Source organism: Nostoc sp., assembly GCF_036919675.1.
GTDB lineage: Bacteria > Cyanobacteriota > Cyanobacteriia > Cyanobacteriales > Nostocaceae > Nostoc.
Genome location: NZ_JBALCP010000134.1, coordinates 230,686 through 288,356 on the forward strand (window position 1 = coordinate 230,686; position 57,671 = coordinate 288,356).

A 57,671-nucleotide genomic window follows, 5' to 3' on the forward strand; every position below is an offset into this window, starting at 1 on the left:
CATAGGAGCAAAAAGATGTTATGTGTGGAAAGCTGCTAATTATTGCATTCGGCAATTTTTTATCTATGGTCATAGTGCCATCTTCCAATCAGATGGATAAGTTAATACAGCCAATTCAAGAGGACAAAAGTTTATCTGCCAAGGTTGCACAATAAATTTTGAGATTGTTGGATAAATCATGGAAGGGATACTTTGCGGCGCTGGCAGAATATAAGCATACAGAATTGAACTATGAAAGTCCGCTCTAGCTACTGGCAACTGTTGCCTTATCTGTGGCCCCAATGGCCGCTGTTAATTCGGGGATTGGCTTGTATCTTAGGATTTGTGTTGTTCACCCTAGCAATACCCTATTTAGCAGGTAAGGTCGCTTTTTTTCTTAGTCAGGGAAATGTTAACCAGATTGCCTACTGGCTCGGACTAGCCACTTTAGTATTTTTAGTTCGAGGGTTTTGTCAATACGGGCAGAATGTCTTTATGATCGCTGCTGCTCTGGAAATGGCTTTAAACTTGCGTAAGCGAGTTTACGCTCACCTGCACAAACTCGGATTGGATTATTTTGAAACCACACAGACGGGAGACCTCACTTATCGCCTAACTGAAGATATCGACCGGGTAGGCGAGATTATTGATAAGTTATCCCATCAGTTTCTTTCCAATCTGTTGCAGTTAATTGTGATTCCCATTTACATGCTCTACCTGAATTGGCCGCTCACGCTTGCAGGTTTGATTTTGGCTCCCCTCATGGCTTGGTTGATCGGAGAATTTGGTCAGCGATTACTCGTGCTATCTCGCCAGAGTCAAAATCAGGTTTCCAATTTGTCTGCGCTGCTAACTGAAGTATTTAGTGGGATTCGCGTTGTTCAGGCTTTTGCGGCCCAAGAGTATGAAGTGAAGCGATTCAATCAGGAAGCAGAACGCAATCGTCAGGCTCAGTATCGCACTCAACAACTTAAATCCATTCAGTTTCCTGTTGTCGGTTTTTTGGAAGCAGTTAGTATTATGCTGCTATTTTTATTGGGAGGATGGCAGATTTCTCAGAATCAGCTGACATCTCAAGGGTTTATCAGTTTCTTAGCTGCTGTGGCTTTACTGATTCAGCCAATCGACATGATGATTAGCAATTACAACGAGTACAAACAGACCGAAGCTTCCGTCGAACGCATCTTTGAACTGATGGCGAAGCAGCCTAGCCTCAGCGAAAAATCGAATGCTCTGGAAATGCCACGAGTTATTGGCAAGGTAGAGTATCGTCATGTCAATTTCGCCTACAATCCTGACGAGCCAGTGCTAAAGGATCTTTGTCTGCACGCTTCTCCTGGTGATGTCATGGCCTTGGTTGGTTCTTCAGGAGCAGGCAAATCGACGTTAATTAACCTTTTACTTCGCTTTTATGACCCTCAGGCGGGTCAAATTCTGATTGATAATATTGATATCCGTGACGTTACACTTACCAGCCTGCGCCATCAAATTGGGATTGTTCCCCAAGACATTACCCTTTTTTCGGGAACGATCGCCGAAAACATCGGTTACGGTCAGGAAAAATTAGATTTAGCAGCGATTCAGTCAGCAGCAAAGATTGCCAACGCTCATTCCTTTATCACCCAGTTTTCTCAGGGTTATCATACCTGGGTGGGCGAACGGGGAGTTAACCTATCAGGAGGACAACGCCAAAGATTAGCGATCGCCAGAGCGATCGCCAACGATCCGCGAATTCTCATCCTGGATGAGGCCACCTCTGCTCTGGATTCGGAATCAGAAGCACTAGTTCAAGAGGCGCTGGAGCGAGTCATGCAAAACCGTACCGTGTTTATTATTGCCCATCGCTTGAGTAGCGTTCGTCGGGCTGACTGCATTCTCGTAGTAGAACAAGGACAGGTGGTTGAAGCTGGTACCCACGCCTCCCTACTATCTCAGGAAGGACGGTATGCCCGTTTTTACGCCCAACAGTTCTACTCTACAGATGAATAGGGCATTGTCATGCTAAAAATTGGCTGACAATATTTCCTAAAGATTTAAACACATTCAAACCCCAAGGAGTTTTAAGAATCACTAGACATCTCCAGAAATTAGGTTTTTATCTAAACAGGATAAGGGTTTAAGATTCTTTTTCGGAGATGTCTACTAGCGCCAATGCAAACTCTAATCCCAAACCCCACGCCACTATTCGCCAACACACTGCACGACGATTAACAGAGAAGGCGTAGGATATACCGATAAAATTAAGATTTCCCAACGCAGAAATGACGCGTTCCATATTGACTCCCGGAAATGTATCACTAAGGCATTTAGTCATAAAGCATACATAAAAAAGTTTTTTAATTGCGAATTGCGAATTGTGAATTGGTATAAGCCCTTTGTCATCAGGTAGGCAAACTTCTGCCATAGTGGATTAGAGTTTTGGTGCTGTATTGGTAACTGGCGCTCGTGTCGCCCACCCCACAAGATTAGATAATTTATTTGTCGGAGTTCTGTAAAGAAGGATTTAGCGATCGCATATTCATATCTTGTTACAAAATTGTCTCCCTAAACCTTAAGCACATTTGTATTAATGGGAACAATCAATGTAAACAGGAAAAAATTAACCTTGTAGAGAAAACAGAACTATGGTGGCACTAATTGGTTATCAAATACATGAGCTAATTTATTCTGGCTCAAAAACCCTAGTCCATCGCGGCATTAGAGAATCAGACAAAATGCCAGTAGTGATTAAACTGTTGCGGCGTGAGTATCCTACATTTTATGAAATCGTGCGGTTCTGCAATCAGTACACCATTGCGAAAAACCTAGATATTGATGGAATTATCAAAACCTATAGCCTGGAGAACTATCAAAACAGCTATGCCTTAATCATGGAAGATTTTGGCGGCATTTCTCTCCAAGAAGAGATGGGGAAATGGGGCAGAGGGATGGGAGAAAATGCTGATGGGTTGCAAGCATTTTTTCACATTGCTTCGCAAATTGTCTCCATTCTTGATGGACTGTATCACAATCGAGTGATTCACAAAGACATCAAACCCGCCAATATTTTGATTAACCCCACTACAAAAGACATAAGACTGATCGATTTTAGTATCGCCTCCTTACTTTCCAGAGAAACGCAAACTCTGACTAATCCAAATATCCTAGAAGGGACGTTGGCATACCTTTCTCCTGAACAAACTGGACGAATGAACCGGGGAATTGACTACCGCAGCGACTTTTATTCCTTGGGTGTCACCTTTTTTGAACTCCTCACCGGCCAGTTACCTTTTAGCACAGATGAACCGATGGAGTTGGTGTATTGTCACTTGGCAAAGGTTCCCCCACAGGTGCATAGTCTGAATCCTCAGATTCCTCCAATTTTGTCTGAGATGATCAGTAAACTGATGGCGAAAAATGCCGAAGACCGCTATCAGAGTGCTTTGGCGTTGAAGCATGACTTAGAAATTTGCTGGCGTCAGTGGCGCGAAACTGGCAGTATTGATGTCTTTGAGTTAGGAGTGCGAGATATTTGCGATCGCTTCATCATCTCAGAAAAACTCTATGGTCGGCAAGCAGAAGTAGAAAGCTTACTCGCAGCATTTGACAGAGTAGCACAGGGAAACACTGAAATTATTTTGGTAGCAGGTTTATCTGGTATTGGTAAAACTGCCGTTGTTAATGAAGTCCATAAACCCATTGTCCGACAACGAGGTTATTTTATCAAAGGGAAATATGACCAATTCCAACGCAACATTCCCTTAAGAGCTTTTGTCCAAGCATTTCGAGATTTAATGGGGCAATTGCTGAGTGAAACGGATGCCCAATTTGAACAATGGAAAGCTAAAATTGTGACAGCTTTGGGTGAGAATGCTCAGGTAATTATCGAAGTTATTCCAGAACTAGAAAAAATTATTGGACAACAACCGCCAGTACCTGAACTTTCAGGAAGTGCTGGACAAAATCGGTTCAATTTACTGTTTCAGAAATTTATTCAAGTTTTCACAACCAAAGAACATCCATTAGTGATATTTTTGGATGATTTGCAATGGGCGGATTCAGCATCTTTGAAGTTGATGCAATTGCTGATGAGTGAAACAGGAATTCACTATATGTTAGTGATTGGTGCTTATCGGGATAATGAAGTCACTGCTGCCCATCCTTTGATGTTAAATTTGGTAGAGATTAGGAAAGCGCGGACTACTATTAACACGATTAGATTAGCTCCTTTGAGCCAACCAAGTTTAAATCAATTGGTGGCTGATACTTTCAGTTCTTCTCTAGAATTTGCCCAATTATTAACTCACATCATTTATCAGAAGAGTAAAGGCAATCATTTTTTTAGTACACAATTTCTGAAAGCTCTCCATGAAGATAATTTAATTTTTTTTAATGTTGAAGTAGGTTGCTGGCAATGTGATATTGCAGCAGTCAAAGCCTTAACTATTACTAATGATGTAGTTAAATTTATGGCATTACAGTTGCAGAAGCTGCCAGAAGCAACGCAGAATGTTTTGAAATTTGCAGCTTGTATTGGCAACCAATTTGATTTGGTAACTTTAGCAATTGTTTCTGAACAGTCAGAAATTGAAACCGCGTCGAATTTATGGAAAGCATTGCAAGAGGGATTCATCTTGCCTGAAAGTGAAATCTATAAGTTTTATATAGGACGAGAAACACAACAGCCAGAACAAGGTTCACAGATAGTTACATATAAATTTTTGCATGACCGTGTTCAACAAGCTGCATATTCTCTAATTCTTGAAGACCAAAAGCAAGCAACTCACTTGAAAATTGGGCAACTTCTGTTAAGTAAAACATCATTAGAAGTACTAGAAGAAAAAATCTTTGAGATTGTCAATAACCTCAACACTGGTATTTCTTTGATTATTCAACCTGATGCACGCCATCAATTAGCACAGTTGAACTTAGTAGCAGCCCAGAAAGCCAAGTCTGCAACGGCTTATGACGCGGAGATAGCTTATCTTCAGACTGGCATAACACTTTTATCCGCAGACGGTTGGCAACAAGCCTACGATCTCACCCTCAACCTATACACCTTAGCCACAGAAGCTGGTTTTCTGAGTGGACACTATGAACAAATGGAAATGTGGGCTAAGATCGTCTTGCAAAATGCTAGAACCTTTCTAGACCAGATTAAAATTTATGAAGTCCAGATTTTTGCTTGCATTGCCCAAAAAAATCTCTTAGGTGGTGTCCAGATTGGTGTGCAAGCGTTGAAATTATTGGGGGTATCTTTTCCAGAATCTCCCACAGAAACGGACACTCAGCAGGCACTTGTAGAAACAAAAGCTCTGCTTCCAGCAGCGGGAATTGGGTATTTAGTTAACTTGCCAAAGATGACCGATTTGAAAGCCCTAGCAATAATGCAAATTGCCTACGCTTTTGCACCAGCTGCTTACATCTCAGGTTCGTCATTATTTCTATTAAGTGCATTATCAGAAATTCGGATATCAATTCAATATGGTAATGCTTCCACATCAGCTACTGCTTATGCTCATTACGGCATTGTCCTTTGTGGTGTTGTTGATGATATCGAATCGGGCTATCAATTTGGCAAGTTGGCATTGCATTTAGCAGAACAACTTGGACACAAGGCACTACTTGCCAAAATCTTAGTGATTACAGGAGCTTTGATCTTTCCCTGGAAAGTTCATCCCAGGGAAACACTATCGTTATTAGAGTCTGGCTATGATTATGGTTTAGAATCTGGTGGTCTGGACGCTGCGGCACTTAATCACTACTACGATGCCCAGTCTTCTTACACTATCGGGCAAGAATTAAGTGAATTGGAACACAAAATTGCCATTTATAGTCAGCAGATCCGCCAAATCAAACAAGTAGGCTTTCTGACGTTGAATGAAGTATTACGCCAAGTGGTTTTGAACTGGATGGGACATTCTGCCGATCCTTGTTATTTAGTGGGTGACGCTGTGGATGAGAGCGAATTGCTGCCACAGTTCCAAGACAGTCATAATTTCATGGGCTTATTCAGCTTAAATTTGCACAAGCTGATTTTGAACTATGGATTTGGTAACTATGCCCAAGCGTTGGAATATGCCTATCTTACTGAAAATTATCTAGCAGGTGTGACGGCTCAATTAATTGTTCCACTTTTATATTTCTATGGTTCTCTAGTTAGACTTGCTATCTATCCCTTACTTCCAGAAACTAGCCAAACAGAATGTTTGGCAACGGTTAAACTGCATCAGGAAAAAATGAATCACTGGGCAGAGTATGCCCCGATGAACTTCCAGCATAAGGCTGACTTAGTAACTGCGGAATTTTATCGTGTGACTAATGAGCTTACCCTGGCAATGGAGTTGTACGATCGCGCTATTCATGGAGCCAAAAAAAACGAATATATCCAAGAAGAAGCTCTTGCTCACGAACTCGCTGCCAAATTTTATTTGACATGGGGTAAAGAGCAAATTGCCCAAACCTATTTGACAAATGCTTATTACTGCTATGTTCGTTGGGGCGCTAAAGCCAAAGTTTATGACTTAGAAAAACGTTATCCTCAATTACTCGCCCCGATTCTCCAATGGGAAAAAATTCGCTTCAATCCCACGGAAACAGCATCGACTTTCCATAATATGTCCATATCTACTTTTAGCCCTAGTACAACAATTTCATCAAGCGGTGCCAGCATTTCAGAAGCTTTAGATTTAGCAAGTGTTCTCAAAGCCTCTCAAGCACTATCTAGCGAAATTCATTTAGAGAAGTTGCTCTCTACATTAATGCAAGTGGTGATAGAGAATACCGGAGCGAAAAAATCTGCTCTAATTTTACTCAAGGATAATATTTGGGTAATCGAGGCGATGTCTACGACGGGCTACGCCTACGCAACATTCCAAAAAGTGCCAACTATTTTGCAATCTATTCCCATTGAGTTCAGCCAAGATATCCCCTTGATTCCAATTAACTATGTTAAACACACTTTAGAAACATTGGTAATCGATAATGCAACTGAAGATAATTCTTTAGCTTCTGACTCATACATTATCCGAGAACAACCCAAGAGTTTGCTGTGTGCCCCAATTCTCCATCAAGGAAAGTTAATCGGCATCCTTTACTTAGAAAATAATCTAATTGCCGGAGTATTTACACGCGATAGACTCCAAGTAATCAACCTATTGTGTTCCCAGGCGGCTATCTCCTTAGAAAATGCTTATCTCTATCAGCGATCGCAAGAAAATACCCAACAGTTAGAACACTCTCTTACAAATTTACAGCAGATGCAACTACAACTAGTGCAAAGTGAGAAAATGTCAGCATTGGGAAATTTAGTTGCAGGTGTAGCCCACGAAATTAATAACCCTGTAGGCTTCATTGCAGGTAATATCCAACCTGCTGTTAATTATATTGAAGATTTGTTTCGCCTGCTCGATCTCTATCAGCAAAAATTTCCGAATCCGGGTGGAGAAATTGAAAAAGAAATCGCAGTGATTGACTTAGAATATCTCCGAGAAGATTTGCCAAAACTGATTTCTTCGATGAAATTAGGTGTTGACCGCATTTGGAGTATTAGCAACAGTTTGCGAACCTTTTCGAGGGCAGATACAGAACACAAAGTTACTTTTAATATTCACGAAGGTATCGACAGCGCAATTTTGATTCTTAAGCATCGTTTAAAAGCATCAGAACTACATCCAGATATTCAAGTAGTGAAACAATACGGAGATATATCTTTAGTCAAATGTTTTCCTGGGCAACTCAATCAGGTATTTATGAATTTATTGGCAAATGCAATTGATGCTTTAGAAGAGTCTAATCTTGGACGTAATTTTCACGAGATTAATAATAAAATTGAGATTAAGACTTCTTTGAATCAAGATAAACATCATGTCTTAATTGACATTCAAGATAATGGTATGGGAATGTCTGATAAAGTAAAAGAAAAGATTTTTGACCATTTATTTACAACTAAATCTGTAGGTAAAGGTACAGGATTAGGATTAGCGATCGCACGTCAAATTATTGTAGAAAAACATGGCGGCACTCTAGAGGTTAATTCTGTAAAGGGAGAGGGTACAGAATTTGTGATTCAAATTCCGATTTAAAATTACTACAAAGTCTAAATAATGGTCAGACCAAAAGGAGGGAAGTACTACTGACTAGACATCTCCGGAAAAGATTTAGTTATCTTAAATTTACATACAGATATCATGTAAATTAAGCCTCTCCCCGAAGCGGAGAGAGGTTTGGAGAGGGGTCTTAATTGATTTTCGGAGATGTTTACTTCATAGCTGGTCGTAGTCCATTGCAGTGCCTTGCCCTCTGCAATTTCTTGTTTAGCTCGTTTGGCAGCAGCAATAAGTTTTGGTTTTACAACCCCATAACCGTGCGATAATGTGCTTCAATTTGCGCTACAGTTTGAGACTTGCGCTTCGTCTCCCATTGACTGCGGTTAAATAATTCTTGCCGCAAATCATCAACGTTAATAGTGGTAACTTTACCGTCGGCAACAATTTGCTTGCCATTCACCCAAGCACTATCAACAACATTACTAAGACGCCCTAAAACTAACAAACCAATGGGATCTGTACGGGGAAGTAATGATAAATTGGTGAGGTCATAAAGGACTAAATCTGCTTGTTTTCCCACAGTGAGAGAACCGAGTTTATCTGCAAGATTCAATTCTTTTGCGCCTCCCAAAGATGCCATTTCTACTGCATGTCGGGGCGTAATCCAGTGTTGATAATCTGAGTCTGTGACATTATGTAAGATAGAACCAATTTTGATTGCTTCAAGCAAATCTTGAGAGTCATTACTCGAAGCACCATCGCAACCAAAAGTTACATTTACTCCAGCTTGGCGATATTTTAAAATGGGGGCGATGCCACTGCCTAAACGCAGATTACTTAAGGGATTATGAACAACTGTAGATTGAGTTTCGGCCAAAATAGCAATATCAGCATCATTTAACCAGACGCAATGGGCAAGTGTTGTCCGATCGCTCAAATATCCGATTCTTTTCAAATGTTCCACAGCAGTACAACCGTACTTTTGTTGAGCGATTTTTTGCTGTGCCCTGGTTTCGAGTAAATGGGAGTGACGACAAAGATTATAGCGATCGCTTAACTCGATAGATCCCGCAAATAAAGCATCAGTACACAATTGTGTCCCTGTTGGTGCGACTAAAATATCTACACCCTCATCTGGGCGATGAAATTGTCTCACCGCCTCTTCAATGATTTCTAATGTTGCCACAGTTGAGCGAAAATAAGGTTCATGAGTTTTTGCTGATTCCCCGGATGGTATACCTGCGCTGAGGGATTCATCGTGAATTAAGGGGGCGATAAAAGCACGAATTCCAACTTCTCTGTAAGCACGAGTTGCAATGGCGATCGTTTCTAACTCAAGTCCGGGAATTAACACCAGATGATCTACCACACTTGTCCCGCCGGAAAGTAAGGTTTCCACCGCAGTACCTAAGGCGCTGAGATAAACTTGTTCGGGATCGAGGGGGGTAAAATCATACAGTTCTGCTAACCATAATTCTAAAGGGAAGACTGACATGATTCCTCGCTGCCACATCTCTGATGAGTGGGTGTGGGCGTTGAAAAAGCCAGGTAGCAGTAGCTTATTTTTGCCATCAATGGCAGTGCCGATTACTTGTAGATTCGGTGCGATCGCTGCGATTACACCATCTACAACCTGTACATCTACCGTTGCATAATCATCACGGACGGCAATCAATACATTCTGGATGCTGAAACTTACCATATTTAACCTTGATTAAGTAATTGTATTTTCAACTAAATTTCAAGTTACAAAATAGAAAATGGTGTTGGGTATTGCAATTTTATGAATTTGCCTTTTCGGACATTGGGAGTTGCGCCAAATGCGTGGACAGTGAATGATGCGATCGCAGATATCACTCGTCCTCAAAAGACCCCACAACCGGTTATTTTATCAACAGAAACTAAAACCCTGCATTTAGACTTGGCAAAAACTGCTATCCTCGTCATTGATATGCAAAACGACTTCTGTCACCCTGATGGTTGGTTAGCGCATATCGGCGTAGACGTAACTCCGGCGCGTCAGCCTATTGAACCTTTGAACAACTTACTTCCAGAACTGCGTGAGGCTGGTGTCCCAGTCATTTGGGTAAATTGGGGGAATCGTCCCGACTTGCTCAATATTAGTGCTAGTTCGCGCCACGTCTATAATCCCACAGGGGAGGGTGTGGGATTGGGCGATCCACTGCCAAGCAATGGTGCTAGAGTACTCATGGCAGGTAGTTGGGCAGCGGCAATAGTAGACGAACTAGAACAGATTCCGGAAGATATTCGTGTGGATAAATACCGCATGAGTGGCTTTTGGGATACGCCCTTAGATAGTATCTTGCGGAATCTGGGAAGGACAACACTATTTTTTGCTGGTGTTAATGCTGATCAATGTGTGCTAATGACCTTATGTGATGCCAACTTCTTAGGATATGACTGTGTGTTGGTTAAAGACTGTACCGCTACTACTTCTCCTGAATATTGTTGGCTGGCGACATTGTACAATGTCAAACAATGCTTCGGTTTTGTCACTGACTCGCAAGCAATTTTAACAGCGCTGTAAAAGAGTGAGGAGTAATTTGATTTGAGATTTGAGATTGATTACATGCATGAATGCTCTTTATTTGCTCAATAATTTGAGATTTTAGATTTGTTCTTGCGTTTAAATTCGCTTGATATCAAACTTTTTTAAATTTTGGATTTTAAATTATTTAATCCCAAAATCCAAAATTTAAAATCTAAAATCTAAAATCTAAAATTGGGTGATTTAGACATACAACTAACAACTCAATATTCAGGACTTGGATTTTAGGAATTTTCATACCCAACAATCACTTCCGAGGGGATAAATAAATGTACGCTACTCGTTGTGTAATTCCGGTTATTAAATCTCTCAAAGATTACCAAGTATATCGCATTAGTCCCGACGACTCTAATCGATTAGCAATTATCTTCGATTCGACGAATGCTAATACTTCCCTGACTTGCTGCATTGAAATTTTTGATGTTGGTGGACAAACACCGCCACATCGCCATCAGTGGGCGGTGGAAATGTTTTTCATTCTTAAAGGGGAAGCGATCGCCATGTGTGACGGCAAGACTACCACAATCAAAACTGGAGATAGTTTATTGATGCCTCCCACTGGGACTCATTTGATTAAAAATACTGGTTCTACTCGCTTGTACACGTTGACTGTTATGGTTCCCAATGAAAACTTTTCGGAATTGATTCGCAGTGGTATTCCGACGGAGTTAGATGAAGAAGATATGACAGTACTAGGGAGATTAGATGCTTTGATGCCCTGTTAAAATAATTCGGATTTCGTAAGTCATTACACCCCCAATACTGCTCGGTTAAGAAATTTATCTGTCGAGGCAAGCAGTTCTTGAATAGTTCTTAAGCAGGGGAGGAAAAAACGCTTATTTCTCCTATTGCCCGTTCCCATGTTCCACATGGGAATGCATCATGTGGGCTGCTGCCTCCATGTCTAATTGGAGGCAACAGCCCTTAATCAGCCATTCTCATGCTCTGCATGAGAACAAAAGAATATTACGAATTATTAATAATTTGTTTAACAACAGTAATAAAGCGTTCCATGTCAGCGGAGGTAATAGCTCCCATTGTCGAGACTCGGAAGATAGATTGGGCTAAATTTCCCTGTCCAGAATAAATTATATAGTCTTGTGCTTTCAGTTGGTCGTGAAATTTCTCATAGCTGAAACCGTCTGGCAAGTAGTAGGCATTCAAGACAACGGATGAACTGCCAAGAGGAAGTAGGGGTTTAATTCCGATTGAGGCTAACCCGTCTCTAACGAAGCTAGCAAGTTGGTTGTAATGGCTGTGTCTGGCACTCCAACCCCCTGCTTCTGCCATTTCTTGCAAAGCTTCTGTTAAAGCATAAAATGTCTGTACTGATTGTGTAAAAGGTGTGCCGCCTCGATCCTGCTGCTGGCAATAGGTTCCTAAATCTAAATATAAGGTGCGGGGGATTGTGGCTACTGACGGCAGTGCATCCCGTCGTAGGATGACAAAAGAGGTTCCAGGGACGCCATGCAGACATTTATTGGCTGTTGCAGCGCAAGCGGTAATTCCCCAATCTGCAAAATTCAGTTCCTCGCCACCAAAACTGCTGACACCATCCACTAGTAATTGAATCCGGCGTTCTTGACAAATTAGCGCAAGTTCCACCAACTTATTTAGGCGACCGGTAGTAGTTTCGTGATGGACGACAGCAAGATGGGTGATATCGGCGTTTTCATCTAAAAGTTTGACTAAACCGTTGATATCTATTTCGGCATCCCAAGCATGGGAAAGTGTTATGTAATCAATGCTGTGGATTTTGGCGATTTTGGATAGTCGTTCGCCATACACACCGTTTTCAATGACTAGTAATTTCCCATCATTGGGGACTAGACTGCTGATCATAGCTTCCATCGCTGCGGTACCAGAACCCGTGAGGAGAACTGCTGCCCAGCGATCGCTTTCAAGACCATAAACTTGAAGTAATTGTTCGCGGATTTTGCTTTGAAGTTGGGAAAATTCTACTTCACGATGACACAAATCGGGACGCAACAGGGCATTTCTGACGCGATCGCTCAAATTCACTGGGCCGGGATTTAATAAAATCATTACAAAGATACGCGATTAATCGCGTCTGTTAGGAGAGACGCGATTAATCGCGTCTGTACAATTAGAATTCTATTGCCAGTCGGAACCAATATGTTTCATAAAGCGTTGCAAAACTGCTTCTGGGGTGATATCGGGTCTGGGTAGCTTTTCTAAAGTTCCTGGACGGATTTTCAGATGCGCGAATTTCGGTCTAGTGTTGGCATCTGCGGTAAATAAGGCATCTAAAAGCGCGGGATCGTCTCCAGCTAATGTAACGCCGTAACCGCACGCTTCGGCAATTTTGGCAAAGGAGATACCCGCAGAGACGGTGGCTTGTGCGCCTGTGGAATCGTGGACTTCATTATCTAAGAGAATATGGATTAAATTAGCACCGCCATAAGTGCCGATGGTAGCAAAATTACTCATTCGCATTAGTGCTGCCCCATCGCCATCAATTACCACTACCTTCAGGTCTGGACGTGCTAAGGATAGTCCCAATCCCATTGAGGAAGCGCAGCCCATCGACCCGACCATATAAAGATGATTGGCGCTGTCTTTGCTGGCGAAGAGTTCCCGTCCCGTGTATCCGGTGGTGGCAATTACTACAGTCTTTTCTGCATCAATGAGTTCCACAATCCGAGCCAATGCTTCGCTGCGAGAAACGCGTTGTTCTTTGTGATCCCGAAAAAAGCTTTGCTGAATATCAGCGCTACTACTATTTTCTCGTTCGGGGATAGAAGAACGGGTGAGTGCATGGGGTGCAATCGCTCCTTTACGCATAATTAGAGCATAAGGACAGCGCTCTTGTCTCATGTAAACTGTGGCTCTTTGCAGAACGGGTTCTATTTCTGCTGCGTTTGTGGGAAAAAATTCCCAAGGTATAGTCATTGTTTGCAGCAATTTATCTGTGATTTGCCCCATTAATTGATGTTGCGGTTCATCTTGCAAGAGGCGATCGCCTCTTAAAGTACAAATCAGCAGCAGTGGTATCCGAAAGATATAAGTGAGCGAGGTTAGCGGGTTAACAGCATTTCCCAAACCAGAGTTTTGCATCATTACTACAGCTGGTTTTCCAGCAATTGCTGCTCCAGCTGCGATCGCTACAGCATCTCCCTCATTGGCTGCGGAGATATATCTAAGTTGAACGTCATTAATGACGTAGTTAATAAAAGGCGTGAGAAAAGAACAGGGTACGCCAGTGTACCACCCAAAGCCAAGATTACGCGCAGCTTCTACAAATTCCTCTGCCTGGATCATAATTAAAAATTTACAGCAATTTTCAGGTATTTAGACGATTGAGATCGGGAGTGAGGAGTCGTCTTGAAAAGAAGTCTCTGACTGGGAATGCCTAATGAGAAGCTTTGCCTCAAGATTTGCGGCAGAGCCGCAATGAAGGGTATTTCCAGCCAGAGGCTGGAAACGAGGTTTTAATGGGGTTTGGGCTTAAGTTGACACCAATGAGTAATTGTTTGCTACCAACATATTTGTATCATTAAAGTCAACCCGGAACTCCGACCTTTGAACTCGGAACTCCGACCTTTGAACTCAGAACTCCGACCTTTGAACTCGGAAGGTCGACCTCAGAACTCGGAAGGTCGACCTTTTAGCTCGGAACTCCGACCTTTTAGCTCGGAACTCCGACCTTTGAACTCGGAACTCCGACCTTTGAACTCAGAAGTTCGACCTTTGAACTCGGAAGGTCGACCTTTTAGCTCGGAACTCCGACCTCAGAACTCCAAACCTCAACTTCAGAACTCAAAACTTTAACCTCACAATACAAAGCGTCAAGCTTAGAACTCTTGTACAGACGCGATTAATCGCGTCTCTCTACTCCAAACGCGATTAATCGCGTCTCTCTACTCCAAACGCGATTAATCGCGTCTCCCCTATTGCTTTAATTGAAAGGCAAGGTCAAGATCATCTAAAGAATTAACATCCAACCAGTTACCGCGAATATAAAGCACCTTGATCGGTTTTCCTTGTTCGATTAAATAATTGCATAATTCTGGCAAACCCAAACTGTTGAATTCCGGTCGTTTTTGTAATTCATTGAGTGCTTCATTCAGCCACTCTCTACCTTGACTCCGCAGGCGCAGCATTCCAATCCAGCGGCCGCTATACTTTCCTAATTGCGTTTGTGTTGTTTTAGAAATGTCCAACAGGTTGACATCCTGTCCAAACAGAGAAAGATCGTCTGGAATTGAGCAATAGGCGTAGTCAGGTGAACCGCTAACAGACTTGCTGTTGGCCACAGAATCAACCACAGCCACAATTTCTCCGGGACATTCTAATAAATCCCGCAGGATGTAGCTTCTAAATAGTAAATCGCCGTAAAGCACCAGCATCTCTTCGCTGAAGTTGGTTTGAGCGCAGGCTAAGGATGCTAATTCTCCTGTAGTTTCATAATCTGGGTTGCGGATGACTTTAGTCCCCGGAACATCAATAGTTTCTGCTTTGTAACCCGCGACAACGGTAATATCATTGATGGCAAGTTTCTTAAATTTGTCCACCAACAACCTGAGTAGAGGTTTACCTCCAAGGGGTAACATCACTTTCGGTTTATCTTGCGTCAACGCTGCTAATTCTTGGCCTCTGCTAGCAGCCAGAACGATCGCTTGGGTATCGTGGCGTCCGTTGTTAAAGTAGCGTTTTTCAGCTTCTATGAGTTCATCCGCCCCCTGTAATCGGAAAATTTCTTTTACAGGCGCAATCTCATCTTCAATGTTGATTAAAGTTTCGCTGGCTTTCACTTCGCGGGTGATCGCTTGCATACTAGCAACAGCAGCTCGAATCAGATGATTTGCCCAGATGACCAAATTCACTTCAGCTTTGCGAAAAACATCGGTGGGAGTACTGTAATACTTAGTCGGTATAATAACTAACGGGGAACGACCCGCCCACTCTTTGGCAAAGGCTAGCACTTGATCAGGACGCGATGATTTACTGTGAATCAGGATAGCGTTGGCTCCGGCGGCGTGGTAAGCTTCAGCTCGGCGCATTGCCTCCGAAAGATCCCACCCGGCAATCAAAGCTTCGAGTCGGGCGACGATACAAAAATCTGGATCTGTCTGACTATCCTTACCTGCCTTAATTTTGCCGGAGAATTCATCAATATCAGCCAAAGCTTGGCGACTCCCATTGATGAAACTATTGGTTTTGGGAAAAAGCTTATCTTCAATACAGACTCCAGCAATACCTCGCTGTTCTAACTTCTTAACCAGGCGACGCATATTATTAAAGTTGCCATAACCAGTATCCCCGTCTAACAAAATGGGGATGCTGGTGACATCAGACATAAACTCCAGCATTTCCACAACTTGAGTCCAACTGGCTTCATTATTATCTCGAACGCCATATTGAGCCGAAAGGGCGAGTCCACTACCCCAAATTCCTTTAAATCCAGCCTCTTCCACAATGCGGGCGCTAATCCCATTGTGAGCTTCCATGATGAAGTCAAGTTGAGGCGATTCTAGTAAGGCCCGTAGTTGGGCACACTTATTTAATTTTGCAGCGGTATCAGTGGGTGCAAATATTTGATGCATCTATTCTGCTTTTTTCAACCTATATAATATAGCGGTTCTCAAGCGCATGGAATACAGACCTAACCCCCAGCCCCTTCCCTGCAAGGGAAGGGGAGTAAGACTTAAAGCCTCTCTCCTTTTAGGAGCTACGGTGTACACATAAGTCTGAAAATAGCTGAAGAAGACAGGTTTTACCCCACCCTAACCCTCCCCTTGTGAAGGGGAGGGAACCGGAAATCTCATTTCCCCCCTTTATAAGGGGGGATTAAGGGGGGTGATACGACTTGTTACACCGTAGCCTTTTAGGAGAGAGGAATGGAAGTGAGGTAAGACTGTAATGCATCCAAACGATAACCCCTGTAAATGAAGATATTTTCAGACATTTTCTACAACTTCTATCTGAGGTAAAATATCGTTTTGAGCACGTTGAATATCCTGGGGAAAATCGATTTCGAGCCAAGGTAAACCAGTGATGTCTTCGTAGCCAAATGTTTCGGGAGTTTCTAATAGTAGATCCCGAATGACTTCTTCATAAGGTTCATCATGTCGTCCGTCTGCAACATATTGTTCTGTGCAAGTAGCAATCTGGTGAGCAGCAGCACTTCCAAAACGAAAGAATCCTACTGACTCGCCTGCAAAATCATAAGCCAAACCAAGAGCTACTTGTTTGCGAAACTCCACTAGATAATTATCTCTGACGCAAAGCTTCACGGGTTCATCTCCCGGTTCAAAATCCCGATCCAGTAAAAAGCAGTTGGGGATATTTGTCTTTACCAGTCGTTCGATGATGCGGCGATCGTACAAAACATCTGCATCCATTAATAATATGTCATCGCCAGCGATTAAATGCTGACGTACAGTCCAAAGGCTGATCACACTACCTTTAGTGTAGTCAGGATTATAAACTGTACTGACCCAATTTTCGGCTCCTAATGCTTTGATTTCCTCCTGAATTCTTTGTGCTTGGTAACCCACAGCAATCACTACTTCGTCAATCTGGTAATGACGGAGATAGTTCAAATGGCGCTCTAATAGAGATTTACCGTTAAATTTCAGTAAGCATTTGGGTTGGATTTGCCCATCTTTACCTAAGCGTCGTCCAACGCCAGCAGCTAATATAATTGCCTTCATTGTCAAGTCACCAACAAAGCTATAACACCAGGAAATCTGGAAATTTTCCCGTATTTTATAATGACTGTTTTTTGCTCAAGACAATATTTGTTAATTAATTCTTAACATGAAAGAAAGATTAACTCTGTATCGCCTCAACTGCGAAACACCTGGCGAAAACCAAAATAGGCGATCGCATCTTTCATATTCGAGACAAAACGTTTTAGCATACCCATGTTGGTGTCGGTGACGTACTCCAAAGTCAAGACAATGCGCTGTTCATTTTCACCCAAAGGAGTAACTCTGTGGTAAAGTTTGTCACCATTGAATAAGACTATAGTACCAGGCGTTAAGGAGAGCGATCGCGTTTGAGTCTCCCGTTCAGGAATATCCTTGTAAAGTTGATATTCCAGCTTACTGGATGAATTATCAACTAAACCAAGCAACACTGTATAGCGTTTCCCGCGATAGTAAGAGGTATCGTAATGATACCGGATATGGTCTCCAGGCTCAGTGTAATAGTACAGCGCGTAAGTATGGGGATCAGCATTAGGACAGGGAAGGAGTTTTTCTGCTGTAATTTTGTTGAGGAACTCGAAAAAAGCACTAAGTTGATAAAACTCTCCAAAAATCGGAGCAAGGCTGTCTAAACTATAGCGGCTAATACTACCGCCCTTTTTATGATTGGGAATATAGTTGCGGTTTATAGCAGGTTGCAAAGATGGCAATAGCGCCAAAAACTTCTCAATCATGGTGTTAGGGAGAAAGTTCTCAACCACCAAAAATTCATTTTGAGCTTGAAACTCAGCTTGAAATTTATGGTAATCAACAGCTGCTATAGCTTTATCAATTTCAGTTTGAAGCTCCATTGATAATTTGATACTAATACAAGATTGCAAAAATCAACATACCATTCACTCAACAAATTGTCCCACAATACCCACAACCTTAACAGTTGCGTTTTTGCTTGATATTTGCTGTTCTAATACTTATATGCTCTGCTTATATATGAAAAAGCCGCGATTCTACGAGAGAATGCGGTTTTCAGGCTGCATGGATTTATTTTACTTATGTGAGGAGTCTAACTCTATCCCTTATTCTTCACGCTGATAATAATTTCACTCTCAACTTGGTAACATGTTTAATAAATGCGATCGCACTTTTACACTCAACATAATTTATTCTTTTTACAAAAACTTTTTTAGAGAACACCACAACTAGACATCATTATTATCCTGGGTTACTGACGTGTTAATAATCTTTATGTCAGGGGTAACATTAAAACCTTTTGGTTTTAATTGTTGAGATGATTTTTCAAATAACTGATTAATTCTATATTTAAGGTCTTTTTTTGAAAAGTTTATTATTACTTGAGTAACCGATTCAAGTAAGTCAGTCCATAAAGGATTATCAGAATATATTTTAAAAGTTTCAGTAACTACTTTTTCTTCTTTTATCGATGGTGCTATAACAATAAAAATATCATCCTCTTGTTTAATAGAGATATACATAGCAATTCCGGAAGGCGGTACTAAATTTTTATTAAAAAAGCTTTTACCACAACTACTAATATTAAAACCTATATTGGGTGCAGAAATCACTAATTTGAAACTAAAAAAACATTCATTATCTACAATAATAGCATCTTGAATAAAATTATAAGGAGCAATTTTAGAGCCTTTTTCATCAACAATATATATATCTTTTCCTGGACTACATTCAATATGTAAAGCGATTTTATCAATCAGTTCGCGGATAAAATCAAAATTTTTACCTACATATGCATAGGTATCCTCATAATCTTTGTTCACACTATCGACCAGATGTTGAAATATTGATTTTGGCATAATGATAAAACTTTTAATAAAATAATAGTATCATGTTTAAATGAAACAAGTAAGTACTGTTACCAAGTTTAGGAAGTGCGATCGCAAAATTTGATTATGCATTCAAGAAAGCTAAAAAGCCTGTTTTATTAGCTTTCTGTCCCATGCCCCGTTATACTAATTTGATTTAGGCTGCGGGAGTGCCCAAAATTGCCAAATTACCCATATAGCAAAGGTTGGTGCCCCAATTGTAGCTGCCATTAGTAACGGCTCTAGTCCATGCAGTAAGGTAACTATGGGAAACAAATACAGCACGTCTTCAATGTCAAACCCGGCGAAATTTGGTTGACGGCTAGCGTCTTTACCTAAACGCTGTTCCATTTGGTTTCGCAAATCAAAGATGCAAGCAACAGACATGCCAGATACTATCCCCATTAGCAACGCCCACCAACCAAATTTTCCCTCCCTAAGACCATATCCAATACACACAAACAAAAGAATGTGGATGATGGCGTCACTAGCGAGATCATACTGATGTCCCCATTTGCTGCTTTTCCCACTCAAACGAGCTAATTCACCGTCCGTGTGATCTAGAAAGTTGGATAAAGCAAATAGCACTGCGCCAATATTAGCCCAGATGGCATCGCCAACTGCAATCGCTACTGCAGCCGCCAACCCTGTCACAAGTCTCACTGTGGTGAGATGATTGGGGTTTACCCAACTATCTTTTAGAGGTTTAACTAGCCAGTAAGCAAGTTGAGCATCCCAAGGCTTGGTGATCATAGATGAACTTGAATTTGATATGGTCTTTGAATACATATAACATTTACGATTACCACATCTAGCTAGAGATACAGATTTTTGTTTAATAACTGGCAGTTTTAGGATATAGCGGTTCTTAGTTGAGCGAATTATTGAATGCTTTTGGCGAAGTCGTATGCGCCTCCACGTTCAAGGGCGCGTTTGTAAGCAGGTCGTGCATGGATGCGCTCAATAAATTGCTTAATCTTTGGTCGGCTTGAGATGAGTTCAGCTTGCATAGCGACTATTTCCAGAGGAAAGCTCATTTGGATATCGGCGGCAGTAAATTCTTCGCCTACAAACCATGTACTCTTATGAAGTTCACCTTCTATGTAGTCAAAGTGAAGCTTGATCTGGGGTGCGATAAATTCGTCGTTTACGCTGCTGTCTTTTATACCAAAATTGTTGAAGACAAGGTTCATCACCAGAGGTGGCATTGCAGAGCCTTCGGCGTAATGCAGCCAATACGTGTAGCGCAGACGCTCCGGCGTACCAGATGGCGGGATTAACCGAGCATTGCCGTAGCGATCCACTATATATTCGATGATAGCGCCCGACTCTGCAACAGTGAGGTCTGCATCTGTGATCACTGGTGACTTGCCGAGCGGATGGACTTCACGCAGCGATGTCGGTGCCAGCATCGTCTTCTGGTCGCGTTCGTAGAACTTAATCTCGTATTCGATACCTAATTCTTCGAGTAGCCATAGCACGCGCTGCGAACGCGAGTTGTTGAGATGATGGACAACGATCATAATTGCTACTTTTTGATAATGGGGTTGATAGGAGCTTTTGCTCATCTCAACCTATCATCAGTTCCCCCATTGTTCATCTATCTGCTGGTTTGTCTTGAGTCTTGTGGCGATCGCACCAAAGGCAGCTTTAGAAAGGTGACAAAATGTCTAGAGTGAAACTGCATTACTGACCGAAGAGTAATTTAGCCTAGTTTGCGCCTATTCCTCTTGCCATTATTGCTGCCAATAACGGAATCAAACCATAAAGTAACCAATAATTCAGATTTTCATTGACTACGAACCCACAATCATTAGCAGGGGTTGCTACTGCATTCCCTGGTGATTCTAGCTTGGACTCCGAAGAATTGGCTGGTATCAGCTTTGTTGTGGCCTTTATTTTAAAGTTTGATGGTTGTAGATGAATATAGGAATAATCGAGCCTTACAGTGACGGGTTTTTAGAAGTTGTACCAGAGGGTGAAGACAGCGATTATTGGCAGATTGCGGCTATACACATCAATGGTCAAGCTTACTGCCCTACCCCTCGGCTTTATCGTTCAGAAAGAGTGGCATTAGCAAAAGCTACACAAATTTATGATTGGATAGCTGACCACGAAGGAGAAATTAGTAATGGGGCTTGCAACTGCTATGAATTGAAACTCATCCTATGGCAGCAACCAAAAGTATCTTAGTACAGTTTTGCATAAAAACGTGGCGTTTTTAATGCAGGAGAACGCATTAACATTCTAAAAGAATACATTGGCATTGTATGGGGACGCATTAACAATGTAAGCCAACGCATTAACAATGTAAGCCAACGCATTAACAATGTAAGCCAACGCATTAACAATGTAAGCCGACACATTAACAATGTAAGCCGACGCATTGGTATTGCAGAATATTGCTAAATTTAATTCGCTACGAATTAATGAAATGCTGTACTTAGTTGCGCTACGTTTTCGAGATTGTCCAGAAATGCTTTATTGATCGGATCGTTGAGTTCGACACCAATCATAGGCGCTTTATCATCTTTGGGACTCACATAACTTAGGATTTACGCACACTCTACGAATTCTCGGCGTTCTTCTCTACGAGACGCTGCGCGTTGGCGGAGCCTCTCGCAGAGAAGGCGGTAGCCTGCGGCAAGCCCTCCGGGTGACGCTCGTTCCGACGCTCGTTCCTAACGCTACGCTATCGCTAACGCTGCGCTAACAGCAGTCGCTCATGGGGGAAACCCCCTTGGCGCTAGCCTCTCCCTTTGGGAGAAGACCGGGCTGCTTCACCGCTTTGCGTCTACGTTAAAAAATTGACTTTGATAAAGAGTTAAGCCTTAACTGAACTGTATTGAGTAATAGCCTTAACAGGATTTAACTGTATTTTTAATAAAATTATTGTATAAATTTTAGTTTACCTTCCTTAGATGGAGTGCTTTACACTAGATAATATGACACTTGCTGATGCCAGTATTGACTTTGGTAATATCGTGCATCGTCAACCGATAGCAGTACTTAAACCAGGCTCAATTGAGGATATTATTCAAGTTATTCAATTTGCTCGGACTCACAAGCTCAAGGTTGCCCCACGCGGTCAGGGTCACTCTACCTACGGCCAGTCACAAGTAGAAGCAGGCATTGTCATTGATTTAAGTCCGCTCAACAAGATTCATTTCATTGGTACAGACCGAGCAATTGTTGATGCTGGAGTGGTATGGAGTCAGTTATTGCAACAAACGCTTGCTATGGGATTAACACCGCCCGTTCTCACTGATTACATCGAGCTTTCTATCGGCGGCACTTTATCAGTGGGGGGTATTGGCGGTGCAACTCATCGCTATGGTGTGCAAGTTGACAATGTTTTAGAACTGAAGGTGATAACTGGTACTGGTGATCTCGAAACTTGTTCACTGTTGTACAATCGCAATCTATTTACAGCAGTACTAGCAGGACTAGGTCAATGTGGAATTATCGTACAGGCAACTGTTAAGCTAATTCCCGCCACTACCAATGCCCGTGTATTTCAGTTGTATTATGACGATTTGGCTACCTTTACTCGTGACCAATGCGAAATCATAAATGATCAGCGCTTCAACTATGTAGAAGGTCAGTTAGTTTCTAATAATGCTGGTGGATGGCGTTATCTGCTAGAAGCGGCTAGCTTTTACAGTCCTCCAAGCATACCTAATAACAGTTTGTTACTTGCGGGGTTAAACTATACTCGCGGTACAGAACAAATAGAAGATAAAACTTACTTTGATTTTCTCAACCGTTTAGCTCCTACAGTTGCCCTTCTCAAATCTATTGGTGTTTGGTCAAATCCTCATCCTTGGTTAAATCTGTTTGTACCCAGTAGTGCAGTTAACAGTTTTGTTGGTGAAGTCGCTGCCACCTTAACGCTAGCTGATATGGGTCAAGGGCCAATTCTGCTGTATCCAGTTAAAACTAAACGCTTCGGGCTACCCAATTTCCGGGTTCCGAACCAAAAGGTTGTGTTTCTGTTTGCCCTATTGCGAACAGCAGTACCACCAGATGATTCTGTAATTACAAAAATGCTCAATGATAATCGTAGACTCTTTGAGAAAAATCGTGATTTGGGTGGTTATCAATATCCTGTAAACGCCCTGTCTTTCTCCCATCATGATTGGCAGCAGCATTTTCGTCCGGTTTGGGGAAATCTGGTAAGTGCAAAGCGACGTTACGATCCAGATAATTTATTAACGCCAAGTCAGGGCATTTTTGCAAACTGTTAGCCCAAACTTTTCTCTATATGAAACGCTGAACGATGAGATGCTTGTATATTTTTAGCTGGGATACTCGGTCTTAGTGAGGAGCAAGTGGTTCTTAATTGCATGGAATACAGACTACAGACCACTCGTAAGGGCACAGCATTGCTCATGCGTGTCAACTTAAGCGCAAAACCCTTTTCAAACCTCGTTTCCAGCCTCTGGCTGGAAATGCTGTTCATTGCGGCTCTGCCGCGAGTAAGGAAGGCGGAGCCTAAGAGTAGGCATTCCCAGTCTCCGACTGGGAACGAGGCACCTCTAAAAGCTTGTTCTAGACTGGCTTTTGCCTTAAGTTGACACCAATGAGCATTGCTGTGCCCCTACCATGTGTTGCATCCAAACGAGAATTGCAATAGAAGTGAAATAATAAACTAGTATGCTACGGCGTAAAGAGAGCAACCATTTAAAAACCCTAAAAAGCCCATTCCATAATACTTTTGACTTTTGACTTTTGATTTTTGACTTCCGCCTTGCGGTACTAGTATGCCTTGCTAGGAGATATAGCCATGACCTACACCATGCACAACGCTCTAGAAGTAGCAAAGCTTGCTGCTAGTGACATGGAAACAAGGCTTTGCTCCAAACCAGATTGAGATTCTAACTGACTTGTAAAATGTCAACCGCAAAAAATCCTTCCACCCTTATGACTGTAAAAATCCAGACCGAAAAAGACTTTTTTATTGCAAGCACTAATATAAATATCAATCAAGAAACAGAAAACGAAAAAGTTTTATGTTCTCATTGCCAGCGCACAGCTACAAACGGTATTAAATGTAAAGGAATTTGTGTGGCTGACAATGACTATTAAGGGATGATTTTCTAACAACGCATACGCTCGTGAATTGTGTGAACGGATTGCGAGGCTTAATCACTAAGCTGAAAATTTTCCCTTATATTACGTTAGGAGAGTAGCAATACTCTCCTTTTTTTCACTGAGCTTGATCCAGAAAAATAAATATTAAAGCTTGAGATAACATATAAAATATGTATTGTTAAATAAGATTTTTTATTCAGGATAAAAATATGGAAAACAATCAAGAATACCATATGTCCTCAGATGAATTTCGTCATTGGGGATATAAAACTATTGATTGGATAGCTAATTATTTAGAAACAGTAGAGCAACTGCCTGTTTTATCTCAAGTAGAACCTGGAGAGATTAGAGCCAAACTACCAGAAACAGCCCCCGTAAAAGGAGAGTCTTTTGCAGACATTTTACAAGATTTAGATGAAATTATCGTACCAGGATTGACTAATTGGCAGTCTCCAAACTTTTTTGCTTTCTTTCCTACAGGTATTTCTGCACCATCAATTTTAGGAGAATTAGTCAGTGCGGGACTTGGAGTTCAGGGGATGTTGTGGGCAACTTCTCCAGCTTGTACTGAGTTAGAAACTCATGTTCTAGACTGGTTAATAGATATGTTGGAACTTCCCTCGCAGTTTAAATCTTCGACCACAGGAGGAGGAGTAATTCAAGACTCAGCCAGTAGTGCTTCTTTAGTAGCTTTGATAGCAGCTAGAGAACAGTTAAAAGCAGATATTAATCAACTGGTTGTCTACACTTCTATTCAAGCCCACTCTTCAATTGAGAAAGCTGCCATTATAGCGGGAATTAAGCGAGACAATCTCCGTTTAATTGAGGTTGATGCTGATTATAGAATGCGTCCAGAATTACTACAACAGCAGATTGTTTCAGATATGGAATCTGGGTTAATCCCTTTTTATATTGCTGCTACTGTAGGGACAACATCATCTCATGCCATAGATCCATTAACAGAAATAGGTGCGATCGCTCAAATACATAACATTTGGCTCCATGTTGATGGCGCAATGAGCGGTACAGCAGCTATATGTCCTGAGTATCGGTGGATTCATCAAGGATTAGAACTAGCAGACAGCTATTGTTTTAATGCTCACAAATGGATGCTAACTAATTTTGATTGTACCTGTTTTTATGTGAAAGACCGAGCTAAACTAATTCATGCATTATCTATCATGCCTGAATTTCTCAAAAATCAAGCTAGCACGTCTGGTAAAGTTATTGACTATCGAGATTGGCAGATTTCTTTAGGACGTAGATTTAGAAGTCTCAAACTGTGGTTTGTAATTCGGCACTATGGTATAGAAGGCTTACAGCATTATATTCGCAAGCATATTGCTTTAGCCCAAGAATTTGCTGAATGTGTAAAATCTCATCCTAGTTTTGAACTGGTTGTGAATCCCCCGTTAAATTTGGTATGTTTTCGCCATAAATTGGGTGATGCAATTAACCAAGAAATCATTGACAATATCAACTCTTCGGGTAAAATCTATCTCACTTCCACCAAGCTTGAGCAAAAATTAACTTTAAGAATGTCAATTGGACAAGCAACCACAGATAAAAAACACGTACAGCACGCTTGGCAATTAATTTGTCAAACTGCTGAGAACATAGAAAATCATTAACTCATTTTTCGCCACACACGCTCAACAGCTAAACCATTAAGTATACGTTGAGCGTGCAGCTTGTCTGTTGGCTACTAGCGTGTAGAAGACAAGCACGGAATACAGCGCTAACGTGCTTGTTTCTCAAAGGTTTTCGGTATTTACCTTACAAGGTTTCGGTGGACTGACCAGGCTTGAGTACAATCTTGATACAGTTGTCCTGCTTGTCCTTGAAAATTTGGTAGCCGTGCGGTGCTTGATCTAGCGGCAGACGATGAGTAATCACGAATGATGGATCGATATCGCCATTTTGAACGTGATCTAGCAACGGACGCAAGTACCGATGAACGTGTGTTTGTCCCGTTTTCATCGTCAAGCCTTTATTCATGAAAGCCCCCATAGGTATCTTGTCTACAAAACCAGTGTAAACACCGGGAACGGATACAGTGCCGCCTTTGCGACAGGCAACGATCGCTTGACGCAGCACATTGGGGCGATCTGTCTCTAGACGTACTGCTTGCTTGGCCTTGTCATAAAAGCCTTCCAAACCCAAACCGTGAGCTTCCATGCCCACTGCATCCATTACCGAGTCGGGGCCACGCCCACCCGTCATTTCTTTCAGGGCTTCACCCACCTCGACTTCTTCATAGTTGAGGATTTCTGCCCCACCGGCTTTCGCCATCTGGAGGCGTTCGGGAACGCGATCGATTGCAATCACCCGCTCTGCACCTAGCATAAAGGCACTTCTAATCGCAAATTGCCCTACGGGTCCACAGCCCCAGATTGCGACCGTATCTCCAGGCTGGATGTCACAGTTCTCCGCAGCCATGTATCCGGTGGGGTAGATATCAGTCAAAAACAAAACCTGTTCGTCTGTCAATCCATCTGGAATCTTAAACAAACCAACATCGGCAAAGGGAACGCGGGCATATTCAGCTTGACCTCCGGCGTAGCCGCCTGTGAGATGGGAGTAGCCAAAAAGACCAGATGGGGAATGACCTAGCATTTTTTCTGCCATCCAAGCGTTGGGATTGGAGTTATCGCACAGCGACCATAAATCTCGATTGCAGAAGAAACACGATCCGCAGGAAATGGTAAAGGGGACGACAACGCGATCGCCTATATTTACATTCTTGACAGCCTTCCCCAACTCAACGACTTCTCCCATGAATTCATGACCCAGGATGTCGCCCTTTTGCATCGTCGGGTTGTAGCCATTATAAAGATGTAAATCAGAACCACAAATCGCCGTTGACGTGATTTTTACAATAGCATCACGCGGATTAATAATTTTGGGATCAGGTACGGTTTCGACCTGCACATTATTAGTACCTTGCCAGCAAACTGCTTTCATATGTTGAAATTTCCTGAAGTTAAGTTGTTTGTTAATAGTGAAACGCATCTACCAGGAGTTTTGTCAATTACCTTTCGGTAGAGCCGGATTCACCGCAGTAGAACTGGTTGAGCGTCAATACGGATGCTCAATAGCGTATAGAGCTTCTGACGCAGGTCTTTTCCTTTTTGGTATTTCGCCTGACGATGCAACTGGTTTGCGGTAACGTAAAGATACCCATCTGCCGCAACCGAGAGCGTATCTGTCCACATAAGATGCGGATCATGGACTACCGTTTCCCACTTTCCACCGGAACGGCGGCGGAGGATTGCCTGGTGTTCGTAATTTGTCGCGTAAATATATCCTGCCGCGTCTAATTCGAGTCCGTCTGCACCACCGCCTTTGTCTCCCTCATCAGTTACCGTTGCTGCAACGGTGCTATCATCAAGCGATCGCTCCACTAGTGCTTACTAGTTGGCTGATCCCGGCTCACTGAGCTTGCGATGCAGTTCAGCACTGACGGTATCAGGTAAGACCTTGCTCACTGTGCCCAGAATCTTCGTCTTGAGTGAACCTGCGATGATCTCATCCTTACCTGCCATCAAGGCGTCGAAACCCTGCTTGGCGACCTCAGATGGATCGTCTTTTTGATCCGCGCCTACCTTGGTGTCGTCCATATCCGCACGCTGGAAGAAGTTAGTATCGGTGGGCCCAGGCATGAGCGCAGTGACGGTGACGCCCGTATCCTTCAACTCGCTGCGTAACCCTTCTGAAAAAGAATGCACAAACGCCTTTGAGGCTGCGTAGACTGTCTCGAACGGGCCGGGCATCAGCGCAGCTATCGACGATGTGAAGAGGATACGACCCTTGCCGCGATCAACCATATCCTTCACCACCCGTTTGGCAAGATGTACAGACGATACAACGTTCAAATTAATCAGATTGAGTTCGTCCTTCAGATCGGTTTCACGAGCGAAGTCGCCGCTGACACCGACACCGGCGTTGATAGCGATCGCATCCACTGGTCGGTCAATGGCTTTAATCTGGTTATAGAGCGTCTCAACACCATCATAGGTAGCGAGATCAGCCTGCACCGTCTCAACCTGAGCACCTAGATCCTTGAAAGCTTGAGCAGCTTCATTGATACTCGATCCGGTGGCTGTAACTAAAAGGTCAAAGCCGTTTTGGGCAAACTGTTTGGCAAGTTCGTAGCCAATACCGTTTGAGGCACCCGTCACGACAGCAAAGGGTCGGGTAAAAGAACTGTTCATAACCGTTCGTTCAAGCTCCTATATAACTTTTCCACGCTCTAACGTCTTGGCAAGCTTCTGTCTCATTACCAGACGGTCTGCGTGGACTGTAGGCTTTCAATTCTTATAATCTTAGGGAGGCAGCAGTATAGTTACGTCTTTCCCAGGAAATATCACTGCTGTGTCTTTAAGGTTACTTTTATGGAGTTTTGGATATATTTTTAGCCCTCATTAGTCGGATAGACTGTGCTTTACTTCTACCTCTGGCAAACCTCAGATTTTAAGGAACTAAGTACAGGTTTGCATAAAACGTATCGTTTTTAAATGCAGAGGGGGACATTGGCATTGCAGAGGGACACATTGGCATTGCAGAGGGACACATTGGCATTGCAGAAGGACACATTGCCATTGTAGAGGGACACATTGGCATTGTAGAGAGACGCATTGCCATTGTAGAGGCACGCAATGCCATTGCCAAATTTAATTCGCTACGAATTAATGAAATGCTGTACAAAGTAGTGACAGTCACATAGCAATAGTGAAATAGGACTTTTAGCTAGCTTTGATAGTCTATTTTTTCCAAAATATCTAAACAAAGCCTCAGCCCTATTTGCAACAAACTCCAGCTGTATTATGCGTGAGCTATCAAATTTAGATGTAGCACTTGTCGCAACCGATGGTTAGTACCTAATGTTGACAGTTAACTACGAACTTTGGTAAGGATTTTTTGAGAATAAAACGAAGCCGATTCTTCGTTTTTGGCACAATCTTGGGCAAACTTAATCAGATGGTGTCCGATAAGTCCAACGTGAATCAAGTTTTCAATATCACCCGCTTTCAGGGCTGGCTTGGCCATTTTCCAGAAAGTCTGACGATAGTTACTAAATATGCCTATTCGCAGCAAAATATTCCCTAAATAAGTTAAACCTTTGCGAATATTAGCCCCAGTAGTGCGAGCTGGGCTGTTTGGTACTTCAATGCGGTTTGGGTAGGTGTGTTCCATATTGTAGGCGAACCGCTGATATAAAAATTCTGGCTCATAAGCTGTTGTAATGCAGCGCCGCCACATCTCAATAACTTGCTCGTAGGGCATCAAAAATTCAACATTTGATTCGCGGCTTTCATCAAAGACAATTCGTCCTTCAGCTTCTAACCTCCGCCATAAAGGAGTTCTAGGTAACGCATGAAGGAGGTTAATTGTCAACATCGGAATTTGGGATGCCCGAATAAATTCGATAATTCGGTCTGCTGTTTCTGGTGTATCTGTATCTAACCCGATGATGATTCCTGATACTACTTCCATGCCATAGCTATTTAAAACCTGAATCGCTTTTAAGATTGGCATACTCAGATTTTGGTCTTTGGAAATAGCATGGAGAGCATTTGGTTCAGGTGTTTCAATGCCGCAAAAGACTGTGCAGAAATAAGCTTCGCGCATCATCTCTAGCAATTTTGGACTTTGAGCTAGGTTGAGCGTTGCTTCACAGGCAAACTGGATAGGATAGCCATTGCGTTTTTGCCAGTCAATCAGGTGAGGAAGCAACTTCATGGCGGCGCGGCGATCGCCAACAAAGTTATCATCGACAAAATACACTGCCCCCAAATTGCCAGATTGTCGCATTGCATCTAGCTCCGCGACTACTTGCTCTGGTGTTTTCATCCGAGGACTGTTGCCGTAGAGTTCTGGAATATCACAAAACTCGCAGTGATAAGGGCAACCACTGGAAAACTGGACATTTGCCAGGAAATAATCATTGATATTCAGCAAATGATAAGCTGGAGTGGGAAACTCTGTTAGGGGCAAACGTTCCTTGGTTTCAAAGCGAATTTGCGCTTGGGGACGTTCCAGGTTTTGGTCGAGATATTCGATCAGGCGATCGTTTGCATCTCCCAATTCACCCAAACTTAAAATATCAAACTCAGGATAATATTCTGGACACCCAGATACCGAGGGGCCACCCACAACTGTGATTTTGCCGGCTCGATGGGCAAGTTCATTAATTTGATTAATCTGTGGTTTCTGGATATGCATTCCACTCACAATCACCACATCAGCCCATTGGTAATCAGCCCTAGTTGCTGATTTGACATTCTCATCAATAAACCGCACTTCCCATTCTTTAGGTAAGTAGGCAGCCACAATTAAAATACCTTGGGGTGGCATAAAAGCCCGGACATTACCCATAAGTGGGTAGGCGTAATGAAAAGTACCAAAAGAGCGGCTGTATTTAGGAAAGATACACAGAATGCGTCGATGGTGCGAAGGAACGTAGCGGGTTCCTTGATTGACAGGAGCGGTTTTAGAATCGGCCGCGACATTAATTTGTTTATCCAAAGACTTCATATTCACAGTCATCGCAAATTTCACCCCGGAAAACTGAGCAGCTAAGACAATCTATTGGCAGAATCAGTTGTAATTCCAACTAGCTTACCGTGATATTTCAGAAGTTTTTAACTGTAAAATATAAAATCTCCCCTAAAAGCGCAAACTGAATTGGTTTACAAGCTACTGTGATGGAAATGGGGCATTGGGGAGCCACTACTGAACGCGAATGTGTCTCCCTTAGGAGTAGACGGGTTTCCCTTATCTAGTTGGCGTTCGGGCAATGCCCAACTTGTACTCCTTTGGAGAACCCGTAGGGTAGCAACTGGCATCATGGGGGTATGAGCGTTTGTTATGAATTTGATTTACTTTCTTTTGCGTTCTTCTTGGGGGATGGTAGCGGTAGCGATCGCTACCGGATTCCTGAGTGGTGGTAGTAGTGCTGGCTTGATTGCCCTAATTAGCCGTACTGCTAGTAGCAGTTCCCCTTCCCGGCTGACATCCATAACTTGGGGTTTTGCGGGGCTGGCAATAGTTGCACTGATTACCAGTATCATTTCCCAAGTGATGCTGATTCGCCTTTCTCAGAATGCTGTTTTGCAATTACGGATGCGTTTGAGTCGTCAAATTCTCGCTTCCGAGTTAAGCCATCTGGAACGCCTAGGGAATCCTCGATTATTGGCAACTCTAACAGAAGATATTCAGGCGGTTGCCAATGCTGTTTATCAGTTGCCTTTCATCTTTATTAATCTAGCGATCGTCTTGGGTTGCATAGCATATATAACTTGGCTCTCTTGGTTAGTACTGCTGATGGTTTGTGGTGTTACAGTAGTAGCGATCGCTAGTTGTCAGTGGCTACTCAACAGAGGCGGGAAATTGCTAGCCCTAGCTCGTGAAGATGAAGATCATCTGTTTAAACATTTTCGCACCATTACCGAAGGAGTCAAGGAACTCAAGCTAAATTACAGGCGGCGTCAAGACTTCTTAGAAGAAAAACTGCAATCAACTGCTAACGAGTTCCGTGATCACAACGTTAACGGTCTAACCCTTTTTGCCATAACTTCAAGCTGGGGTCAACTCGTATTCTTTTTTGCCCTCGGTTTTGTCCTGTTCGCGCTGCCTAATCTGCTTACCATCAATCCTCAAACTCTCTCTGGCTACATTTTGACCTTGACTTATTTGGTGTTACCAATGGATAACATCATCAGCAAACTTCCCCTATTAAGCAAAGCCAGCATTGCCTTGCAAAAAATAGAGTCACTGGGTTTATCTCTAGCTAGTCGAACTGAAATATCGACTGTTCCACCTGCCCTAAAATCTGACTGGCACAGCTTGAAATTTAAAAGTGTTACCCACACTTACTACACAGATCAAGAAGACAATAGTTTTATCTTTGGCCCCATCGACTTAACATTTTATCCTGAAGAATTAGTCTTCATTGTCGGCGGAAATGGTAGTGGTAAATCTACATTAGCTAAACTAATTACTGGACTTTATATCCCTGAAAACGGCGAAATTTGGTTTGATAGTGAGTTAATTAGCGAACAAAACCGAGAATGGTATCGCCAGCATTATTCCGTGGTATTTTCCGACTTTTATTTATTTGAAGAACTTTTGGGATTACAAAATTCTAACTTAGATACTCAAGCAACAAAATATTTAAAACAACTACAACTAGACCATAAAGTTAAAGTTGAAAATGGGCAACTTTCCACCACTGCACTTTCTCAAGGACAACGGAAACGACTAGCCTTACTCACAGCCTACTTGGAAGATCGACCAATTTATCTATTTGATGAGTGGGCAGCTGATCAAGATCCAATATTCAAAGAAATATTTTATACTAAACTACTCCCAGAACTGCGATCGCGGGGTAAAACAGTGCTGGTGATTAGCCACGACGATCGCTATTTTCATTTAGCAAACCGAATTATCAAACTTGACTATGGACAAATAGAGTACGACAAAACTTAACCCAAGCGGATTGGGGTAAACGACTTACTTATTTGATGAGAATTGCAACCTCCAGCTCCCTAACAACTTTTACGAAGTCGGGAAGCTTCTTTCTCACGAATGATTCAGGATTGCTATAGTTTTATTCAAGTTAAAATCTGAAGGTAGTGCGGAGCCAAGCAACTACACTATCAGGATTGTCAGCATTAAAGTCAGGTGCAGTAATCCATATTACACCGGGCGTGATCGCAATATTGTCACTAAGTTGATATTGGTAAAAGCCCTCAATATGTAAGGAGGTATCTTTGTCTACTTGACCAAGGCCCGCTCCTAAATTGATGTTCTTACTCAGAGTAGTCAACTTTGGCTCCATGCCCACAAAAATACCTCCCAAACTACCTTTGTGGAATAAATCGGGAAATGATAGTCCGGCACCCCAGTTCCAGACTTCTGCATCACCGCTCCCTAAGTAACGGTGCGCGGAATAACCTACCCATCCATTTAATGCCACAGATGGATTAATCCGATAAAACGCTTCTACACCATAAGTATTCGCTAAAGTTCCTCTTCCAGCCACGGTGCTGTTTGCTAAGTTACTGCCGATGACTGGGCCAAAATTTGTGCCACTTATACCTGTAGTGTTTGGTGGACTATAAGTATTGGCGTAAGTCAAAGCTAGCCGGAAATTACTCTTGGGGCTAGTGTATAGTAATTGTCCTAGAGCTACATACCTGCCTGCAAATAAGCCATTATTGTCTGTAGGATTGTTACCGTTAATCGAGGTGTACTCCAACCCTAATTGAAATTGTTTACTAAAGTCATGGAGAATGGCGATTCCGGCTCCGGTATCACCGTAGTCATAGACCATATTTCGCCGCGAATATCGTGAGATCCCATTAGCTGCTGACCCTTCAAAATACGGATTGATGGTTCCACTTAAACCTAGTTCAAAGGCTCCATCAGACTGAGCAAAAACATTAATTGCAGTATTACTACCAGCTAAAAAACGATAGCGGAGGCCAGAGAGGAAAAATTGATTGTTGGGAAAAAGTGGACTGGCGTAATCAGAAGTTTTGCCATCATTAGTTCCAAGTGTTCCACTTCTTGTTCCTCCGGAAGCGGTAATATTTCCTCCTGTGAGTGCTATCCGCAGTTGATCTGTACCAGTGAAACTGGTGTTTAAGCGCAAAATAACCCGGTCTTGAAATGTGAAATTGTGAGGGGCGGGTTGCTTGGTGACGACGTTATTGCCTGCTACAATTCCTCCAATCACAGTCTCAACTTCACCAACAAGTTTAGTTGTGGTGGAAAACTGCTGTGCTTGAAGAGTCGCTGTTCTTGCTTCCAACGAATCCACTTTCCCCCGCAGTTCGGCCAGTTCTGGCGCAAATTGATTTTGGAGTTTTTGCAATGTTTCTAAATCTTCTTTTCTCAGCAAATCGCTGGTTCCTGCACTCACCAACTCATTGATTCGAGCCAGTGCTGCATTTAGTCCAGCTGCAAACTCATAACGAGTCATTGCCCCATTACCTTGAAAGGTTTGATTGGGGTAGCCTGCAATCACCCCATACCGTTCCACTAAAGATTGCAAGGCTTGAAACGCCCAATCAGTAGGTTTGACATCTGATAACTGTGAAACAGAAGTTACCTGTTCCATTGCTGTATTGTCATCTGGCGATCGCACTTGATGCCTGCTCACTGTGGGATTAGTAGTTTTAAAGGTAGGTAATGGTATAGGTGAGAGTAATTGTGAAATAGGTGTAACTTTCTCAACCACATAATTGTTGCGATCACGAAAAAATACAGGCAACTGCCCAGAAGCAGGAACAAGGGTGGTATCACTCACAGTAGATGCAACAGATTCAGGTATATTAGCCTGACTTTTTGCAGGATCAATAACTGAGATAATTGAAATATTTACCAAAAAAAGTAAGCACAATCTAAATCTAAAATTCCAGCGAACAATCGACATGACTCCTCAACCTTAAAAGTGAAATAACTGACTAAAAATTGAACAGCAAAAGCCGCAGAAATATTTATCACAATACTTCTGCTTAAATGCCAGATTATTAACTAGCAAAGATTTAGCTGGCTATATATCTGAAATCTCAGATTTTCAAACCAGCAATCCAGTGATTGAATATGAAAGGAAATAAAATCGCATCCGATTATTTTTTATTTAAATACTGTAAAACGATAGAGTTACAGTATTTTAGCAACTTATTTTTGCATAGAGATTTCTAAAATGCAAGTATCGTTACTTTAGAACAGTAAATTTTAATTCAAGATTCGCCATGCCCAAATTGCCAGCATCGTACTTGTAAGAAGGTGCGTTCCCTGATTTACACAGCACTATTTTGCGATCATTCTGGCAGCGAACAAGACTAAGGTGGTTACTTTGCGTCTGAAAGGTAAATAACACTAGTACCGCAAGGCGGAAGTCAAAAGTCAAAAGTCAAAAGTCAAAAGTATTATGGAATAAGCTCTTTAGGGATTTTAAATGGTTGCTCTATTTACGCCGTGGCGTACTAGTAGCTGTAACCCGCAAAATAATCGCTTTCCTCAACAACACAGACATTGTTAAGAGTGATGTTTATAATGTCAATTGCTGTTTAAAAGTTAACTACGTACATAATCTCTATGTCATTCTTGTGTCAATCTTATCTCAGAATAATTTTTTGTATAAAATAATTATCTGTAACAGCAAAAAATTGTCAGGCTTTTATCAAGTCATATCTTCTGCCGCGCTAGTCGCCAAAAATTAAAACAAATTAACTCAACTTTAAAGGCCAGCAGAACAGAGTTATTCCACTTCGCTGATTACAGAAAATCAGGTAATCGCTTTGAAGCTTGGAAAATAAATCAAACCAGAAATGCTGATTTTTTGGTTGGTTCTTAACCTTGGTTTTGGTCAAAACTAATTTAGATGCGATCGCCCTGCTTGTCTGTCCGATCAGGACAATCGTCTTTACTAGCAAGCGCATTCACATTTTTGACACAATTATGTAATAGGTTTGTCAAAATCATGTGTTATACATAGTTGAACACAATATCAATTAATTATATAAGGTAGGTAATCCCTGTCTTTTTTTATAAATTCTTTGGGTACAATCAAGTAATTTTGTCACATTTTTGACATTAGCTAATCATAGTGCCAATACAAAGTGCAGTATTTAATTCCTTAAATGGGGTTTTTGTCAATAGTCATTTATATGCGCTTACCCTGAGCCGAGCAACACCATTACAAGCGTCCATAGCAAAAATTCAATATCTCAACAGTCATCGATTAAGAAGTTTATACAGCAATCTGGAATTATTCGTGAGAAAATTTTGATCGTTTTTCTTGAGTGAATAGCAAAGCGATCGCTAAAGTAATTGTTCAGAGATATCACCACAGCCTATTCCCTGGCAATAACTATATCGTTGGACTTAATAACGGCATAAGCCTCTTTCCCTTCAGACAAATCCAACTCTTCTACCGATACTCTGGTGATAATCGAAGTTAACTCAACTTTGTGAATAATCTCCAGCGTCACCTCACTATTAACGGCTCCAGTGACAACCCGTTTAACAACACCCTTAAGAATATTGCGGGAGCTAACTTTGAGTGATTTCTTTTGAATACTAATTTCTATCTCAGGCTGTTGAGCGTAAATATCTTCCTCTTCTGTGTTTATGGTTGGTTGCGAGTTGGATGGTGAAGAGTGTTGATTAAGACCACGTACCAGTTCCCGGAGAATCTCGGTCTTGGTGCGCTGAGACTGGCCGCAGAAGTCTTCCAAAATCTTCCGCTCCTCTTCTGAGGTTTGGAATGTGACCCACCCTTGTTCTTTTTTAGGCATAAATTTACTGATATAGTTGGGAAAATATTGGTATTATTGTTACGATTCTACCTAGCATCAATTTTAGAAAAAAACCTCTCAAGCACCTTTTTTATGAAAAGAAGACAAATTCTTGGCTTCCTGGGTATAGCAGTTGCAGGCTTGCTGCTGGCAATTGGTTTACCATTGGCTACTCCTTCTCCTGTAATAGCACAGTCAAACACCAGCATACTCGTATCCGCAGCCGCCAGCTTAAAAGAGACACTAGAAGAAATTAAGCCTCTATACCAACAAAGTAAATCAAATGTCAACATTACTTATAATTTTGGGGCTTCTGGTGCCTTGCAGCAACAGATTGAGCAAGGTGCGCCAGCGGACATCTTTATTTCTGCTGGCAAAAAACAAGTGGATGCTTTAGAAGAAAAAGGACTTTTAGTACCAGGTAGCCGTACTAACCTAGCAAATAACCGTTTAGTCTTAATTGTGGCTCAGGATGTTGTTGGCATCAGCAGCTTCTACAATTTAACAGATAGTAAGATTAAAAAAATTGCGATCGGTGAACCCAGGAGTGTACCTGCTGGGCAATATGGGGAGCAAGTCTTAAAGAAATTGAAACTTTATGATCGAGTCAAGTCTAAATTGGTCTTTGCTAATAATGTGCGTCAAGTCTTGGCAGCAGTAGAAAGTGGCAACGCCGAAGCTGGTTTAGTTTATGCCACTGATGCCAAAATCTCCAACAAAGTAAAAGTTGTAGTCGCTGCTGACGATAAGTTTCACTCACCGATTGTCTATCCAATGGCAGTAATTAAAGGCAGTAAAAATATTCCCGCAGCCAAAGAGTTTATCGAGTTTTTATCTGGCAGTCAAACCAAGACTATACTCAAAAAATACGGGTTTATTGTAAGTTAGTCAAAAGTCAAAAACCCTTTTATTCTGAGTAAAAAATGTGTAGGGTGTGTTAGCGATCGCGTAACACACCGAAAGCATCCTTAATGGTGCGTTAGGAACGGAACGCACCCTACAAAAGTTAGACTTTATTAAAAAATCCATCAGAGGACTTTTCAAATATCCTCTGATGCTAATCCTCTAAGAAGCTGCGGACTGTAATTTTTCTAGTCGTGCCAGCACTTCTGAACTGTGAATGCTTGGGTTGACTTTCACAAAAGTCTCGCGCAAGATGCCTTGAGGATCGATGAGAAAACTGTGGCGCATCGATAAGAAGCCGAGCCACGAACCGTAAGCTTTACTCACTGAACCATCAGTGTCAGCCAACAGCGGGAATTTTAGTCCCTCTGAATCACAAAATTTGGCGTGAGAATCAATGTCATCAGCACTTACGCCAATAATCTGGGCGTTTTTTTCGAGGTATTGCGGTAAGTCTTGCTGAAAACGGCGAGCCTCTATAGTACAACCAGAGGTGAAGTCTTTAGGATAAAAGTAGAGGACTAACCACTTACCGCGCAAGTCAGAGAGGGAAATTTTGCCATCACCTGTATTAGTTGGCAAAGTAAACTCTGGTGCGGATTGATTAATTGCAGGAAGTTTACCACCAAGAGCATCAGCAGCAGGGGTAAAATTCAGCCAGCTGATCATAGAAATACAGCTGACAAATAATATGCTTAAAAAAGTGCGGCGGGAAATCATAGTGCAAACCAGAATTACAACTTTACACAAGTTTACAATTCTTAGTTGCTACTAATCTCACTCTGAGTGAGATTCGGGAGGGGTATCTGTACTTTCGATGTATTGGCTATCTAGGAGAAAGGCTCCCTTAGCGAAGCGAATACCCCAATATCCACCGGGACGGCGGTCAATGACTATACCTTCCTCGCCAATGTTAATCACATCGGGGGGGCGAAGCATGGGCATAGGTTCAGCAGTTTTGACGTAGGACGGTAGTGCCACAACCCGGACTTTACTACCAATAGGGAATTCTTTAGACATTTTGAAACAGCTAGGAGTTATGAGTTATATGATGTCCGGCAAATCACCCGTAATATGTGATTGCGACTGAAACGACGCAATCACAGGGTTTTTGGGATTGCTTCCCTTCTCTACGAGACGCTCCTCGAACGTTCGCAATGACGGTTATTTAAGCGGACTTGATATTAATCAAAACTCATAACTCCTAACTTTTACTAGGGGTTATGCAATTTTCTATTTTGGTGTGAAGAAAGAGGGAAAGGAAAAGGGGAAAAAATTTCATCCCTTTTCCTCATCTTCTGCAAGAAGTCTATTAATTTTTGACTATGGAAAACAATGCCTGGACATCAGTCAAGGGTAAGTGCCATAGGAATTCTGGTTACCAAGTATCTGGGTCAAAGCCCCAGACTTATTAACTATTTTTTGAAAGATTATTATTGAGGATTGCCTTGTTGACGGCGCGAAGGGGCATTTTGACGGAATTGCTCCATTTTTTGCCGCTGTTCGGGGGTTAAGACTGCTTGAATCTGTTGTTTCTCAGACTCTCGGATTTGTCGGATTTGGCTTTTCTGTATTTCACTCAGATTTAAGTCAGCAAAATCACCTTTTCCACGACCATGATGTTGACCTGGTTGCCGTTGACCTTGACCGGTTTGTCCCTGAGCCTTACGCGCTTGCCACTCAGCCCGACGCGCTTGTTTCGCTGCCTCTAACTTGGCCTTTTGTTCTGGGGTGAAAACTGCCTCCATTTTGGTGCGGCTATCGCGGCGAATTGCCTGAATTTGGGTTTTTTGGGTATCTGTTAGATTCAAGTCTTTCCAAGGGCCCCTTTCTTTTTGTGGACTTTGTGCAAGTAACACGGGTGAAGGAGAGGCTGTTTGGGCGTCAACAGCAAAGGAGGTTGCAGTTAAAGTTAAGGCGATCGCTCCAGCGACTAGCGATAATGCTTTGAGTTTCATTACTTATTTGGTGGGTTTTTCCTGGTTGGATGCCACTATCATAAGAACTTATCTTCAGTAGTTACATGAGGAGAAAGTCATGGTTTTACCCATGACTTTAGTCATGATGGAATTTTAACAAATTTAACTGACAATAAATAATTAGGGGTTAAGAGTTAGAAGTGAGAAGTTATGAATAATGCAGATTTTGATTATGATTAATTTATAAATCCTTATTTAGTGTATTACTTAACTTTTTCGACATTCCACTTACTCTTAATTGCTCATTCCGCGATAGATTTGAGCATCTGCTGAAGTTCTAATCGCCGGATGCCGCTCAAAAGTTCTAAACTTCTAACTCCTAATTCCTAACTCATAACTCATAACTGGAGTGAAGCAACTGATGAATCATCCAATTGAAATTAAGAAACATCCTTTTCCATCTCTACTTTATCTGGAGTGGATACTACTGGCAATTACTGCATTGACAGCAGTTATACCACCTCCGTTACGGCGATTTGGTCCTAAACCTCCAGAACTATCAATTTGTGGTATATTTCCAGACTTATCAATTTGCAATCTCTTGCCAGAACTGTCAATTTATAGTCTAATTATTTTTGCCTTAATGGGCTTAAGATTACCCAAAAGTAATCAAATAACTAAGGTAATCTACACAGTACTTCAAATTATATTGATTTTAACAACTGGACTTTTTGGTGAAAGATTTGCTCGCCTTTTCCCCGTTCTCTACATAATTTTAGTGACTCGTAGTTGCTTAATTTTTAAGTTACCTGGACGTTTATTCGTAACAAGTCTATCATTTACATTATTTCTATTTACTACACAACTAAAATACCAGCTATTCAATTATCAAGCATCACCACAAGCACAAGAACGAGCTCGTTTTTTTAGTTGGAATTGGTCGCTAACATTTGGCTTAAGTTTAGTTTTTGTGGTGTTGATGATGAATGCAGTATTATCTGAACGGCACAGTCGAGAAAAGCTAGCGATCGCTAATGAAAAACTCCGTCAATATGCCATGCAAATTGAAAATCAAGCTACCTTGGAAGAACGTAACCGCATTGCTCGTGAAATTCATGATTCATTAGGACATTCTCTGACTGCTTTAAATCTGCAATTAGAAACTGCTTTAAAATTGTGGCAATCTAATCCAGGTAAGGCTGAAACATTTTTAGCAACAGCCAAAGAATTAGGTTCAAAAGCGTTAAAAGATGTCCGTCAATCTGTTTCTACTATGCGTTTTAATCCCTTACAAGAGCAGTCTTTAGAACGTGCGATCGCTAGTCTTTCAGAAAGTTTTCATCGCTCCAATGGCATTTTACCAATTTATCAAATCAATCTGGAATCTTCTCTCCCACCTGAAATAAACACCGCTATTTACCGGATTACTCAAGAATCATTGACAAATATTTCTAAATATGCATATGCAACAGAGGTTAAACTAGAACTTACTGAGATCAGAGGAAATTTACGATTGATAATTCAGGATAATGGTAGAGGTTTTGATTTAGGGCAAAATACTACTGGTTTTGGACTTCATAGTATGCGCGATCGCACTTTAGCACTTGGAGGTGAGTTTAATATTAATAGCACTCCTGGCTCTGGTTGCAAAATTACAGTTAATATTCCTTTAACAAGGTTGACATGATGATTAAAGTGTTGTTGGTAGATGACCAAGGTTTAATTCGTCAAGGATTAAGAGTGTTATTAGAATTAGAACCAGATATAGAGATAGTGGGAGAAGCAGAAAACGGTGAACAGGCGATTAATTTGGTTGCTAAATTTCAGCCAGATGTAGTATTGCTGGATATCAGAATGCCCATTATGGATGGAGTTGCAGCTACACGAGAAATTCAAAAACGTTTTGCAAAAACTAAAATTTTAGTACTGACGACTTTTGATGATGATGAATATGTGTCAGCAGCCTTGCAAAATGGGGCAATGGGTTATTTATTAAAAGATACGCCCTCGGAAGAATTAGCTGTTGCTATTCGTGCCGTTTATAAAGGATATACTCAATTAGGGCCAGGTATAGTTAAAAAACTATTGACTCAGTTTTCTCATGTTGCACTAACCCAATCACCGCCTGTACCATCTAGTTTAGCTGAACTTACTCCTAGAGAAAAAGAGGTTTTGCGGTTAATTGCTACAGGCGCTAGTAACCGAGAAATTGCCCAGCAACTCTACATTTCTGAGGGGACTGTGAAAAATCATGTTACAAATATTTTAAACAGGTTAAATTTGCGCGATCGCACTCAAGCTGCGATTTGGGCAAATACATATTTATCTTATTTGAATGAGCCAAGTTAAATAATTCGTAATTCGTAATTCGTAATTTTAACCTCAAAATTAGCTGTAGCGGCTGTTTCCAATATTTTTGGCAAACGGGCAGCTTTTGCTGAAACGACGGTTAGAGCTTCCACTGTTCTAGAGCTTTTACTCTAAACTCCAGCAGATCATCTTCTAATTATTTGCGCCTAACTACTGAAAAACTTAAATTTTTTGCAGCCTATTTAAATAATTCCAAACATTCATTTTTAAAACGTCTTTTGTGACTTTAATATTCCTAAATGACTTAGCGATTACCTCTTCACAAGATATACTAATTTGTGATTGATTTACAGTGATTAAATCTTGAATTGAAGCACCATATACAATTTCTGATAAACCACTCCAAACACAAGCAGTTGCACACATCGGACAAGGTTCGCCAGTTGTATATATGCTATAACCTTCTAAAGAAGGGTTTTTAAGTTTAGCTGTTAAACTACGAATGACGTTGATTTCCGCATGGGCTGATGGATCGTTGTCTCTCCTTACAGTATTATGAGCTACTGCCATGACTTCCTTATCTTTAACAATCACTGCACCGTAAGGCGCATCGCCTTTTTTTGCTTCTGCCAATGCTAAATGCATAAAATATTCTGGGTTCATATAAGCTGGGGTTAACATAAGGATAATGATTAATAATATCGTATTTCTAATGCTATAACTTGGAATTAAGATTAGTTAATGGTCGAATATGTTACTGAGCAGACAAGAAACAGAATTTTACTTAACAGACCTAGAAACACCATTAGGTAAAGCGATTAATTTAACACTTGCTGCGATGGTGCTACTATCATCAGGAATTTTTGTGGCAGAAACTTATAATATTCCTGATTATGTGCGGTTTCAATTGAATGTAGCCGATACTGCGATCGTTATCATCTTCGCGGTGGAATATTCACTCCGTCTGTGGAGTGCAGAAAATAAAATTAAGTATATTTTTAGCTTTTATTCGATTATTGACTTAATGGCGATTTTGCCATTCTTTCTAGGAATGGTGGATATCAGCTTTATCCGCCTACTGCGATGGTTTCGGATTTTACGATTAATCAGATTTATAGATAGAAAATTTTTATTCGCTACTATCAGCACCGAAGATGGCATGATTTTTGTGCGAATCTTATTTACATTATTTGCAATTGTTTTTATTTATTCTGGCTTAATTTATCAAGTAGAGCATCCGGTTAATCCTCAAAATTACAGGACATTTTTTGATGCATTTTATTTCTCTGTTGTCACAATGACAACTGTGGGATTTGGCGATGTTATTCCAATTTCTGAATTAGGGCGTTTGCTAACAGTACTGATGATTTTCACAGGAATTGCGCTGATTCCTTGGCAAGTGGGGGATTTAATTAAGCGAGTGGTGAAAACTGCTAATCAGGTAGAAACAGTTTGTTCAGGTTGTGGTTTGGCTTTCCACGATGTAGATGCTGGGTTTTGTAAAAGGTGCGGGACTAAGTTACCTAGTCGCAGGGTTGATTGAGAGAGTAAGTGGTGGCGCTGAGGGGGCGTAAATTTTAGTATGTGCTACAAAGTCCAGACGCGATGAACCGCCAAGCAACGATCGCAATTTGGTTTCGGTTATCAGAGCGATCGCTACCTGCATAGCAGAGATATATAGTTGTCAAATAATGGCGTGCCAATTACAGGTTTTCATTTACGCTAAAATAATCATTCTCCGGTAGCCGCTCAGGAAAGAGAATATAACCAATGCCTAACCTCAACCTCATTTCAGAATATAAAAGCTTTGGTGGCAAACTCGGCTTTTATAGTCATCCCTCCTCAACCTGTAACGGTGAAATGCGCTTTGCTGTTTATCAACCACCCCAAGCAGCTCAACAACCTGTGCCGATTCTCTATTTCCTCTCTGGTTTAACTTGCACTGAAGAAAATTTTATGGTGAAGGCGGGGGCGCAGCGCTACGCAGCTGAGTATGGCTTGATGCTGGTTGTGCCAGATACTAGTCCTCGGAACACAGGTATTCCTGGTGAGGATGATGATTGGGACTTTGGTACAGGTGCCGGCTTTTATGTTGATGCTACAGAAGAACCGTGGGATCAGCACTACCAAATGTATAGTTATATTGTCCAAGAATTACCTGCTTTAATTACCGCACACTTCCCAGTACAACCGGAGAAACAAGGTATTTTTGGTCATTCGATGGGGGGACATGGAGCCTTAGTTTGTGCAATGAGAAACCCGAATCTCTACAAATCAGTATCAGCCTTTGCGCCGATCACTGCACCCATGCGTTGTCCTTGGGGACAAAAAGCATTCAGTCGTTATCTTGGCAGTAATCAAGAAAGTTGGCGTGCTTATGATGCCAGTGAATTGGTCAAGCAAGTGGGATATCATAGTCCAATTCTCATTGATCAAGGGACTGCTGATCAAGTTTTAGTTGAGCAATTAATGCCAGAAGTGTTTGAACAAGCTTGTGCAGATGTTAAGCAACCCCTAAATTTGCGTTACCAAGAAGGCTATAACCACAGTTTTTATTTCATAGCTAGTTTTATTGAAGATCATATCCGCCACCATGCGATCGCTTTATTAATTACAGCAGTTTTCATCTATTTCAACCCCACATTTCTATAGGATTCCTATTTGATTGCAATTTTCATATATTTGAACCACAGACGTAATAATCGAGGACATTTGGATTTGATCACATAATTATGTCATTGCGAGCGGAGCGTGGCAATCCCAAACCTTTGCGATTGCTTCATTCCACTTCGTTGGATACCCTTCGGGAACGCCAGGGGCGAACGCAATGACATATCGTAAGTGATTTACTGAACTTGATATAAGTCCTAACTAAGTATGAATTTGCTCTGCCTCTAATTTAGAACCCTTGTTTGTAGTGGCAATTCATGAATCGCCCTTACGAGAATCATCTGATGGGAGCAAAACAAACTATTTTGTGAATTAAGCAGTCACAATATCAGGCGAGTCAATCGCCGCTACACTGCCAGCATCTACCAAGGCTTGGTATACCATCGCCGCTACCTCAGCGCGTGTAGCATCGCGGGTAGGATTAAGTTGTTTGAGGTTCGGGTGATTGACGATAATCCCTTTGTTTATAGCTTTTACTACCTCATCCTTGGCATATTCAGGAATCTTTGCTTGGTCATCAAAAGCTTTGATAGTTGCTGTACCATCACCAGATAACTTTAATCCATTCACCAGTGAGACAATCACTTGCACACGCTGGATATTTTTGTTGGGGGCGAAGGTATTGTCAGGAAAACCAGAGAGAAATGAACCTTGATATGCCTGCTGAATTACCTTGGATGCCCAGAAGTCTGCTGGTACATCTTTGAATTTGATCACAGGGCGGTTTGGCGATGGGTTGAAAGCTTTTACCAGTAATGCCGCGTATTGCGCCCGTGTCATCGTCGCATCGGGTTTAAATGTGCGATCGGGAAAACCATTAACTATCCCCAATTTGACTAATTCCCGAATAAACCCACCTGCCCAATGATTACTAATATCGGTTAATTCGATACTAGGAGTAGGCGTGGGCGTGGGCACAGGAGTAGGAGTAGGCGTGGGCGTGGGCACAGGAGTAGGAGTGGGCGTGGGTGTAGGTATAGGAGTGGGAGTGGGTGTAGGTATAGGAGTGGGTGTTGGCGTGGGCGTAGGAGTGGGTGTAGAAGTAGGCGTGGGTATTGGCGTAGGAGTGGGTGTAGAAGTAGGCGTGGGTATTGGCACAGGAGTAGGTGTGGGAACTGAACTATCTGCAAACTCTACATTTCCCGTGACTTTAGACGCATTTATTTTATTTCCCACAGAAACCAGCTTGTTGGAACTGGCATTTTGCAAATCAAATTTACCGTTATTTTGTAGAGTATTGCCGCCTGGATTATTAGTACTGCCGATATCCGGTAGGGCACTTCCAATTACTGTGATCCCATCGTCAGTGTTATTCTCACTGACATTGTTACGCAATACAGGACGAGTACTGCCAGAGATGACAATTCCAGAACGGTTTTCGGAAATTTTGTTATCTCGAAGGGTGGGTGAAGCAGTATCACTAATAGCAATGCCAAAACCTGTTTTGAAAAAGGTATTACCTTGAATTTGACCTTTGGAATTTTTAGCGATCGCAATTCCATTGGCTGCATTTTCACTGAACACATTACCTAGAATAACTGGGTTAGCATCGCCTGTAGCAAATACTCCCTCCCGCTTACAGTTAGTGAAGGTGCTATTAGCAACAGTAGGGGCAGTTGATTCAATCCAGACACCACTACCACGGCTAGCCAGATTTGTTACAGTCACCCCCCGGAGTTCAGCTTTATCCAGCAGCACAAATGTGACATTCTGGGCAGCAAAAGTACGGCTCAGATAGCTACCACTCCCTTCAATCAAAATGCCATTGCCTTTATTGGTTTCATTACCCACGACTGTCACGCCAGATGCAACCGTTAGCGGAAAGACTTCCCCGCTACCAGCATTGTAATTACCACCTGCTAGTTGAATCTTGGTGTTATCTGTAGCTACTTTGAGGGCTTGGGTAATAGTTTTAAACGGGGCTTGTTGGCTACCAAGGTTGGTATTGCTACCTGATACTGGATTTACATAAAAAGTCTGAGCCATATTTATACTTCCAAAAAATACATAGCTATCTTAGCGCTAACCATGAAAGTGAGTAGCAGTTGATGCATTAAGTTACTTAAAGTACTTGTCACTGCAAAGTTAAAAATTATGCCAGTGCTTTTGAGTTTTATTAGTACTCAACAACTCAAAATTGCTGGGTGGAGAGTGAGGAGTTAGGAGTTTGAGGTTTTGTAGGTTTTGAGGTGGATGAACGGAGTTCTAGGGTAAGTAGAACGGTGTAAATAAACCGCGTCCACGTTGAAAACTGTAGTTCTGTATGAACAGAAAAACCCTCATCCCCCAGCCCCTTCTCCCAATATCGGGCTACGGTGTACACACAAGTCGGAAAAACTTCATCCACCAAAGATTTGCGGTTCAGCAGCGTTCTTGGTAGGGTTTCCCAGAGCAGGCGACTGCTGTTAGCGCAGGGTAAAGCCTGCGGCATGGCTTCTCTTCTCTACGAGAGGCTCCGCCAACGAGACGCTGCGCGTAGCTTGCTTCCCCGCAGGGGTACGCTTAGAGCGACGCAGGAGCGTCTACCCGTTCGCGTAGCGTCTCCGATAGGAGAATGGTGCGTTACGCTGGCGTGACAAAGCTAAATTATTGCAATCATGGCGATGCCTGCGGTTCTTGCTAGCCAACGCATTTGTTATTTCGGCGAACTCATTTGTTATTTCGGCGAACTCATTTGTTATTTCGGCGAACGCATTTGTTATTTCGGCGAACGCATTTGTTATTTCGGCGAACTCATTTGTTATTTCGGCGAACTCATTTGTTATTTCGGCGAACTCATTTGTTATTTCGGCGAACGCATTTGTTATTTCGGCGAGCGCATTTGTTATTTCGGCGAGCGCATTTGTTATTTTGGCGAACTCATTTGTTATTTTGGCGTCTCCATAACGCACCCTACGAAACAACTAGAAGAGTTGAAACCTATGCTGGTCATACTTGTGTGTACACCGTAGCCCAATATCGGGAGAAGGGGAGCCAGAAAGAAGTCCCTCTACCGTTCTTTTTGCGTGTATTCTCTAGCAGCTAAATCAAGAGTATTTTGTCTGATAATTGTGCCTATGCTGATTTCTTCAGTAGCCAATTGAACTACCCAACTCATGTCTATTTCTCGTAAAATACTTATTAATTGTAGGTAAATTGCTTGGCATTCTTCTTCATTCATAAATTGCTCTGTCCTGAAATTATGAATTATGAATTATGAATTAATATGAAATATTCCCCGCTTGAAAAATCTGTTGCACAGTTAAATTTAAATCTGGAGATGTTGGGGACTGGATGCGGTCTGTACTCCTAAACTTGCTAACTTGATACTCACCTTCATCCAAAGAACAAACTAAGATAGTAGGTTGTTTTGGTTTGCCAATAAACTCCCTACCGCCTAAAGCAGCATAATCAACAATCCAGTATTCAGGAATTCCCATCTCTTCATAATCCGCGTATTTTTTGAGATAATCATCACGCCAATTCGTACTAACAACTTCAACAACTACAGGAATTGATGCGGGTTGACTAACAGTAGATTCTTTTTTCCACAGAGGTTCGTTTATCAAATTAGGACGATTCAACAACAGTACATCTGGCGAGTAACCTGATTCCTTTTCAAGTGGTTTGACTAGTGCTGTCTTTGGTATGAAGTAGGGGAGATTTAAACGGATACATTCTCTAGTCAGTTCAAAAGCTAAAAATCCTGTTATTTCTTCATGATCTCCTACAGGTTGAGGCATTTTAATAATTGTTCCGTTGTGCAATTCATAGTGCTCATTCTCTGGCTTCCATTTGACAAATTCTTCAAAAGTTACGATTTTTGGTAAAGCTTGAGTCATTTTCGAGCCTCCAAAATTTTGGTTAATGATTTAAAGTCAAATGTGTTCATTACTAGCTAGAGGTAGATCAAGTAATAACCTAATTATTAATTTCCAACAACCCAGGCGGTGGCGTAATTTCAATGCGATTAGATGGCAAGTCTACCACTGGTGCGATCGCTTGCACAAATGGAATCAAAACAGTCTTTTGCTTTTTGTCAGTAGCAAATGATTCATGCAACTTCACTTCTAACAAATCATTTCCCGCAGGAATGATATCTACTACCGTACCAACGAGTTCGCCAGATGCTTGCATGAAGACTTCCAAGCCAATTAAATCGAGGACATGATATTCATCTTCGCTTAATTGGGGGCGATCGCTTGCTGGCACCATTAACTTACAACCACGCAACGCCTCCGCCTGCTCGCAATTTTCCACGCCAGCTAATTTGATCACAAACAAGTTTTTGTTACTGACATAACGTCCTGTCAATAATTCGATTGGTTGTGGTTCTGTGTCACCTGAACGCAACAACCAACGTTTTCCCGGCACCTCAAATCTTTCGGGAAAGTCAGATACAGGATAAACCCGTAATTCTCCAGATAATCCTTGAGGCGCAACAATCTTACCAATTTCTAGCCAATTATCGAGATTGGGGACTGGAGATTGGGGATTGAGGATTGGGGATTGAGGACTGGACTTTTTTGATTTTCCTCTTCCTCCTCTGCTCCTCTGCGCCTCTACGCCTCTGCTCGCTATCTCTTTGTTAGCTTCTTCGTGTTTCATTTCCATTTTCCCTACTAGGCAGTCACCGCCGCACCTTTATAAGCTTCTTCAGCCACTTTTGCCAAACGTTGCATAGCAGTGGCAATCTCCTCATCGCTGCCGGTGAGGCTGATGCGGAAGCATTGATGCTTGTGCGCCCACTCTTCCTCTAAACCAGGGAAGAAGGTACTTCCAGGGACAATAATCACACCTACTTGCTTGAGTTGCTGGTAAAATTCCCAGTCAGTGATGGGTAGATCCTCTAACCACAACCAAGCAAAAATTGCTCCTTCACCACGATGGAGAAACCAAGGTAAATTCTTGGGCATCGCTTCTTCTAAGCTGGTTTCTAAAACGGTAAATTTATTTTGGTAAAAGGGACGGATGACACTGTGAGAAATTTCCACTAAAGCACCAGAATTGATTGCAAAAGCAGCGATCGCTTGGCCGTAACGTGAAGAATGGAGACTCATATTTGCTTGGAAACATTCCAGCGCCTCAATCCACTTTTCATCCCCAATGGCAATACCAATCCTTTCTCCTGGTAATCCGGCTTTTGATAAACTCATGCAGTGTAAGATATTATCACCAAACATTGGTGTCATTTCAGTAAAGTTCAATGCTGGGAAGGGAGGCGCATAAGCCGAGTCAATTAACACGGGCAGATTGTAAGGTGCAGCCAGGGCAACAATCTTTTTCACCTCATCATCAGTGAGGACATTGCCAGTGGGATTACAGGGGCGAGAGAAGAGGACACAACCCGTGTTTTCTGTAATCGACAGTTGGCTGAAGTCGGGGCGATATTTAAATCGGTGGGCAGCTGCATCAATATCAAGAGTCGGTTTGTGGGCGATTAGGGCTTTTGGAACTAAGCAGATACCACCGTAACCTGTGTAGTCAGGACAGAGGGGCAAAACAATTTGTTTTAACTCGCCGCTGGGAGTGTAGCCACCGAAGGTATTCGCAGCGTAAAAGTAGAGGGTTTGACTGCCAGGGGTGATGAGGATATTGCGATCGCTCAAGTTTAACCCGTAGCGTTTGTTAAAATCATTGACGATCGCTTCAACAAATGGTGCATAGCCCTGACTTGAGCCGTAGCGACAAACTACCTCACCATATTCTGGACTAGCGAGAAGTTGTGCAGTACAATCCCGCCATAACTGCTCTACCTCTGGCAAAATCAACGGATTACCAGCACTCAAATTAATAAACTCCTGCCCTGCACCCGCTCGTAATGTCTCGATAATATCCTTCATGATTGCTCTTACGCCGGTCAGGTTGGACATTTGAGCGCCAATTTGAGTTAGGGCAGGGTTCATAAGCTGTGACAAAATGTATTAACTGAGGGGTGGACAAAATATTTGGGGGTTGCTGCTGACACCAAGTTTACATCGTTGGCAAAACAGCTGTTGCCGCCTTTAACCAATTTAGCTACAGAATGATATTTTAACAAAGTGCTATTTATCGTTATAGAGGCGATCGTGCTTACTAAATACGATGAAGTGATACAAAAGTTTATCATGCCTCAATATGTTTAAGTGAAATAATCGCCGTGCTTCAGCATTGGAGAGAACGTCAAAAAACTATACAGGAGGGCTGACGTTGCAAGTTAAAGCAGCAGTAGCTTACAGCGCAGGTAAGCCGTTGACGATTGAAACCGTTCAACTATCGGGGCCACAAGCCGGGGAAGTGTTAGTTGAGGTTAAAGCCACCGGGGTTTGCCACACCGACGCCTTTACCTTATCTGGTGACGATCCCGAAGGTTTGTTTCCGGCAATTTTAGGACATGAAGGTGCTGGTGTGGTAGTAGAGGTAGGTGCTGGTGTCACCAGCCTCAAACCAGGGGATCACGTGATTCCCCTCTACACTCCCGAATGCCGTCAGTGCGAATATTGCCTAAGTTTTAAAACAAATCTTTGTCAAGCTATTCGCCTAACTCAAGCACGCGGTGTCATGCCCAATGGCACCAGTCGCTTTAGTATTGATGGGCAGATGATTCATCATTACATGGGTACATCCACTTTTGCCAACTATACAGTGCTGCCGGAAATCGCCCTGGCAAAAATTCGGGAAGACGCCCCATTTGATAAAGTTTGTTACATTGGCTGTGGTGTGACTACTGGTGTTGGTGCAGTCATCAATACTGCCAAGGTGGAACCGGGAGCAAATGTTGTGGTTTTTGGCTTGGGTGGTATTGGCTTAAATGTCATCCAAGCGGCGCGGATGGTGGGAGCGAATATGATTGTCGGGGTGGATCTTAATCCCAGCAAACGCGCCTTGGCAGAAAAGTTTGGCATGACGCACTTTGTCAATCCCCAGGAAGTAGAGGGTGATTTAGTTCCCTATCTGGTTGATTTAACAAAAGGCGGTGCTGATTACAGTTTTGAATGTATCGGTAATGTCAAAGTTATGCGTCAAGCATTAGAATGCTGCCATAAAGGTTGGGGCGTCAGCGTGATTATCGGTGTTGCTGGTGCTGGACACGAAATCAGTACTCGTCCTTTTCAATTAGTAACTGGGCGCGTTTGGAAAGGTTCGGCATTCGGTGGCGCTAGAGGACGTACAGATGTGCCGAAAATTGTTGATTGGTATATGCAAGGTGAGATAAACATTGATGATTTGATTACCCATGTGATACCGATTGAGCAAATTAATGATGCTTTTGAATTGATGCACAAAGGTGAATCAATTCGCAGTGTGGTGACTTTTTAGCTGTTAGATTCAACGCTTTTTCTCAAAACACAATTAACTGTAAGAGCGAACAGATGTAATTCATGTCAACTTCAGCCAGCACACGAGAGAAAATCCTCGTTTCCAGCTAGAGGCTGGAAATGCATTAAGAGCGGCTCTGCCGCCAATTCATGAGGCGGAGCCTCACAACACGCATTCCCAACCAGAGTCTGGGAACGAGAAACGAGAAAAACCTGGAGTTGACACCAATGCACATCTGTGCGCCTTTACTATCAAAACTTACGCAAAAATTGCTAAAAAGCTTAATTTATCGAACCGCCATCTCTACGAGAGGCTTCCGCCAACGCGCAGCGTCTCGCAGAGAAGACGCCTTCTCTACGAGACACTACGTGAACGCGCAGTGTCTCGTTGGCGTAGCCTCTCGTAGAGAAGAGAAGAATTCGTAGAGTGTGCGTAAGTCCTAACTATAATTAGGGAAAGTTCACCAGGTTTTGAATCCACTATGCAGACACCACAAACCGGACAACCTGCGGTAAACCTGATGCCAAACCTCTACGAAAATGATTTTTATACTTGGACTCAAGAACAGGCTAACCTTCTGCGTCATCACCAATGGAACCAGCTTGACTTGCCCAATTTAATTGAGGAAATCGAATCTTTGGGAAGAAAGGAACGCCAAGAATTGAGAAATCGTCTTAGTATATTAGTTGGACATTTGCTCAAATGGGAATATCAACCAAAGCAACGGAGTCGTAGTTGGTTAGCGACAATTAGAGTCCAACGACGGGAAATTCTCAAGTTGATGAGCGAAAATCCTAGCCTAAAACCTTACCTTGAAGAAGCACTCCAGGAATCCTATGAAAACAGTAGGGATTTAGCATCAGGAGAAACAAATCTACCACTCTCAACTTTTCCCAAGCAATGCTTATATCCTTTTGAGGAAATTCTGAGCGATCGCTTTTATCCGGGTGAGCCTGTTACAAATGATTTAATGGATTGACTTTTCCCCAGTCTAAAGATGCAAGTAGCAAAATTTCTTAACTTGATAATACCCCATCAAAGTATCGATCAATTTCTGCCGTAAGTTTTTTGAAGTCCACAGGCTTGGTCAAGTGGCATTTAAAACCAGCCTGAAGCGCAAGTTCCCTATCCTCTTGGGCACCGTAGCCGGTGAGCGCAATCAGAATTGAGCGAGTAAATTTGGAGTCTTTACTCAGTTCCTGTGCAACGGCGAATCCATCCATCTCAGGAAGTCCGATATCACAAATAATCACATGAGGCTCAAACTCTCTTGCAGTTTGTACCCCTAAAATTCCATTGTTGGCAATGGAAACTTCATGCCCGAAGTACTCAAGCACTGCTTTTAATGTTACGGCTGAATCGTCATTATCTTCGATGACTAAAATCTTCAACGATTTTTTAGCTGCCTCTACAATCTCTAGGTCGTTATCCAAGGCTGTAATCTCTTCGCATACAGGGAGAGTGACTTTGAATTCTGCTCCCAAATTGATCCCTCTACTTGAGGCTTCAACATGACCACCATGAAGTTCGACAAGACTTTTGACTACCGATAGTCCCAGACCTAGCCCGCCCCTCGAACGGTCTAAACTGCGATCGGCCTGGGTAAACGGCTCGAATAGTTCTGGTAACATTGTCGGGTCTATCCCTATGCCTGAGTCTCTTACAGATAAGACCGCTACACTACCTGAGCCATTCTCACCTGGAATCAATGAGAGATCCACCCAGATCGTCCCATCTGGCTTTGAAAACTTTAAGGCGTTCTCAAGAAGGTTCCGAAAGACTTGGAAGAAACGGGTGGAGTCAACATCAGCCCACACAGGCGTGTTTGGCAGGTCTTGTACTACGGTAAGGTTCAATCTCTTTATTGCTTGTGCATGGTCATTGAGACTCTGGCGAATCAAATCTACCAGATTAAACTTCTCAAGGTTTAATGAAATCTTCCCGTAGGTGATGGACGATACGTCGAGTAGCTCATCGATCAATTTCGAGAGGTGTTTAATCTGGTGTTGCATCATTAAGACTGTTTCTCCGACTGCGCCAGTCTCTCCCAGCTTCAACTTGAGAAGCTGAACCCCGTTTGAGATCGGGGCAACGGGATTTCTCAGCTCGTGAGCTAGCATCGCAATGAATTTGTCTTTAAGCGCGTTTTGGTTCGTAAGTTTCTGGAAAAGTTGAACGTTCGATATCGCAACTGCCGTAGTGTCGGTCAAAATCTCAAGCAGTTCTATCTCTTCGGGCGTAGCTCGGTGTAGTGTACTCCAGTAGGCTCCGATCGCACCCAGTGGATCAGAAATCCTTATGGGAACCATCACTAAACTTTTGACAAAAGTCACTTTATATGCATCAAGAGGAATTCGAGCATCCTGGTAAATGTCCTCAATCACGGCTGCTTGTTTATTGAGCATTGCCCAACCGGAGATGCAAGACTTGAGTGGAAAACGCATACCTTTCCAAAGTGGCCCGATGGCGTTTTCATCAACATAGTGGCAACATTCACCATCCCGCAGTACAAAAGTTACTCCATCAGCATTCGTGAGATCCCGAGCCGCCAAACGCACAATCTCAATAATTTCCTCAATAGTCCGCACACAAGCCAAATCCTTCACAACCGAAAGTAGCCTATTGTAAGACGAAATGCTATAGCTCTGATGCGAATTCTGTTCTTGAGAGATGGAGGTTTGTAATATATTTTTCATAAAGAACTCCGAACAAAAGGGAAGTCTGGGTAAAAACTCAGGTAAAGTGGGTAGGTTTCAGCAGACACATAATCTTAATCGTAATCTTAACTTTGATGTTAAGAGTACGACCTGTTACCGCATTTTTTGTTCTCCTCTTTATGAGTATAAATATCTTTAAGGCTGCTGGGTAAATATTCAGTATTTATGTAAGAATAATCCAACTTATACTGTTTAATATAGCGGGTGAACCTAGTTAGTAAACTCGTTATTTAGGCGTAGCAGTTACGAGAGAATGCAATATATGTTACCGATAGGGCTTACGTAGTGTCTCCAAGAGAAGCTCTCAACTCTTGGAGAGGCGGCGCCAACGAGTCTTGGAGCGTCACAGTTTGTCTTAGACATTGCTTATGGACATTAATAGAACTTACGCACCATAACGAAATTACCTGATTGCGAGCGAAGCGTCTCGTAGAGAAGCAATCTCAAACCTTGATTTTACATTCTTAGTACGTAAGTCCTAATTATTTCCTCAACGCAGACAAATTATCTGGCAATCGATAGATAATACTCAAATCGCTCCCGAAGTTGTTTAACTGTCAAATTTTGAGTCCAGTACTCCACTAGGGCGTGACCAAATGCCCAGGCGTTGCGATCAGGTGAAGCGGAGTTTTCCAGCAGTAGCGGCCAGAGGGATACCAATTCAAAGTTGAGCGAGTTAGAGTTGCTTGTATTCAAGAGCGAGAAAAGCTCATATCCCATTTGGAGTTTGCCAATTACAATCGGCAACTGTTCGACGGGAATTTGCTCTGCCAGCATATAGGCTAGGGCTGGAGATCCGGTTGAGAGGGTAGAAACAAACTGGAGGACGGGACTTTTGAGCAATGCCGTTAGTCCCTGTGTTGTCGTCATCTGGAAAGTATAGTGGTCGATGATTTTGGCTGCGGCGATGGTGCGGGCTTCGAGGTTACGCAAAAAGCGGGCGAGACGGAGTTGCTTGGTAGGTGCGATCGCATCCACTAATCCCAACGATAGCGCCTCCACTCCCCAAGCGATTCTACTTGTTTTGCTGTCACCTGTAACCACAGGTAGAACTAGATTACAGAAGTTTCCCAGCAGTTTGGCGCGATACTCAGTGGCTTCGCGAATCGCAATTTCTTTGGAGCGATCGCCCCATTCCCAATCATAAGGCGGTTGCCATTCGCGGATGGGACGTAGACGATCTACCTGGGTAACGATCGCGATCGCAGGTAAATCTGCAACTTCTGCTTTCATATCTTGCAGAAAGTCTACATCCATTTGTAGTGCAGGATCGAGAGCAGGGGTAGCTAACAGCAGCAAATCTGCATTGATGGCATAATCAAGCACTAGGTCTCGGAGAGCGGCACGGTTGACTTGTTCATAACCAGGTGTATCCCAAAGCGTTAGGGTTTCCCCACTTTGAGTTTGCCATTGATAATTCTGAATGCGATCGGTACTGGGTAAAACATCTACCTCTGCTAAATCCGCCTGAAATAGTGTGTTAATCAGGCTACTTTTTCCCGACCCTGTGCGCCCCACCAGCAGAATATTCACAGGTTTTTGCTCAACTGCCTCGGCTGGTTGAGCTTGAGTCAGGATTTCTCGGAGTGTTTGGGTTTTTACCTTGGGTAGAGTTGGGGTGGAAACAGCGGTTGCTGAAGCTGGTAATGTCCCACGTCCGTAGAGAGCGATCGCCTGTCGGCATAAGTTTCTCAGGGCAGCTTCCCGGAATAACTGGCTCAAATTCCCTAATAATTGCTGAGTTGCCTGGTTACTAGAACCCTGACTGACTTGTTTTGCTACCGCCGCCACCGGATTTAAGACCCACTGTGCCCAGTTCCAAGCTTTCCAGAATTTCCGAGCCGATGGTTCCAACTTCCGGTAGACCTCGTATCCTTGGTATGCTTGCCCAACCGTTACCTGATTAAGGACAGGGGATAACTTCTGCATCCACTGATCCATGTCATCCACCGTTCCCCGAATCAGCCCATAAGCTTGGGGGACGTAAATGTTCAGCAGGGGATATTGAATTTGAGGATTGTAGATACGAGCGATCGCTACAACCAAATCCTGGCATCGCGTCCAAAAAGTTTGCCAGTCTTCCCAAATCGGGCGATCGCTTTGTGCTGCTTGCAGAATCTCTTGAAGGGCGGTTTCTGCAAGCTTTGTGACATCACTTCCCACTGGTGACCCTACTGTATCCTCTGCTGTCGATTCCAGTTCTTCGCGGACTTGGGTTAATACAGCTTCCACTTGGTTAACAGCAGGTTGAGTCCATTTTACCAACAGCCAACGCCAACCCACAAATAAAAGGGTGAATACACCCCAAATCCAATTAATGCCCCACACATGAATTTGTGAACCAGCGGCTACCAGTAAAAAAGTGATGATGAAAGCGATCGGGATTGCTAAGACGACCCACTGCCACGGTTTTAATCGCACCATTGCCCTATACCTGCCTTGATTAGACTTCTTATATTGCTATTGTCGATCTAATTATCTTGTGGTGAGTTCTGGATTACTGCGTGTATTAAAGTGTAAGAATTTGCTGGTAATAGCTTACACTGGCTGCTAATTCATATGATCTGTTGTGGTAAAAGTGGAGATTTGCCTACCTTTAAGATAATATTTACGTGAATAAATCACAAAAAACTGCCTTGTGCGCGTTGAATTATGCTTGTAGATTTTACAGTTGAAAACTACCGCTCAATTAAAGAACCTGTAACCCTAAGTGCGGTTGCTCAAAAACAAAGCGATCGTCAAACAAGCCAAAGCAGCAAACGCAAACGGGTGAAGTCAGATCATGAAATTGCACCTGGATATCATGTTGAAGGGTGGGACATTGAGATTTTACCTGTTCTGGCAATTTTTGGAGCTAACGCGTCAGGCAAGAGTAATGTTATCCAAGCTCTCGATTATTTATTGCTTATGATGTCTCACGGCACACAGGAAGCGGTGAAATTCCAGAGAATCTTTAAATATGGAAAACTAGATCCTTTCAAGTTAGATAGCATCTCTGCTCAAAAACCTACAAGGTTTGAATTAAGAGCTTTATTCGATAATAATATTTATACTTATTCACTAGTAATTAATCAAAATCAGATAATTTCAGAAAACTTAGACTATGCTTTAAACACAACTAAACGGACTCGTCGTTTATTTAATCGCCAATGGGATGAAGTTAGTAAAAAGTTTATATGGAAAACTGGTGATTATTTTGCTGGTTCTCATAATCAACTCCAGGATAGTATTAGAAAAAGTGAGTTATTTATTAGCACATTATTAAAGCTAAAAGTAGATGTCGTTGAGTCTCTTATCCGCTGGTTAAAAATTCGCTTTATTGGAATTCATTTGGGAAATGAAAACTATGATATTACCCCGAGCACATTACTGCAAGGTACTG

45 protein-coding genes and 2 pseudogenes (1 of these 47 running past the window's edge) are annotated in these 57,671 nt (G+C 42.3%); 18 read left to right on the forward strand and 29 right to left on the reverse strand.

Features of this window, described 5'->3' with window-relative positions; all coding sequences use genetic code 11:
- Positions 1–231: 231 nt before the first annotated feature.
- Positions 232–1,968, forward strand: coding sequence for an ABC transporter ATP-binding protein (locus V7K49_RS30930; RefSeq protein ID WP_335209053.1), 1,737 nt, complete (start codon positions 232–234; stop codon positions 1,966–1,968).
- Between the two features lie 10 nt (positions 1,969–1,978).
- Here V7K49_RS30930 and V7K49_RS30935 read toward each other — a convergent pair.
- Positions 1,979–2,254, reverse strand: a pseudogene (locus V7K49_RS30935) (Na+ dependent nucleoside transporter N-terminal domain-containing protein); the annotation flags it as partial.
- Between the two features lie 349 nt (positions 2,255–2,603).
- On the opposite strand from V7K49_RS30935, the gene V7K49_RS30940 reads away from it, so the two are divergent.
- Positions 2,604–8,042 carry a trifunctional serine/threonine-protein kinase/ATP-binding protein/sensor histidine kinase gene (locus V7K49_RS30940; RefSeq protein WP_335209054.1) on the forward strand — a complete coding sequence of 1,813 codons (5,439 nt, stop codon included), beginning with the start codon at positions 2,604–2,606 and terminating at the stop codon, positions 8,040–8,042.
- A 265-nt stretch (positions 8,043–8,307) separates the two neighbouring features.
- Here V7K49_RS30940 and V7K49_RS30945 read toward each other — a convergent pair whose 3' ends face one another.
- Positions 8,308–9,708 (reverse strand): amidohydrolase, encoded by a 1,401-nt coding sequence (locus V7K49_RS30945; RefSeq protein WP_335209055.1) that lies wholly within the window; start codon positions 9,706–9,708, stop codon positions 8,308–8,310.
- 81 nt (positions 9,709–9,789) lie between these two features.
- Here V7K49_RS30945 and V7K49_RS30950 point away from each other — a divergent pair, with 81 nt between their 5' ends.
- The gene (locus V7K49_RS30950) at positions 9,790–10,554 is read left to right on the forward strand and encodes a cysteine hydrolase family protein (protein WP_335209057.1); all 765 of its coding nucleotides are present in this window, start codon (positions 9,790–9,792) and stop codon (positions 10,552–10,554) included.
- Positions 10,555–10,844: 290 nt separating this feature from the next.
- The gene (locus V7K49_RS30955; RefSeq protein WP_335209058.1) at positions 10,845–11,300 is read left to right on the forward strand and encodes a cupin domain-containing protein; all 456 of its coding nucleotides are present in this window, start codon (positions 10,845–10,847) and stop codon (positions 11,298–11,300) included.
- Positions 11,301–11,541: 241 nt separating this feature from the next.
- Here the strand turns inward: V7K49_RS30955 and V7K49_RS30960 are convergent, their stop codons facing one another.
- The 8 genes from V7K49_RS30960 to V7K49_RS30995 form a co-directional block, all read right to left on the reverse strand.
- Positions 11,542–12,621: a 2-aminoethylphosphonate aminotransferase gene (locus V7K49_RS30960; protein WP_335209059.1), complete on the reverse strand. Its 1,080-nt coding sequence runs from the start codon at positions 12,619–12,621 to the stop codon at positions 11,542–11,544.
- Between the two features lie 69 nt (positions 12,622–12,690).
- The gene (gene aepY, locus V7K49_RS30965; RefSeq protein ID WP_335209060.1) at positions 12,691–13,857 is read right to left on the reverse strand and encodes a phosphonopyruvate decarboxylase; all 1,167 of its coding nucleotides are present in this window, start codon (positions 13,855–13,857) and stop codon (positions 12,691–12,693) included.
- A gap of 629 nt (positions 13,858–14,486) precedes the next feature.
- Positions 14,487–16,142 (reverse strand): phosphoenolpyruvate mutase, encoded by a 1,656-nt coding sequence (gene aepX, locus V7K49_RS30970; protein ID WP_335209061.1) that lies wholly within the window; start codon positions 16,140–16,142, stop codon positions 14,487–14,489.
- Between the two features lie 354 nt (positions 16,143–16,496).
- Positions 16,497–17,252: a phosphocholine cytidylyltransferase family protein gene (locus V7K49_RS30975; RefSeq protein ID WP_334866116.1), complete on the reverse strand. Its 756-nt coding sequence runs from the start codon at positions 17,250–17,252 to the stop codon at positions 16,497–16,499.
- Between the two features lie 134 nt (positions 17,253–17,386).
- Positions 17,387–18,100 (reverse strand): 2OG-Fe(II) oxygenase, encoded by a 714-nt coding sequence (locus V7K49_RS30980; protein ID WP_335209062.1) that lies wholly within the window; start codon positions 18,098–18,100, stop codon positions 17,387–17,389.
- A gap of 348 nt (positions 18,101–18,448) precedes the next feature.
- A complete protein-coding gene (locus V7K49_RS30985; RefSeq protein WP_334866112.1) occupies positions 18,449–19,078 on the reverse strand; it encodes a hypothetical protein in 630 nt (209 codons plus the stop codon).
- Between the two features lie 156 nt (positions 19,079–19,234).
- The gene (locus V7K49_RS30990; protein WP_335209063.1) at positions 19,235–19,840 is read right to left on the reverse strand and encodes a CDP-alcohol phosphatidyltransferase family protein; all 606 of its coding nucleotides are present in this window, start codon (positions 19,838–19,840) and stop codon (positions 19,235–19,237) included.
- Between the two features lie 128 nt (positions 19,841–19,968).
- Complete coding sequence (locus tag V7K49_RS30995) at positions 19,969–20,610, reverse strand: glutathione S-transferase family protein (RefSeq protein WP_442948712.1); 642 nt, start codon at positions 20,608–20,610, stop codon at positions 19,969–19,971.
- Between the two features lie 397 nt (positions 20,611–21,007).
- Between V7K49_RS30995 and V7K49_RS31000 the strand changes: the two genes are divergently transcribed.
- The 4 genes from V7K49_RS31000 (at position 21,008) to V7K49_RS31015 (ending at position 25,812) form a co-directional block, all read left to right on the forward strand.
- Positions 21,008–21,280, forward strand: a complete 273-nt coding sequence (locus tag V7K49_RS31000) for a hypothetical protein (protein ID WP_334866104.1) — start codon at positions 21,008–21,010, stop codon at positions 21,278–21,280.
- Between the two features lie 752 nt (positions 21,281–22,032).
- The gene (locus V7K49_RS31005) at positions 22,033–23,334 is read left to right on the forward strand and encodes an FAD-binding protein (RefSeq protein ID WP_335209066.1); all 1,302 of its coding nucleotides are present in this window, start codon (positions 22,033–22,035) and stop codon (positions 23,332–23,334) included.
- Positions 23,335–23,980: 646 nt separating this feature from the next.
- Positions 23,981–24,175, forward strand: a complete 195-nt coding sequence (locus V7K49_RS31010; protein ID WP_335209236.1) for a hypothetical protein — start codon at positions 23,981–23,983, stop codon at positions 24,173–24,175.
- Between the two features lie 215 nt (positions 24,176–24,390).
- Entirely contained in the window at positions 24,391–25,812 is a 1,422-nt protein-coding gene (locus tag V7K49_RS31015; protein WP_335209067.1) for a pyridoxal-dependent decarboxylase, read from the forward strand.
- Between the two features lie 145 nt (positions 25,813–25,957).
- Here V7K49_RS31015 and V7K49_RS31020 read toward each other — a convergent pair whose 3' ends face one another.
- From V7K49_RS31020 to V7K49_RS31035, 4 genes are all read right to left on the reverse strand, one after another.
- Positions 25,958–27,145, reverse strand: coding sequence for a zinc-dependent alcohol dehydrogenase (locus V7K49_RS31020; RefSeq protein WP_335209068.1), 1,188 nt, complete (start codon positions 27,143–27,145; stop codon positions 25,958–25,960).
- 89 nt (positions 27,146–27,234) lie between these two features.
- Positions 27,235–27,585, reverse strand: coding sequence for a hypothetical protein (locus V7K49_RS31025; RefSeq protein ID WP_335209069.1), 351 nt, complete (start codon positions 27,583–27,585; stop codon positions 27,235–27,237).
- 9 nt (positions 27,586–27,594) lie between these two features.
- A complete protein-coding gene (locus V7K49_RS31030; protein ID WP_335209070.1) occupies positions 27,595–28,395 on the reverse strand; it encodes an SDR family NAD(P)-dependent oxidoreductase in 801 nt (266 codons plus the stop codon).
- 679 nt (positions 28,396–29,074) lie between these two features.
- Complete coding sequence (locus V7K49_RS31035) at positions 29,075–30,730, reverse strand: B12-binding domain-containing radical SAM protein (protein ID WP_335209071.1); 1,656 nt, start codon at positions 30,728–30,730, stop codon at positions 29,075–29,077.
- 321 nt (positions 30,731–31,051) lie between these two features.
- Here V7K49_RS31035 and V7K49_RS31040 point away from each other — a divergent pair, with 321 nt between their 5' ends.
- Positions 31,052–32,671: a cyclic peptide export ABC transporter gene (locus V7K49_RS31040; RefSeq protein ID WP_335209072.1), complete on the forward strand. Its 1,620-nt coding sequence runs from the start codon at positions 31,052–31,054 to the stop codon at positions 32,669–32,671.
- A 130-nt stretch (positions 32,672–32,801) separates the two neighbouring features.
- Here V7K49_RS31040 and V7K49_RS31045 read toward each other — a convergent pair whose 3' ends face one another.
- Together V7K49_RS31045 and V7K49_RS31050 are read right to left on the reverse strand one after the other, a co-directional pair.
- Positions 32,802–34,622 (reverse strand): iron uptake porin, encoded by a 1,821-nt coding sequence (locus tag V7K49_RS31045; RefSeq protein ID WP_442948709.1) that lies wholly within the window; start codon positions 34,620–34,622, stop codon positions 32,802–32,804.
- Between the two features lie 1,426 nt (positions 34,623–36,048).
- Positions 36,049–36,492 (reverse strand): TOBE domain-containing protein, encoded by a 444-nt coding sequence (locus V7K49_RS31050; RefSeq protein WP_273764357.1) that lies wholly within the window; start codon positions 36,490–36,492, stop codon positions 36,049–36,051.
- Between the two features lie 93 nt (positions 36,493–36,585).
- Here V7K49_RS31050 and modA point away from each other — a divergent pair, with 93 nt between their 5' ends.
- Positions 36,586–37,380, forward strand: coding sequence for a molybdate ABC transporter substrate-binding protein (gene modA, locus V7K49_RS31055; RefSeq protein WP_334866084.1), 795 nt, complete (start codon positions 36,586–36,588; stop codon positions 37,378–37,380).
- 177 nt (positions 37,381–37,557) lie between these two features.
- Here modA and V7K49_RS31060 read toward each other — a convergent pair whose 3' ends face one another.
- From V7K49_RS31060 to V7K49_RS31070, 3 genes are all read right to left on the reverse strand, one after another.
- The gene (locus tag V7K49_RS31060) at positions 37,558–38,115 is read right to left on the reverse strand and encodes a peroxiredoxin (RefSeq protein WP_334975309.1); all 558 of its coding nucleotides are present in this window, start codon (positions 38,113–38,115) and stop codon (positions 37,558–37,560) included.
- Positions 38,116–38,172: 57 nt separating this feature from the next.
- A complete protein-coding gene (gene sipA / locus V7K49_RS31065) occupies positions 38,173–38,415 on the reverse strand; it encodes a regulatory protein SipA (protein WP_334866080.1) in 243 nt (80 codons plus the stop codon).
- Between the two features lie 413 nt (positions 38,416–38,828).
- Positions 38,829–39,353, reverse strand: coding sequence for a Spy/CpxP family protein refolding chaperone (locus V7K49_RS31070; protein ID WP_335209076.1), 525 nt, complete (start codon positions 39,351–39,353; stop codon positions 38,829–38,831).
- A 382-nt stretch (positions 39,354–39,735) separates the two neighbouring features.
- Here V7K49_RS31070 and V7K49_RS31075 point away from each other — a divergent pair, with 382 nt between their 5' ends.
- A complete protein-coding gene (locus V7K49_RS31075) occupies positions 39,736–41,001 on the forward strand; it encodes a sensor histidine kinase (protein ID WP_335209077.1) in 1,266 nt (421 codons plus the stop codon).
- The gene (locus V7K49_RS31080; protein ID WP_335209221.1) at positions 41,001–41,663 is read left to right on the forward strand and encodes a response regulator transcription factor; all 663 of its coding nucleotides are present in this window, start codon (positions 41,001–41,003) and stop codon (positions 41,661–41,663) included. The genes V7K49_RS31075 and V7K49_RS31080 overlap by 1 nt, the downstream gene beginning before the upstream one ends.
- Positions 41,664–41,862: 199 nt before the next feature.
- Here V7K49_RS31080 and V7K49_RS31085 read toward each other — a convergent pair.
- Positions 41,863–42,287, reverse strand: a pseudogene (locus tag V7K49_RS31085) (nucleoside deaminase).
- Between the two features lie 88 nt (positions 42,288–42,375).
- On the opposite strand from V7K49_RS31085, the gene V7K49_RS31090 reads away from it, so the two are divergent.
- On the forward strand, positions 42,376–43,167 hold the full coding sequence (locus V7K49_RS31090) for an ion transporter (RefSeq protein WP_334866074.1): 792 nt from the start codon (positions 42,376–42,378) through the stop codon (positions 43,165–43,167).
- A gap of 34 nt (positions 43,168–43,201) precedes the next feature.
- Here the strand turns inward: V7K49_RS31090 and V7K49_RS31095 are convergent, their stop codons facing one another.
- On the reverse strand, positions 43,202–43,327 hold the full coding sequence (locus tag V7K49_RS31095) for a hypothetical protein (protein WP_335209078.1): 126 nt from the start codon (positions 43,325–43,327) through the stop codon (positions 43,202–43,204).
- A gap of 67 nt (positions 43,328–43,394) precedes the next feature.
- Between V7K49_RS31095 and fghA the strand changes: the two genes are divergently transcribed.
- A complete protein-coding gene (fghA, locus tag V7K49_RS31100) occupies positions 43,395–44,276 on the forward strand; it encodes an S-formylglutathione hydrolase (RefSeq protein WP_335209079.1) in 882 nt (293 codons plus the stop codon).
- A 330-nt stretch (positions 44,277–44,606) separates the two neighbouring features.
- Here the strand turns inward: fghA and V7K49_RS31105 are convergent, their stop codons facing one another.
- Positions 44,607–46,280: a DUF1565 domain-containing protein gene (locus V7K49_RS31105; protein WP_335209081.1), complete on the reverse strand. Its 1,674-nt coding sequence runs from the start codon at positions 46,278–46,280 to the stop codon at positions 44,607–44,609.
- Between the two features lie 145 nt (positions 46,281–46,425).
- Positions 46,426–46,725: a hypothetical protein gene (locus V7K49_RS31110; RefSeq protein WP_335209082.1), complete on the reverse strand. Its 300-nt coding sequence runs from the start codon at positions 46,723–46,725 to the stop codon at positions 46,426–46,428.
- A 166-nt stretch (positions 46,726–46,891) separates the two neighbouring features.
- Here V7K49_RS31110 and V7K49_RS31115 point away from each other — a divergent pair, with 166 nt between their 5' ends.
- Positions 46,892–47,245 carry a hypothetical protein gene (locus V7K49_RS31115; RefSeq protein ID WP_335209084.1) on the forward strand — a complete coding sequence of 118 codons (354 nt, stop codon included), beginning with the start codon at positions 46,892–46,894 and terminating at the stop codon, positions 47,243–47,245.
- 38 nt (positions 47,246–47,283) lie between these two features.
- On the opposite strand, the gene V7K49_RS31120 is transcribed toward V7K49_RS31115, so the two are convergent.
- The 4 genes from V7K49_RS31120 to V7K49_RS31135 all read right to left on the reverse strand — a co-directional run bounded on the left by V7K49_RS31120 (position 47,284) and on the right by V7K49_RS31135 (position 50,179).
- Positions 47,284–47,454, reverse strand: coding sequence for a hypothetical protein (locus V7K49_RS31120; RefSeq protein ID WP_335067097.1), 171 nt, complete (start codon positions 47,452–47,454; stop codon positions 47,284–47,286).
- Between the two features lie 40 nt (positions 47,455–47,494).
- Positions 47,495–48,115: a Uma2 family endonuclease gene (locus V7K49_RS31125; protein WP_335209086.1), complete on the reverse strand. Its 621-nt coding sequence runs from the start codon at positions 48,113–48,115 to the stop codon at positions 47,495–47,497.
- A 79-nt stretch (positions 48,116–48,194) separates the two neighbouring features.
- Positions 48,195–48,881, reverse strand: a complete 687-nt coding sequence (gene rimM, locus V7K49_RS31130; protein WP_335209088.1) for a ribosome maturation factor RimM — start codon at positions 48,879–48,881, stop codon at positions 48,195–48,197.
- Positions 48,882–48,895: 14 nt separating this feature from the next.
- Positions 48,896–50,179, reverse strand: a complete 1,284-nt coding sequence (locus V7K49_RS31135; RefSeq protein WP_335209089.1) for a valine--pyruvate transaminase — start codon at positions 50,177–50,179, stop codon at positions 48,896–48,898.
- 283 nt (positions 50,180–50,462) lie between these two features.
- Between V7K49_RS31135 and V7K49_RS31140 the strand changes: the two genes are divergently transcribed.
- A complete protein-coding gene (locus V7K49_RS31140) occupies positions 50,463–51,572 on the forward strand; it encodes an S-(hydroxymethyl)glutathione dehydrogenase/class III alcohol dehydrogenase (RefSeq protein WP_335209090.1) in 1,110 nt (369 codons plus the stop codon).
- A gap of 481 nt (positions 51,573–52,053) precedes the next feature.
- A complete protein-coding gene (locus tag V7K49_RS31145) occupies positions 52,054–52,551 on the forward strand; it encodes a DUF29 domain-containing protein (protein WP_334866052.1) in 498 nt (165 codons plus the stop codon).
- Between the two features lie 37 nt (positions 52,552–52,588).
- On the opposite strand, the gene V7K49_RS31150 is transcribed toward V7K49_RS31145, so the two are convergent.
- Together V7K49_RS31150 and V7K49_RS31155 are read right to left on the reverse strand one after the other, a co-directional pair.
- A complete protein-coding gene (locus V7K49_RS31150; protein ID WP_335209092.1) occupies positions 52,589–54,268 on the reverse strand; it encodes a hybrid sensor histidine kinase/response regulator in 1,680 nt (559 codons plus the stop codon).
- 525 nt (positions 54,269–54,793) lie between these two features.
- The gene (locus tag V7K49_RS31155; protein ID WP_335209094.1) at positions 54,794–56,713 is read right to left on the reverse strand and encodes a GTPase family protein; all 1,920 of its coding nucleotides are present in this window, start codon (positions 56,711–56,713) and stop codon (positions 54,794–54,796) included.
- Between the two features lie 228 nt (positions 56,714–56,941).
- Here V7K49_RS31155 and V7K49_RS31160 point away from each other — a divergent pair, with 228 nt between their 5' ends.
- Positions 56,942–57,671 carry the 5' portion of an AAA family ATPase gene (locus tag V7K49_RS31160; protein WP_335209095.1) on the forward strand. 587 nt of this gene lie beyond the right edge of the window, so only the first 730 of its 1,317 coding nucleotides appear in the window; it begins with the start codon at positions 56,942–56,944; the stop codon falls past the right edge of the window.

Excerpts from the sequence above, each read along its gene's own strand:
- V7K49_RS30990 (WP_335209063.1), bottom strand. The coding sequence starts at position 19,840 with ATGATCACCAAGCCTTGGGATGCTCAACTTGCTTACTGGCTAGTTAAA.
- V7K49_RS30985 (WP_334866112.1), bottom strand. The coding sequence starts at position 19,078 with ATGCCAAAATCAATATTTCAACATCTGGTCGATAGTGTGAACAAAGAT.
- V7K49_RS31075 (WP_335209077.1), top strand. The coding sequence starts at position 39,736 with ATGAATCATCCAATTGAAATTAAGAAACATCCTTTTCCATCTCTACTT.
- V7K49_RS31115 (WP_335209084.1), top strand. The coding sequence starts at position 46,892 with ATGGCGATGCCTGCGGTTCTTGCTAGCCAACGCATTTGTTATTTCGGC.
- V7K49_RS31015 (WP_335209067.1), top strand. The coding sequence starts at position 24,391 with ATGGAAAACAATCAAGAATACCATATGTCCTCAGATGAATTTCGTCAT.
- V7K49_RS31135 (WP_335209089.1), bottom strand. The coding sequence starts at position 50,179 with ATGAACCCTGCCCTAACTCAAATTGGCGCTCAAATGTCCAACCTGACC.
- sipA (WP_334866080.1), bottom strand. The coding sequence starts at position 38,415 with ATGTCTAAAGAATTCCCTATTGGTAGTAAAGTCCGGGTTGTGGCACTA.
- V7K49_RS31000 (WP_334866104.1), top strand. The coding sequence starts at position 21,008 with ATGAATATAGGAATAATCGAGCCTTACAGTGACGGGTTTTTAGAAGTT.
- V7K49_RS31125 (WP_335209086.1), bottom strand. The coding sequence starts at position 48,115 with ATGACTCAAGCTTTACCAAAAATCGTAACTTTTGAAGAATTTGTCAAA.
- V7K49_RS31070 (WP_335209076.1), bottom strand. The coding sequence starts at position 39,353 with ATGAAACTCAAAGCATTATCGCTAGTCGCTGGAGCGATCGCCTTAACT.
- modA (WP_334866084.1), top strand. The coding sequence starts at position 36,586 with ATGAAAAGAAGACAAATTCTTGGCTTCCTGGGTATAGCAGTTGCAGGC.
- V7K49_RS31035 (WP_335209071.1), bottom strand. The coding sequence starts at position 30,730 with ATGACTGTGAATATGAAGTCTTTGGATAAACAAATTAATGTCGCGGCC.
- V7K49_RS31020 (WP_335209068.1), bottom strand. The coding sequence starts at position 27,145 with ATGAAAGCAGTTTGCTGGCAAGGTACTAATAATGTGCAGGTCGAAACC.
- V7K49_RS31110 (WP_335209082.1), bottom strand. The coding sequence starts at position 46,725 with ATGCCGCAGGCTTTACCCTGCGCTAACAGCAGTCGCCTGCTCTGGGAA.
- V7K49_RS31145 (WP_334866052.1), top strand. The coding sequence starts at position 52,054 with ATGCAGACACCACAAACCGGACAACCTGCGGTAAACCTGATGCCAAAC.
- V7K49_RS31150 (WP_335209092.1), bottom strand. The coding sequence starts at position 54,268 with ATGAAAAATATATTACAAACCTCCATCTCTCAAGAACAGAATTCGCAT.
- V7K49_RS31030 (WP_335209070.1), bottom strand. The coding sequence starts at position 28,395 with ATGAACAGTTCTTTTACCCGACCCTTTGCTGTCGTGACGGGTGCCTCA.
- V7K49_RS30950 (WP_335209057.1), top strand. The coding sequence starts at position 9,790 with ATGAATTTGCCTTTTCGGACATTGGGAGTTGCGCCAAATGCGTGGACA.
- V7K49_RS30975 (WP_334866116.1), bottom strand. The coding sequence starts at position 17,252 with ATGAAGGCAATTATATTAGCTGCTGGCGTTGGACGACGCTTAGGTAAA.
- V7K49_RS30945 (WP_335209055.1), bottom strand. The coding sequence starts at position 9,708 with ATGGTAAGTTTCAGCATCCAGAATGTATTGATTGCCGTCCGTGATGAT.
- V7K49_RS31060 (WP_334975309.1), bottom strand. The coding sequence starts at position 38,115 with ATGATTTCCCGCCGCACTTTTTTAAGCATATTATTTGTCAGCTGTATT.
- V7K49_RS30960 (WP_335209059.1), bottom strand. The coding sequence starts at position 12,621 with ATGATTTTATTAAATCCCGGCCCAGTGAATTTGAGCGATCGCGTCAGA.
- V7K49_RS31045 (WP_442948709.1), bottom strand. The coding sequence starts at position 34,622 with ATGTCGATTGTTCGCTGGAATTTTAGATTTAGATTGTGCTTACTTTTT.
- rimM (WP_335209088.1), bottom strand. The coding sequence starts at position 48,881 with ATGAAACACGAAGAAGCTAACAAAGAGATAGCGAGCAGAGGCGTAGAG.
- V7K49_RS31040 (WP_335209072.1), top strand. The coding sequence starts at position 31,052 with ATGAATTTGATTTACTTTCTTTTGCGTTCTTCTTGGGGGATGGTAGCG.
- V7K49_RS30995 (WP_442948712.1), bottom strand. The coding sequence starts at position 20,610 with ATGATCGTTGTCCATCATCTCAACAACTCGCGTTCGCAGCGCGTGCTA.
- V7K49_RS31120 (WP_335067097.1), bottom strand. The coding sequence starts at position 47,454 with ATGAATGAAGAAGAATGCCAAGCAATTTACCTACAATTAATAAGTATT.
- V7K49_RS30940 (WP_335209054.1), top strand. The coding sequence starts at position 2,604 with ATGGTGGCACTAATTGGTTATCAAATACATGAGCTAATTTATTCTGGC.
- V7K49_RS31010 (WP_335209236.1), top strand. The coding sequence starts at position 23,981 with ATGTCAACCGCAAAAAATCCTTCCACCCTTATGACTGTAAAAATCCAG.
- V7K49_RS31080 (WP_335209221.1), top strand. The coding sequence starts at position 41,001 with ATGATTAAAGTGTTGTTGGTAGATGACCAAGGTTTAATTCGTCAAGGA.
- aepX (WP_335209061.1), bottom strand. The coding sequence starts at position 16,142 with ATGCATCAAATATTTGCACCCACTGATACCGCTGCAAAATTAAATAAG.
- V7K49_RS30955 (WP_335209058.1), top strand. The coding sequence starts at position 10,845 with ATGTACGCTACTCGTTGTGTAATTCCGGTTATTAAATCTCTCAAAGAT.
- V7K49_RS30980 (WP_335209062.1), bottom strand. The coding sequence starts at position 18,100 with ATGGAGCTTCAAACTGAAATTGATAAAGCTATAGCAGCTGTTGATTAC.
- V7K49_RS31105 (WP_335209081.1), bottom strand. The coding sequence starts at position 46,280 with ATGGCTCAGACTTTTTATGTAAATCCAGTATCAGGTAGCAATACCAAC.
- V7K49_RS31050 (WP_273764357.1), bottom strand. The coding sequence starts at position 36,492 with ATGCCTAAAAAAGAACAAGGGTGGGTCACATTCCAAACCTCAGAAGAG.
- V7K49_RS31155 (WP_335209094.1), bottom strand. The coding sequence starts at position 56,713 with ATGGTGCGATTAAAACCGTGGCAGTGGGTCGTCTTAGCAATCCCGATC.
- V7K49_RS30930 (WP_335209053.1), top strand. The coding sequence starts at position 232 with ATGAAAGTCCGCTCTAGCTACTGGCAACTGTTGCCTTATCTGTGGCCC.
- fghA (WP_335209079.1), top strand. The coding sequence starts at position 43,395 with ATGCCTAACCTCAACCTCATTTCAGAATATAAAAGCTTTGGTGGCAAA.
- V7K49_RS31005 (WP_335209066.1), top strand. The coding sequence starts at position 22,033 with ATGACACTTGCTGATGCCAGTATTGACTTTGGTAATATCGTGCATCGT.
- aepY (WP_335209060.1), bottom strand. The coding sequence starts at position 13,857 with ATGATCCAGGCAGAGGAATTTGTAGAAGCTGCGCGTAATCTTGGCTTT.
- V7K49_RS31090 (WP_334866074.1), top strand. The coding sequence starts at position 42,376 with ATGTTACTGAGCAGACAAGAAACAGAATTTTACTTAACAGACCTAGAA.